Here is a 57,671-nt window from a genome sequence, read left to right on the forward strand (position 1 = left end):
GGTTTTGCCATGGTGTTATTCGGATTGTATGCGTTTGTTGTCGGTTTAAAAATGGGGTTATTCCCCATCGGCAGCAGCATGGCTGAACAGCTGATAAAAAATCAGCATATTGTCTATGTCTATCTGTTTGCTTTTGCGATTGGTTTTGCGACAACCATGGCGGAACCCGCCTTGATTGCTATCGGTCAACAGGCAGAAGAGGCTGCTTCGGGAAGGATAAATGGTAACGTCATCCGGCTGCTGGTGGCAGTGGGTGTGGCAGTAGGCATCACTATCGGTGTACATCGTATTATCTCCGGCGACTCAATTCATCATTACATTATCGGCGGGTATTTAATCGTTATCGTACTCACCTTAATCGCCCCCAAATATATTGTGCCACTGGCATATGACTTAGGTGGCGTGACGACTTCAGAAGTCACTGTGCCCTTGGTGACGGCACTGGGTATTGGCCTTGCAACCCATATTGAAGGCCGCAACATTCTGATGGATGGCTTTGGCTTAATTGCCTTTGCCTCAATCTTTCCAATCATAACGGTCATGCTCTATGCTATTGCGATGCATTTCATGACGACTTTGCAAAAGGTAAACCGATGAAATTTTCTGTTCTTGTTGCCATTGTTCCCGAAGAAAATGAACAGGCTGCGATTGATACCGCCAAAGATCTTGGGGCCGGTGGAATAACCGTCATGTCAGCCCGGGGAATCAGTAATAACGTCAAAAAAACCTTTTTTGGTCTGAGCTACGATGGCAGTCAAAGTGTGTTGCTGATGGTATTGGAAAAAGGCTTGTCATTACAGGTGCTCAAAGCCATTCAAAAAATTCTGATGCCGGATAATCAGGAGTCCAAAGGTCTGGTATTTACCCTGCCACTGGAGCATCTGGCAGGTATCGATATTTCTCAGGTTGAACAATTCCAGCAACATTTACGAGATTCTTTCTAAACCTCTAAGGATACCGCTAATGCGATTAGTTAAAGATGTCATGATTACCGATGTAGTCACCATTTCACCCTTTGCCAAAATGCGCGAAGCATTAAGCCTGATGAAACGCCATAAAATTAAATCGCTGGTCGTGGATAAGCAGAATCAACACGATGCCTTTGGTTTAATTACCTACTCGGATATTCTGAAAACGGTTATTGCTGAGGAAGGCGATATTGATTTGCTTAATGTCTATGACATTTGTGCCAAACCGGTTATTGCCGTTGGGGAAGAATTAGCGATTCAACATGTCGCCAAGTTGATGACAACGCATCGGGTGAAACGGCTTCTGGTGGTTCATAACAATGATTTGGTTGGTATGGTAGCGATGAACGACATCATGGAACAATTGTTAAGCGAAATTGAATAAAGCTTAATCCAATACCTTGATGGCGCTGGGATGCTGCACAAACAGACTGTATTGCTTCCCTCGTTTGGACATCCAGCCATGGACTTCCAGTGATTTATTCAAATACGAATCCAATGGCGGAAACAGATCCTGCTGTTCTTTCGCTATTCTCAAACTGGCTTTGTCATTAACCTTTAATACCCAATAATCCCTGGTCTGTGCGCGTGATTCAGCTGTTAACAGCCATCGTTGCCAGCCACGATAGGCTGTTTCAGTGATAGTAGTGATCTTACGAGGCTGATAATGTTTATTTCCCCAAATACCCTGCTTTTGGTTTATTGCCTGTTGTTGGGCGGCAATCAATTGATCTGCATACTGCAGATTGGGTGGCTTTAGAGTCAGTGCTGCCAATCCCTTCTGTAGTAATTTTTCATTAATAAAGTCACCGTCCGGTGTCCAGGCATACGCTAGCAACCGATCATAACGATCGCGTTTCTCGGTGTCGTACTGTAAATAGACCTGGTTTTCTGATAACTGATTTTTTAACCAATCTCTCGCTTCAATGCCTCCTGGTTCGGCTTCGCGATAATGAGAACTGATTTCCGGGGTATTTATACCGAGTAATCTGACCCGCTGATTATTTTCCAGTATCAATGTATCGCCGTCATAGACCCGTTTAACATTAAATAAATAGCGATTGGAACTGGGGGTTAACTCAATCGTTTCCGCTGCTGGATCAGCAGGTTGATCAGAAAATATCTGTCGGCCACGGTCATCTGTCCACTGATATATTTCTGTGGCACTTACTGTACCAATTAGCCAAAACAGTAAAAAAACAGAAAATAAATACCTTGTCATGTCAGCTCAGGCTGTAATGCAAAACGATACTGATAAAAATAACCGCACCCACCCAATTATTATTCAGAAAAGCTTTTAAACAAGCATGGCGTTCACGATCTTTACTAAGCCATAACTGGTAAACAAATAAAGCTGCAGCGATTGCTAAGCCAATATAAAACAGCATTCCAAACTGCAACTGCCATCCAATGAACAACAGGATCAACAGATACCCGAGTTGTAACAGGCCTTGTATCAATAAATCTTTCTGTCCAAACAGAATGGCAGTGGATTTCACACCAGCTTGCAGATCATCTTCACGATCGGCCATTGCATAGAAAGTGTCATACATTGTTGTCCAGATAATATTTGCCACAAACAACCACCAGACAATAGCCGGTAATGCATTGGTCTGGGCCGCAAACGCCATCGGAATTGCCCAGCCAAATGCCATGCCTAATACCAGCTGTGGCAGATAGGTAAAACGTTTCATAAACGGATAGACCGCGGCCAGTAATACCGCCACCAGCGATAGCGCTATCGTGAAGGGATTAAGCAATAACACCAGCATAAATGCGATTAAAGCTAATAGCACAAACGTCAGCACCGCCTGTTTTGCCGTTAATGCGCCGGTTGCCAATGGACGATTCTCAGTACGCCACACCTGACCATCAATATGCCTGTCGGCAAAATCATTAATTGCACAACCCGCCGCACGCATCAACACAACACCAGCGATAAAAATCAGCAGGATCTTAATATCCGGCAGGCCACCAGCGGCAATCCATAATGCTGTCAAGGTGGGCCAGAGCAACAGTAAAATGCCAATAGGCCGATTCATTCGGGTTAATTGCCAGTAAGGTCGTAGTTGTGTGGCTAAATTTGTCATCAAGACCAGCCCTGATTCGGTAAAAAAATTTCACAGACCAGCAAACTATTGTCAGCAAAATAAAAACATGAGCGTCTTGCCCACATTATTGAACTGTCGTTAAGTTCATTACTGCTGTGTTTTGCCAGTTCAAACAGGCTTTGTCCTGAACGCAGACTGGCTACTTCCAGCGGGCCGCGTTTAATCGCCGGATCGGTAAACAGAATTTCACCCAGAGATCGATTACCCAGATGATGAATATGCAGGTGTGCCTGCAATGCCTGATAACTGGCACGCGGCACAATGGTGCGGGCAAATACGCGAGCCTGATCACCATCGCGTAATATCACCTCACGGCAATAGGCATGTTCATACAACGGCTGTTCAAGCTTCAATGCTTCTTCTGTCAGGGGTTTCTGCCAACCGGTTTGCTGCAGATCCACGTTGAATTGCTGCTGACTGGTCTGCTGCAGGCGCAACGTTAACGATCCTTTGTCCGTTAACCATCCAGTCAGTTCGCCTGGTAGTTTTGCAGTTGACGCGGGATGCCAGTGTGTTTGGCTTTTTAACATTGATTCTGATGACTCATACTTGTCCGAAGTTCAGTTTTGTACCAAACCAGCGTTGAATTAATGGTGTGACGTTTTCCGGATAGTGGTTTATTAATGTCTCAGCCGCTCTGCTGACCGCTGGCAACAAATCCTGATCGGCCAGTAAATCGGCCACCCGAAACTGGGGCAAACCGGTTTGCCGTGTTCCCAACACTTCGCCAGGACCACGAATTTCCAAATCGCGCTGGGCAATAACAAATCCGTCATTGCTTTCGCGTAAACAGGCCAGCCGGGCCAGACCGTTTTCCGACAGCGGAGGATGGTACATCAATACACAATGACTCTGCACCGTGCCACGCCCTACCCGACCACGTAACTGATGTAGCTGGGCCAGTCCCAGTCGCTCGGCATTTTCAATCACCATTAAACTGGCGTTAGGCACATCCACCCCAACTTCAATCACCGTTGTCGCCACCAGCAGATCAATTTCACCCTGTTTGAATGCCTGCATCACCTGTTCTTTCTCAGCTGACTTCATTCGGCCATGCACCAGTGCGATCCTTAAGTCTGGTAACGCCTGTTCCAATTGTTCGGCAGTATCTTCTGCAGCCTGACATTGTAAATGCTCAGACTCCTCAATCAAGGTACATACCCAGTAAACCTGGCGTTTTTGCTGACAGGCCACATGAATGCGTTCAATCACTTCCTGTCGACGGTTATCGGCCACCACCACGGTGGTCACCGGTTGCCTGCCAGGCGGCAGTTCATCAATTATTGATACATTCAAATCAGCATAGGCTGTCATTGCTAATGTTCGAGGAATAGGTGTAGCGGTCATCACCAATTGATGTGGCAGGATGTCCACCGCTTTACCTTTGTCGCGTAACGCCATACGCTGATGCACGCCAAACCTGTGCTGCTCATCAATTATTACCAGACCCAAACGATTAAATGTCACTTCATCCTGAAATAACGCATGGGTGCCTACAGCAACATTGATCTCGCCTGCAGCCAGCGCAGCAATTACCTGTCGACGCTGTGCTGTTGTTTGCTTGCCTGCGCACCAGCCAACCTCGATGCCTAATGGCTCAAGCCAGTTACGAAAGGTCTGATAATGCTGCTCTGCGAGTAATTCGGTGGGTGCCATCATCACTGCCTGATAGCCACTTGAGACTGCCATTAAGGCTGATAAAGCAGCCACCACTGTTTTGCCTGATCCGACATCACCCTGCACCAACCGCTGCATGGGAATATTCTGTTGCAGATCATTACGGATCTCTGTGATAACCCGTTGCTGAGCTCCGGTTAATGGGAATGGTAGTCGTTGTAAAAACGTTTCACTGAACCTATCGGCTTCAAACATTGGCGCTTTATGTTGCTGAGTGCGATAGCGGATTTGACGCATAGTGAGCTGCTGAGCCAGTAATTCTTCAAATGCCAGGCGTTTCTGTGCCGGATGTTCACGAGCGATTAACTGACCGACATCACTATCGGGCGGGGGTAAGTGAACATATTTCAAGGCTTGCGTCAGATCAAAATGAGCCACTCTTGGATCTAGCAATGCTTCTGGTAAATAGGACGGCATCGTTTGCTTTTCCAGCAGTTTGATTGCCTGATTCAACAGTTTCCGCCACGATAATTGATGCAAACCTTCGGTTGTCGGATACACCGGTGTTAAGGCTTCATCCACAGCAAATGGCGCCTCACCCTGAATTATCTGATATTCAGGATGCACCATTTCCAGCGCAGATGGACCACTGCGCACTTCGCCAAAGCAACGAATGCGTTGTCCACGAGCGAGTTGCTGTTGCTGGGTTTTGGAAAAATGAAAGAAGCGTAATACCAGTGCTCCGGTGCCATCACTGACATGACATAGCAATGAACGACGCCGACCAAACTTGACCTGACTGAGCTGAATAACCCCTTCAACCAGTTTTTCCTGTTGTGGTCGCAAACTGCCAATAGGCATTAAACGCGTGCGATCCTGATAACGCAGTGGCAGATGAAACAGGAGATCCTGAATGTAGCGGATCCCCAGTTTTTCCAGCTTTTCAGCAAGTTTTTCGCCGACACCTTTCAGTGAGGTGACCGGATCAGTTATGGCCAGTTCAGTCACCTGTTGCGGCCGCTAAAATAGTTGAGTTATGCGCCCAGATGCAAAATAGCATCCATTTCTACCGCCACATCTTTGGGTAAAGAGGCCACGCCAATCGCTGCACGAGCAGGATAGGGCTGCTCAAAGTAATCGGCCATGATTTCATTGACAGTGCCGAAATGGGCTAAATCAGTGAGATAAATATTCAGTTTTACCACATCCTGCAAACTGCCGCCTGATGCAGTAGCAACCGCTGACAAGTTATCAAATACCCGGCGAACCTGAGTAGCAAAATCGCCTTCAATCACAGTCATGGTTTCCGGGACCAATGGAATTTGGCCAGAAAGATAAACAACATCACCAACTTTTACTGCTTGCGAATAGGTACCAATAGCTTCAGGAGCGTTGCTGGTATGGATAATTTCTCGGGACATAAAAACTCCGGCTAAGTCATCATTGAAGACGACAGATTAAACAAATCAGTTATTAATACGGTTAATGCGTTCAACCATTTCGAGTTGGCGTAAACGACGGATAATGCGAGCCAAGTGCTGACGATTAGTGACTTCAATTGTCAGCCGGAGATTGGTATAGCCACCATCCCGCTCGTCAACAATGACATTATCAATATTCGATTCAGCTTCAGAAATCACCGAAGCAATCGTCGCCAGTGCACCACGTTGATTACGCAGATGCATCATCAAATCTACAGGGAAATCACGATTGATCTCTTTCGCCCAGGCTACATCCAGCCACTTTTCATTTTGCTCGCGTAAATGGGTGGTATTTTTACAGCTGCGCTGATGAATAATGATACCGCGTCCTGCACTGACAAACCCGTGAATTGGATCACCTGGAATCGGATGACAGCAGCGGGCAAAATTAACCACCATGCCTTCAGTGCCCGCAATCAGCAGTGCCTGTGGCTCTTTATTGGGGGTTTCTTCCTGTAACAATTTTTGTGCGACCAGTAAGGCAGATATATTACCCAGTCCCAGATCACTCAATAATTCATCAAAGTTTTCCAGCTCATACTCTTTCAAAAGTGCAGTGATTCGCTTGGTGGGGATGTTTTCCAATGCAGTTGAAAATGCTGTCAGATGTTTGTTCAGCAGTCGCAATCCAAGCTGAATCGCCTCCTCGCCTTGCAGATGCTTGAGGTAGTTACGAATATTGGTCCGCGCTTTTGGCGTCACTACAAAATTGAGCCACGCCGGATTGGGATGCGAGGTCGGCGATGTAATGATCTCGACTGATTGTCCGGTTTCCAGTGGTGAACTCAATGGCACCAGATGGCGGCCAACTCTTGCTGCTACACAACTGTTACCAACATCGGAGTGAACTGCATAGGCAAAATCCACTGCCGAGGAGCCTCTCGGTAAGGTGAGGATCTCGCCTTTCGGTGTTGATACATAAATCTCGTCCGGGAATAAATCGATACGCAGATTTTCCAGAAACTCCATTGAGTCACCGGAGCTTTTCTGCATTTCCAGAATACCATGCAACCATTGTCTGGCTTTACGATGCGCCAGCGTATTGCCAGCAACTTCACCGGTTTTATAGAGCCAATGAGCGGCCACACCCGCTTCAGCCAATTGATCCATATCGCGAGAACGGATCTGGACTTCTATCGGTACGCCGTAAGGGCCAAACAACACGGTATGCAATGATTGATAACCATTCGCTTTAGGGATCGCAATATAGTCTTTGAATTTGCCCTGCACTGGCTTGTAAAGGTTATGTACCACGCCCAGCATTCGATAGCAGGCATCCACATCATCGACAATAATCCGGAAGGCATAAACATCCATGACTTCAGAAAAAGACAGCTGTTTGCTGACCATTTTTTTGTAAATGCTGTAGAGATTTTTCTCGCGGCCCTGAATATCGGCACTGAGGCCTTCCTGTTCCATTCTATTGAGTATGGAAGCAGTGATTTGGCTGACGATTTCCTTGCGATTTCCCCGCGCTTTTCGCACGGCGTCCCCTAATACACGATAACGAATAGGGTATAGAACGTGAAAGCCGAGGTCTTCCAGTTCACAACGCATCAGATTCATTCCCAGACGCTGGGCGATAGGAGCATATATTTCGAGGGTTTCATGGGCAATGCGGCGGCGTTTTTCCGGTCTCAGATGGCCCAGAGTACGCATATTGTGCAGACGGTCAGCAAGCTTGACGATAATAACCCGTATATCACGGGACATTGCCAGCAACATTTTTCGCAGATTTTCAGCCTGGGCGTGTTGTCTGGTTTCAAATGCCGCCTGAGCCAGCTTGGTCACACCTTCTACCAGCTCGGCAACGGGTTCACCAAATTCGGCAATCACGTCACGTTTGGACATTTCCGTGTCTTCGATAACGTCGTGCAGCAAACCGGCCATGATGCATTCATAATCCATATGCATCATCGCCAGTACATGAGCTACCGCTAACGGGTGAGTGATATAGCGCTCACCACTGCGTCGGGTCTGCCCTTCATGGCATTGCTCAGCAAAATGATAAGCTCGCCGAATCGACTCGACCTGATTATTTTCTAAATAATTTGACGTGGCAAAACACAGATCATCTATAGTGAGTTTGGGCTCGGACTCCTGAATGAAGTCTAGTTCAGACGCAACAGATGGTTTTGCACTCACGGTAAATTAGATTTCGCTTTGCAGCTCTTCATCGCTGACGATGCTTTCTTCGGCATGCTGACGAGCTGAGGTTTTGGTCAGAATTGTGCGGTCAACCAGACCTGCGGCAATTTCACGCAGTGCCAGAACAGTTGGCTTATCGTTATCGACCGGCACCATTGCATCATCACCCATGGCAATCTGGCGAGCGCGTTTTGCCGCAACCAGCACTAATTGAAAACGGTTATCTACATTTTCGAGGCAATCTTCAACGGTAGTACGTGCCATGTTAATTTGTCCTGTGGTTAAAACCAGTAATTTTACGAGAGATACGCAGCTTAAGCCAGTAAGTCCGCTAACAAGGTGCTGTAATTTGACTGTTGTACAGCCAGTTTGTGCCGACTGGCGACCACAATCGCAGTCAGGCTGGCGAGCGCATGATCAAAGTCATCATTCACAATCAGATAATCAAATTCAACGTAATGTGACATTTCACTCTCTGCATCACGCATTCTGCGCGAAATCGTTGCTTCATCATCCTGTCCGCGGCCTCTCAATCGCTGCTCAAGCGCCTGTTTTGATGGCGGCAAAATAAAAATACTACTGCTGTCAGGAAAGTTTTTTCTGACCTGCTGAGCACCCTGCCAGTCAATCTCCAGAATCACATCATTTCCGGCATGTAACTGGTGATGCACTGCTGCAGCTGAAGTACCATAACTGTTATCAAACACTGTTGCGGATTCAAGGAAATCTCCTGCTTCACGCATCTTGCTGAAGATATCCTGACTGACAAAAAAGTAATCTTCGCCGTCAGCTTCTCCCGCTCTGGCAGCCCGGGTAGTATGTGATACCGATAATCGAACATGCGGATCCTGTTTGACCAGTGCCCGAACCAGACTGGTTTTCCCTGCACCGGAGGGTGCCGCCACAATAAATAAACTTCCAGACATTTTGATACCTTGCAGATTGCGCAGATTCAGTTTTGAAACTTGTGTTTCTTTTGTGAAAACAATACTGGTTTACGCTTTTTTGTGCCAGTTTTTTGCAAAGCTAAAAGCAGGCTCTGCGCGAGCTAACTACCGTCATATTCGGATTATTCCTGCTAATAATCTATGAAAACTTTAAATCCCCCTATTCCAAACAAAAATAAATCTCATTATCATTGTTAATGTCATCAACCATGGAGTGTTCTATGCGCAAATCAGGTATTTTTCTGAGTGTTTTTTTGGGTTTGAGTATGTTGTTAGTCTCAGGATGTAGCAACGAGTCTGAAAACGAGATAAAAGAAGTCAATCTGTATTCAGCCCGAATTGAGTCGCTGATCAAACCTTTACTGGATGAATTTACTGAAGAAACCGGAATAAAAGTCAATCTGGTCACCGGAAACGCAGATGAACTATTACAACGTCTGCAGAATGAAGGTCGCAATACTCCCGCCGATATGCTGTTAACCACAGACGCGGGACGTTTACACCGCGCTATGGAAGAAGACCTGTTACAACCCGTTGACTCTGAAATTTTGCAGCAACGAATCCCCTCCTCTTACCGTCATCCGGAAGGTTACTGGTTTGGTTTGTCGCTGCGTGCACGCCCGATTATGTATGTCAAAGATCGCGTCGATCCTGCAGAACTTTCAACCTATGAAGCTCTGGTTGAGCCACGCTGGAACAACCGAATCTGTGTTCGTTCATCAAGCAATATCTATAACCAGTCAATGGTTGCATCAATGATTGTGGCCAATGGTGAAGCGGCAACTGAAGAATGGGCAAAAGGACTGGTTGCCAATTTCGCTCGTTCGCCACAAGGTGGCGATCGGGATCAGATTAGTGCCGCTGCAGCAGGTCAGTGCGATATCGTTATTGCCAATACCTATTATCTGGCAGGTATGTTGACCAGCAACGATGCTGATGAAAAAGCAGCAGCAGAAAAGTTAGCGGTTTTCTGGCCAAATCAGGATGACCGTGGTGTGCATATTAATGTATCCGGAGCGGGCATTATCAAAGATGCCAAACATCGCGACAATGCGATTGAGCTGCTGGAGTTTCTAACCAGCGATACTGCTCAGCAATGGTATGCAGAAACCAATGGTGAATATCCAGTTCGAGACGATATTGAAAAAGGCGAAGTGCTTGAACAATGGGGAGACTTCCGTGCCGACTCCCTGGACATGGATAAATTAGGTGAATTTAACGCCGATGCGTTGCGGCTGATGGACCGTGCGGGTTGGCAATAAGCAATTGCATGCGTAAAGTTGGCAGTTTTGCCCAATCAACTGCCAACTTTACAATTTCATGTCCTTCATAATTCAATTTCGCCCCTACCCTGCATTCATTTTTGTACTGGCAGTGGCCCTGTCAATGCCTGTGGCAGTGGTTTTGGCGCATGTTTTTGTTCCCAGTGGGGATATCTGGCAGCATTTAAGCAGTACTGTACTTCCTGACTATATCCGCAATTCCCTGCTGTTAATGTTTGGGGTGGCTATTGGTACTCTGCTTATTGGCGTGACAGCTGCCTGGCTCACCACAATGTGTCAATTTCCCGGTCGCAGTGTTTTCGAGTGGGCTTTGTTGCTGCCGATGGCAATGCCTGCGTATATCATTGCCTATACCTATACCGGCATGCTGGACTTTGCCGGGCCGTTACAAACCAGCTTGCGTGAATGGTTTGGCTGGCAATACGGAGATTACTGGTTCCCACAGATCCGCTCGCTTAATGGCGCGGTTGCCATGCTGACTCTGGTGCTTTATCCCTATGTCTATTTGCTTAGCCGCGCGGCATTTCTCAATCAATCAATCTGCGTGCTTGATGTCAGCCGGACGTTAGGTAATGGGCCATGGAAAACATTCTGGAAGGTAGCGCTTCCGCTGGCTCGTCCTGCAATCATTGCCGGTTTATCATTAGCGTTGATGGAAACCTTAGCCGATTACGGGACCGTTCAATTTTTTGGCGTCAGCACCTTTACCACCGGCATCTTCAGAACCTGGTTTGGTATGGGTAGTGCGGCAGCAGCTGCACAACTCGCCGCTGGACTGATGGTTTTTGTCTTTGCCTTAATTCTTATCGAACGTTATTCCCGTCGTAAAGCCCGCTATCACCACACCAGTCGTCGTCATCAGGATCTGCGTCGATTCCAACTGACCGGTGGCCGGGCATTCCTGGCGTTACTGTTTTGCCTGTTTATTCTTGGACTGGGATTTTTATTACCAGCATTTCAACTGCTTAGCTGGACCATTAATGTGGCAGATACCGTTATTGATGCAGAGTTTCTAAGATTACTGGTCAACAGCCTGTCACTTGCCGCGTTTGCTGCCGTGCTGGCATTGTTACTGGCTCTGGTTATGGCTTATGCCCAACGACTTTATCCAGGCAAACTGGTCAGTGGAGCTGTCCGGGTGGCAGGAATGGGGTATGCCGTGCCTGGCGCTGTAATTGCCGTTGGTGTGATGATCCCTTTTGCCTGGATTGATAACACCATTGATGATCTGGCCCGTAGTCAGTTTAATTATTCCACTGGATTGTTATTGAGTGGCACATTAGTCGCGGTCACCTTTGCCTATCTGACCCGTTTTCTTGCTGTTTCATTACAAACCGTAGACAGTGGCTTAACACGCATTACCCACTCGATGGATGAAGCGGGTCGTTCGTTTGGTTTTCGACCATTACAGATACTGAGACAGATCCATATCCCGATGTTAAGTGCATCATTGATGACGGCATTGTTACTGGTTTTTGTCGATGTTTTAAAAGAGCTTCCTGCAACATTGATATTGCGGCCATTTAACTTTAATACCTTAGCGGTAAAAGCCTATGAACTGGCTTCAGATGAACGTTTGGCAGAAGCCGCTCCGGCCGCATTGGCCATTGTAATTGTCGGCATTATTCCGGTTATTCTGTTAAGTAAAACCATTACCCGATCCCGCAAGTTAAAATTGGCGATTGATGAAAACTGATAGCACTATGCAACTCCCACAATTACTCGTCGACAATATCAGCATTGGTTATGCTGGCAGGCCGGTCGTTGAAGGTATTTCCTTTCACTTAAAAGAGGGTGAAATTGCCTGCTTGCTTGGTCCATCTGGATGCGGGAAAACGTCGGTCCTGCGTGCTATTGCCGGATTTGAACCGCTAATGCAGGGTAGCATCGTGTTGCATGGTAAAAACGTCAGCTCTGCTGAGTTTTCCCTGCCCCCGGAAAAACGCCATATTGGTATGGTGTTTCAGGACTTTGCCTTATTCCCACATCTGACAGTCGCCAAAAATATTGGTTTTGGTTTGCAAAAACTGCCGCGGAAACAGCAGCAGCAACGAGTAGATGAATTACTGGAATTAGTTGAATTAACCGGTGCCCAAAACCAGTATCCTCACCAACTTTCCGGTGGACAACAGCAACGTGTTGCCCTGGCACGGGCGATGGCACCACGTCCCGATATTCTGTTGTTGGACGAGCCCTTTTCCAGTATGGATTCCGACTTACGTGAGCAACTTGCCCGAGAAGTACGTCATTTACTGCGTCGCGATGGGGTAACAGCGATTATGGTGACCCATGATCAACATGAAGCCTTTGCCATGGCCGATCAGATTGGTGTGTTGGGTCAGGGAAAATTGCTGCAATGGGGTAACGGTTATGATCTATATCATCGACCAAGCAGTCGGTTTGTCGCTGATTTCATCGGCCAAGGCGTGCTGATACCCGGGGAAATTATTGCTGACAATAAAATCAGCACTGAACTGGGCATTGTCAGTGGCAAAATGACTTCAGATAAGAGTACTGGCCAGCAGGTAAATTTATTACTGCGACCGGATGATATTATTCATGACGATAATAGCCCGCTAAAAGCCGAAATTGTAGGCAGAGCGTTTCGCGGCGCGGTGTATCTCTACACATTGAAATTACAAAGCGGCCAGCAAATACTGTGTTTAGTGCAGAGTCATCACCAACATGAGGTGGGCGAATACCTCGGAATACGGCTGGAAGCTGACCACCTAGCAGTGTTTTCAGACCAGGTCTAGGGAATTTTTCATACACAAAAGCGGGAATTAGTACCAAGGTACAATAGGAATGTTTTATACAGCCGCCTATATTGAAATCTAAAAAAATAATTCAAAAAATCTCTAGGGGGGCAATTTTATGAATAATTATTTTAAAACGATTTTAGTCGCAGCCCTGACAACTTTTTCATTAATGGTTAATGCGGCCACGTTATCTTTAGTTGGCACAACTTCTTATGATGCTAATGGCTTTAAAGGCGAAATATCTCAGGTTCTTAATATAACTGAATTTGTGCCGGGCGCTTCCGAAGGTTTCCATGTTTCAAAACCAAATCCAACGGCTATGAGTGCTGCTCATGTGCAAACCGCTTTATCAGCAACAGGTTCCAGTTTTGTAGTAACGGATTTTTTCAAAACTGATGATCCTGCTACCAATACGCTGAATACCTCATCTCTGGGTTTGGCATTTTCCGGATTCTTAATGAAGTACGGAACAACCACTTTGATCGGTCTGTTTAATACACCAATATCCAGCCTTGATTTCCTGACACATGATGATAAAGACGTTTCCCACATTGCCTATTTCACTACTTCGGTTTCAGAAGTGCCTTTACCTGCAGCGTTGTGGTTATTTGCTCCAGTATTAATTGGCTTTATGGCTTTTAGACGTCGTTTATCCAGATAAACTTTACTAAAACTGTTTTTTTTAAGCCGTGTAAAACACGGCTTTTTTATGCTGACGCTCTCGAATCCAATTAACGTGAGAGTTTTTTATAAAAAAATATCCGACAAGCTCTAATTAAAAATTCATTTCCTTTACAAGGATTTAACAACTAAAAAAATTTTAAAATACAAACTGCAACTCGTAACTGTTTGACTTTATCTTGTTACATTCATATAGGAATTATGATAAATTCCCAACTGAATTTAACAGCATTATAGATTTGGTAATTATATGAATAAAAAGGAATTTTTTCGGTATGGCAAATAATTAAATATGATGCGATTACATCTACCTGATGCATCTCGCAATCTGTATTTGCTCATGTCCGCATTATGTTTAGTCCTTTTTCTTCTTCCAGTTACCAGTTTTGCCCAACAAGCATTTGTTGGACAGTGGTATGAAGTCCCCCCCAACTGGAGCTTTCCAGATCCGCCTGAAACCACCGTTAACGCTCCCGCTTTAACCGGCGGTCATTATATTTTCCAATCCACATTTGATGTTACTGATGTCGATGAAACCATTGTTATCGACTTTAAAAATGCCAGCGTATTAGGGCATTTTCATCACCATATAACGGATCAAACGGGTAATTTCATTGCCCAAGCCCAGGGTGGCATCGAATCAGAGGTCAAAAACACTTTTTTTATGCGTCATGGACGCGAATTCAGATTGCCTCCTGGACAGTATCAGCTCACCACACAACTGGTTTCGCCCTATTTTATTGCCCAGCCTCAGCCTTATTGGGACACCTTGTCGCATTACCGTGAAGCCATAAAATGGGGCAGTGTTATTACCCTAGTCAGTATGGGCATTCTGATAAGTCTTGGCGTGTATTACGCCATTCTGGCTTTGGTCAGACGGCGTACCACTGAAATCATGTATACCTTTTTTATCATGATGAATGTGATCTACAACGGTACGGCGCTGTTAATCACCCCGGATCTGTTCAATATCCATTGGTTCTACTTTGTCGGTGGGCCCATTCTGCTGAGTAACTTTGCTTACATCCTGTTCGCCAAACATTTATTACAGATTCGACCCGAAACACATCCCAGACTGGATAAGCTGGCAAAACTGTTTTTAACGATGCTGGCGGTATTATTCGTTGTAGCCGTTTTCAATCAAAATCTAGTCATAGAATGTGCCCGTTATGGTGTTGGTCTGATGATGCTTTATGCATTGGTTGCTGCAGTGGTGAGGGCATTTGAAGGCTATAAAATCGCCTATTTTTATCTGGTGGCCATTGCAGCTTTTTTTGTTATTGGCTCAATAGCGATTTCCAGCAAAGATCTGGTAGGTGTTTATACAATCTATGTTGAACATATCGGCTTGCTGGCAGTGACTGTCGAAGTATTACTTATCGGTCTGGTTCTGGGATATCAGTTTGCCGAGGTTTATCGGGAAAAAGAACATAATCTCGTTTTGGTCCAGCAGAGTTTGCAAATTGCCCATCATGATGCATTAACAGGCCTGCCAAATCGTTATGCCCTGGATATTTCCATGGAAAAGTTACCGGCTGACGGCATGTTAACGCTATTGGATATGGATAATCTCAAGCTTTATAACGACACCTACGGACATCAAAAAGGGGATGAAATGCTCCAGATGTTTGCCAGAGTCCTGTCAGCAAAACTGGGAGATCTCGGCGTACTTCACCGGATGGGCGGTGATGAATTTGCCATCACCAGCGACAGTATTACTTATGCAGAAAATATCAGAGAAGTTATTTCGGCAACCATCCAATATATGCGTCAGAACGGATTTGAAAAAGCTGGTGTCAGTCATGGTTCAGCCAATATGGTCGAAACCATCAATATCAATGAATTAAGAATTTTGGCTGACGAACGTATGTATCATCAAAAACGTACAAATGATAACCGCCAATTGGCTTAGGACAATCATAAAAAGTTATCTATAAAAAACCGGTATTTGCATTATTTCCTGCATTTTCCTTTCACGATACCCGATCCTCCAACCCGTTATTTCGTGAGCAATTACCATTGCCGGCTGACCATCATATGCAGCCATACAGCTTCATTACGCAGTTGTGAATCGTTACCAAACGGCAGCTCACTATTGGTGTAATTCACTTTTTTACGGAAATCGTATTCAATGCCTCCGTAAAAAGTCCATTCTGAATTGTACTGATAACTGCCACCAAAAGTGAGGTGATGATCAAAGATCCCCGCCACAACGGGGTTGGTATGCTCTTTTGGTATCGGATTTTTGCCATAGTTATAGCCGCTGTATAACGTCAGTTTGTCGTTATAGCGATAGGCCATGCCCGTGGCAAACACCAATTGATTATTCCAGTTCATGGTCGAGGTACTGTTAATATCCGGTAAACCTGCAACAGAGGGATCGGTCGCTCTTAACTCGGTTTTTTTCATCGCATCAGACCAGTTTAACCAGTTAACTTTTAACGAAACTAACAGTTTTTCATTCATCTGATAGGCGGCGCCCACCCCAATTTCTTCAGGTAAGGCAAGACCTTTTAATGAAACATCATCGTATTTGACTATCCCCAGACCGGCTCCCGTCTGATTGAGTTTAAGTTCACCATCGGTTAACGGCAGCTCTGTTTTACCGGTATAACTGGCTGCCAGCGTAAGTTTGGGCGTTGCCCGATACTGAATACCCAATTTAAAGCTGGTACGTAAACTGGTTGCGTCGTCTATCTCAATTCCCGCAAATGCAGGCGGTGCTGATGTATCGGGGAAGATCTTCTGCTCAGCCTGCGCGTAGACCAGGCCAAAACTGCCACCGACTGACCACTTATCATTGATTTCACAACCTACGCCAGCGGTAAGTTTGCCTACAGCAAACAATCCCGAATATTCATCCTCTGTGGCAAAAGCGGTTTGCATATTTTCAAATACACCACCAGAACCACCTTGTGCAAATAGTCCGCCCGCCACCGTACACGCCATATTTTCCAGTTTTTGTGCATACCCCATACCGCCTAAACCGGTATAGAGGTTACTTGCATGTCTATCATTACCAAACTGATCTTCATGCGACAAATCAGTAATCCGCAGTAATGAACCATACGCATCAAAACGTTTGGTTTTGATTTGAGTAAGTCCGGCCGGATTAGTGTTGAGCGCACTGGTATCGCGTGCCACAGCAATATCGGCCCCAGCCATTAACGTGGATTCGGCGCCAAATCCAATCAGATTGATACCATTCGTAGCGTGGCTGGCTCCAGCAAAAAGACCCAGGAAGCAAATAATTATTTTTTTCATTCGATGCTCATAGAAAAGTGCTCGTTTCATTCATCCCTTTGAGCCCTTTTGCAGGCAAAAACTTATCATGAGCGTTCTGAAGATGCTTCAGTAACGGCTGAAAGCATGGTTTCTTTAGAGGGGAAAAGGTATCAATCAAACAATGACAAAAATCCTGGTGATCAGTTAACCATCAGAACTTTTCGTTCACATTGTTAATCATTCAATATTCTGGATCTGCTCTCGCATCTGTTCGATTAACACTTTCAGATCAACTGAATAACGTGTGGTGTCAGTATCAATGGATTTGGAGCCCAGGGTATTGGCTTCCCGATTAAGCTCCTGCATCAGAAAGTCGAGTCTACGGCCAACAGGTTCATCACGTTGCAGTACACGTTTGACTTCATCTACATGACTTTGTAAGCGATCCAGCTCTTCAGCCACATCACTTTTCTGGGCAATCAATACAATCTCCTGTTCCAGTCGTTCCGGTTCCAGAGTCACTTCCAGTTCAGCAGCTTTTTGTAACAGACGTTGCCGTTGTTGTTCGAGAATCTCAGGTATACGAAGTTTCACCGCTTCAGCAATTTGCAATATTTCTTCACAACGCTGTTGGATCATTTCAGCTAACGCCTGCCCTTCTCTTTCTCTGCCACTGATAAAGTCGGCCAGTGTCGTATCCAGAGCATCCATGGCCTGTTGTTTCAGGGCAGTTAAATCTACTTGTTCACTATCGGCTACACCGGGCCATTGCAACAGCCGCAATGGATCAATCGGTAAAGCTTGTTTGGCCATTTGCGTTAATTGCTCACAGGCATTTATCACTGATTGCGCCAGGTTCTCATCAATATGTAATGCATTTTGCTGTTGAGAAGGATGATATCGCAGGCTAGCTTCGATCTTGCCGCGAGCCATACGCTCGGCAAAAATTTTGCGGATGTCCATTTCCAGAGGTCGAAACGATTCTTCCAGTCGCAAAGCGAGTTCTAAATAACGATGATTAACCGATCGAACTTCCCATATCAGGGTGCCGAGTTCGGTTACTTGCTCATGGCGGGCAAAGGCGGTCATGCTTCGTATCACAGTGTTTTCCCTATAGCTATTAAGTGTCCATAGTAACGAAAACCACAGGTAAAAAGCACGCGGGAATTGAGATGCATCAGTATAATCATCGTATTTTAAGTAAAGGATAGAGCAGATGCGTCCAAGTGGCCGACAACCTGATCAACTTCGTGAGATCACCATCACCCGCAATTACACAAAACATGCGGAAGGCTCCGTACTGGTCGAGTTTGGTGACACCAAAGTGTTATGTACTGCTTCTGTTGAAGAGCGTATTCCACCATTTTTACGGGGTATGGGCGAAGGCTGGATTACGGCCGAATATGGCATGCTGCCACGCTCTACCGGCTCACGTATGCAACGTGAATCCAGCCGTGGCAAACAAGGCGGCCGTACCATGGAAATCCAGCGTTTAATCGGTCGTTCTTTGCGTGCAGCAATTGATTTAAAGGCGTTAGGTGAGCGAACTATTACCATTGATTGTGATGTTATTCAGGCCGATGGCGGTACTCGCACAGCCTCCATCACCGGCGCCTTTGTAGCGCTGCAGGATGCTATCGATTTTCTGATTAAAAAACGTAAAATTAAAAAAAGCCCATTACATGGTCAGGTCGCTTCTGTTTCCGTTGGGATTCACAATGGTACAGCTGTGCTGGATTTGGATTATGCAGAAGATTCAACTGCTGAAACTGATATGAATGTTGTCATGAATGATGCAGGCGCCTATATTGAGTTACAGGGCACTGCCGAAGGTCATGCCTTCAGAGCAGATGAATTACAATCCATGCTGGATTTGGCTGCTATTGGGATTGAACAATTGATGATTAAACAACGCGAGGCATTGGCAGACTGATGTCTAAAATCGTTCTGGCCAGCGGTAATATCGGAAAACTGCGTGAATTATCGCAGATCCTCAGTCCACTTGGTCTGGAGCTTATTGCGCAATCTGATCTGAATGTTGCTGAGGCTGAGGAAACCGGTCTCAGCTTCGTGGAAAATGCCATTATCAAAGCCCGCAATGCCGCTTTATTCACTGGTTTACCAGCAATAGCTGATGATTCCGGGATTGAAGTCGATGCTTTGCATGGTGCACCGGGAATTTATTCTTCACGTTATGCCGGACCGGATGCGTCCGATACTGACAATATTGAGGCCCTGCTGGAAGCAATGAAAGACGTTCCGGAAACAGAACGCACAGCCCGATTTCAATGTGTAGTGGTATTTATGCGTCATGCAGAAGATCCTACCCCACTGATTTGTCAGGGCAGCTGGCAAGGACAAATCCTGCAATCACCGCTCGGAGATGAAGGATTTGGTTATGATCCAGTGTTTTGGGTGTCTGAAACAGACTGTACAGCGGCCGAGCTCTCGCCTGAACAGAAGCATGCAATCAGCCATCGCGGCAAAGCCATGCGTCAATTTATGGAAGAATTTAAATATACCCGCCACCAACCCTGACGGTTGTTGATATTTAACCCCTTCCAAACTGGTACAACCATGTTTAATTTTACTGCTCTGCCACCATTAAGCCTGTATATCCATGTGCCATGGTGCGTACGCAAATGCCCCTATTGTGACTTTAATTCACATCAGGCCGGAGACGAGATTCCTGAGCAAGCCTATATCGATGCGCTTATCCGGGATCTTGAGCAGGATCTGCCGTTGGTCTGGGGACGCACTATCCAGACTATCTTTATTGGTGGTGGCACCCCCAGCCTGTTCAGTGCAGAGGCATATGACCGTTTATTTTCTGCCTTACGTGCGTTATTACCTATCCGGGCCGATGCAGAAATCACCCTGGAAGCCAATCCAGGTACTTTTGAAGCAGCACGTTTTACAGACTACCGTGCGGTTGGCATTAATCGGCTATCGATTGGCATACAAAGCTTTGATGGTGATTCATTAACCGCTTTAGGCCGGATTCATGATGGAAAGCAAGCCATTCGAGCAGCCGAAATTGCCCATCAGGCGGGGTTTGATAATTTCAATCTGGATCTGATGTTTGGTTTGCCCAAACAAACGGCTGAACTCGCCAGAAAAGATGTAGAAACTGCCATCGCCCTGGAACCAACACATATTTCGTATTACCAGCTCACCATTGAACCTAATACGTTGTTTCATCAGTCTCCGCCACGATTACCTGATGACGAACCGATTGATAACTGGCAGATTGCTAATCAACAACGTCTGGCCGAGGCCGGTTACCTGCAGTATGAAGTCTCTGCCTATGCAAAAAAAGGCTGTCAGAGTCGTCACAATCTCAACTACTGGCAGTTTGGTGATTATCTGGGTATTGGGGCCGGAGCCCATGGCAAATTAACCAGTGCCGCAAGTCAGTCGATTGAACGGCTGGTTAAACAAAAACAGCCACAAGCTTACCTGGATAAGGTCAACAGTCCACAACGTGTTATGAAACAGGAACCCGTTGGCATTAATGAAATCGGTTTTGAGTTTATGCTTAACGCACTTCGTCTGACAGAAGGCTTTGCTACACCATTGTTTTTGCAGCATTGTGGTGTGCCATTGGCAACCATTAAAAATCAACTTGCTGAAGCCGAAGAACGTGGACTGATTGATTATTCGGTGGAATGGATTCGTCCTACCGAGTTAGGACAACGTTATTTAAACAGTTTAATTGAACTATTTTTGCCGCAATAATATGCTGGCGCAGGTCGTTAAGGGAGTTACTATCATGTTGAAACGCCATCTTCTGGCTGCTGGATTGACAGTATTTATTGTTATGCCATTACAGGCTGATGTGCTATCTATTGCTGAACCGACCTATAACACTCCGAACTCGGAATCAGGTGTGCTTCGCCCGACTCGGGGTATGACGATGCAGCAGGTTGAGCAGAAATATGGTGCGGCTGAACAGCAATACGCACCAAAAGGCACACCCGCCATTACCCGCTGGCAATATTCGAAATTTGATGTGTACTTTGAGAATAAACTGGTCATTCACTCAGTGGTTCATCGTGAACCGGCACCGCAGTAAATAAGCTTAATACTTGACTTGAAACCGGCGCTTTGCCCACTCGGGTAAGGTGCCCACTCTGGCATGATGGAGTGATTCCATTTCAATCACGATCAAAATCAAGACACTGACCAGGGTCGGTAAAAAGCTTAGCCCCCCCACTAAGGCAAAAGCTGCCTCTTTCATCAGTCCCAAGTACGTGTAGCTTAACCAGCCCAGTACTGCCACCGTCACCACGACGGATAACACGATGGCAAAGAAGAAACTCCAGCGACGGGCAATCTGCCAGTGGATATAAACAAACTCACTGTCTTCACGTTTGATACGACTTGAGCGAAAAAAGGTATACCCGACAAATGAAAATGATAACAACGGCACCAATACGATAAACTCAAAATAACTTTTACCTGTTGCAGCAATCGCGGTAAACAACAGGATATGATTCGCAATCAGATTCGTTAAAAAGATATCATGCGGCATTCTAGCTGCCGCTCTTTCATGATCCTGTGGTGCCGTCATTTCAGTCATATTTATCTGGCCAAGTTGTTGATAATCGCCTCGCGTACTGAGTCCAATGTAGCATTTACAGTAATCACTGGTGAACTACTTTGTTTAATAGCAATATCAGGGTCCTTCAGACCATGACCTGTCAATGTGCAAACAACAGTACTGCCTTCAGGAATCTTGCCAGATTGAATATCACGTAATGCGCCGGCGACTGAAGTTGCGGAAGCGGGTTCGCAGAAAATCCCTTCCTTTTCGGCCAGTAATTTCTGAGCAGCCAATATTTCGTCATCAGAACATTCATCAAACCAACCCTGCGATTCTTCTTTAACTTTCCAGGCCATATCCCAGCTTTGTGGATGACCAATACGAATCGCGGTAGCAACTGTTTCAGGGTCATCTACCATCGCACCACGCATAAATGGCGCACTGCCATTTGCCTGATAACCCACCATTTTCGGTCGGTTGCCAACAATTGCGCCACCAGCATATTTACAATTGCCATGACAGTAAGCGCAGGCTTCAGTGACATGATCCCCACTGGCTGATGAATACTCACAGTAGCCAATCCAATGAGCGGTGATATTACCAGCGTTACCGACAGGCAGGCAGTGATAATCCGGCGCACGACCTAACTCTTCAATGATCTCAAACGCAGCAGTTTTCTGACCTTGCAAACGATAAGGATTAATTGAATTTACAATGGTGACCGGTGCATGTTCAGCAACATCTTTAACCAATTGCATGCCTTCATCAAAGTTACCTTTAATTTGGATAACCACTGCGTTGTGCATCATGGCCTGGGCTAATTTACCCTGGGCAATTTTGCCATCGGGGATAATAACAAAAGCAGTGATACCAGCACGTGCAGCATAAGCAGCCGCTGCTGCTGAGGTGTTACCGGTAGAAGCACAGATTATGGCTTTGCTACCTTCTTCCACAGCTTTGGTCACTGCCATGGTCATACCACGATCTTTGAAAGAACCTGTAGGATTCAATCCCTCATATTTGACGTAGATATCTACATCTTTGCCAATTAATTTGGGGATATTGTTCAATTTCAATAATGGCGTATTACCTTCACCAAGGCTGATCAGTCTGGTGTCATCATTGACCGGCAAACGGTCACGATAGCGGTCAATCAGGCCGGTATAACGTGGACGAAATGGCATAAATAGTTCCTCTTTAATTCTTTAACGGGCGTTTTATCAGCCCAGCGATTCCATGCGGATACGCATGATCGCGTGTTTGACAGTATCCAATGCTTCGATTTGAGCAATCGCTTCATCCATATTTTTTTCAACCACCGGCTGGGTCAGCATAATGATAGGCACTGTGCCCTCTTCTTCTTCTGGTTGTTTTTGCAGGATCGCTTCAATATTGATGTCCTGCTCACTGAAAATACGAGTAATGTCCGCTAACACACCCGGCTTATCTTCTGTGTTAATCCGCAAATAATAAGAGGTGATTACCTCAGACATCGGTAAAATCGGCGTGTCTTTTAACGAGTCAGGCTGGAAGGCCAGATGTGGCACACGATTTTCCGGGTCAGTGGTCAGCGCGCGAACAATATCAACGATATCGGCAACTACCGCAGAAGCAGTCGGTTCAGCCCCGGCACCGGCACCATAATATAATGTCGGCCCAACCGCATCACCTTTCACGACTATGGCATTCATCACCCCATTGACGTTGGCAATCAGACGACGTTTTGGAATTAATGTCGGATGAACGCGTAGTTCAACACCTTGTGCTGTTTTCCGGGCAATCCCCAGATGTTTGATGTGATACCCCAGCTCTTCGGCGTACTGCACATCTTCCTGGGAAATTTTGCTGATACCTTCGGTGTAGGCTTTATAAAACTGTAAGGGAATACCAAACGCAATCGACGCCATGATGGTCAGCTTGTGTGCCGCATCAATACCTTCCACATCAAATGTCGGATCAGCTTCGGCATAACCCAGAGCCTGAGCTTCAGCCAGAACGTCTGCAAAGTTACGGCCTTTATCACGCATTTCAGTCAGGATAAAGTTACCGGTTCCGTTAATGATACCTGCCAGCCACTCAATACGGTTAGCGGCCAGACCTTCACGGATAGCTTTGATAATCGGAATGCCACCAGCAACGGCAGCTTCAAAAGCGATAGTGACGCCTTTTTCCTGCGCCTTGGCAAATAACTCGTTGCCGTGCATCGCGATTAATGCTTTGTTGGCTGTGACAACGTGTTTACCGTTTTCAATTGCCTGCATCACTAAATCACGGGCGATACCGGTACCACCAATTAATTCAACAATGATTTGAATTTCCGGGTCATTCACCACTGAAAACGCATCATCAGTTAAATCAATACCGTTCAAATCACAGGTTTTAGGTGAATCCAGATTTTTATCCGCTGCGCGCAGAATTTCAATTCCACGGCCAGCACGACGGCTTATTTCTTTTGAATTTCGCTTTAAAACACTGACAGTACCACTACCAACAGTGCCTAAGCCAAGAATACCAATTTTGACTGATTGCACTTTTGCCCCCTACCCTTTTTTCATCATGTCACGGATACCACGGATTGCCTGCCGGGTACGGTGCTGATTCTCAATCAGTCCGAAACGTACATAGTCATCGCCATATTCGCCAAAACCAATGCCTGGCGATACAGCTACTTTAGCTTCTTTAAGCAATTTTTTACTGAACTCCAGTGACCCCATTTCACGGAATTGCTCTGGAATTCTGGCCCAGACGAACATGGTCGCTTTGGGCTTTTCCACTGGCCAGCCAATCGCATTCAACCCGTCACACAACACGTCACGACGCTGTTTATAGGTTTCGACAATTTCCGCCACACATTCCTGAGGACCATCCAGAGCAGTAATGGCTGCTACCTGAATTGGCGTAAACATGCCGTAATCCAGATAGGATTTCATACGGGCCAATGCCGCAACTAAGGTCGGATTGCCTGACATAAAGCCTACCCGCCAGCCTGGCATATTGTAGGTTTTGGATAAGGTATAAAACTCAACCGCAACGTCTTTTGCGCCAGGGATTTGCAAAATTGAAGGCGCTTTATAACCATCAAAGGTGATCTCACCATACGCCAAATCATGGATAACCCAAATCTGATGTTCTTTGGCAAAATCAACAACTCGCTGAAAGAAATCCAAATCCACACACTGGGTGGTTGGATTGCCTGGAAAATTCAGTACCAGCATTTTGGGTTTTGGCCAGGAATCTTTAACTGACTTTTCCAGCTCGGCAAAAAAATCAACATCCGGGGTTAGCGGCACATGTCGAATATCCGCGCCGGCAATTACAAAACCGTATGGATGAATTGGATAAGCCGGATTGGGTACCAAAACCGCATCACCCGGGCCGACCGTCGCCAGCGCCAAATGCGCCAGACCTTCTTTTGAACCGATAGTAACAATCGTTTCTGAGTCAGGATCCAATGTCACATCATATTTACGCTGATACCAGTCACAAATCGCTTTTCGCAGACGTGGAATACCTCTGGAAACAGAATATCGGTGAGTATCAGGACGCTGGGCCGCTTCGACGAGTTTTTCAACAATGTGCGCTGGTGCCGGTTTATCCGGATTCCCCATGCCAAAGTCGATAATATCTTCGCCGCGCGCACGCGCTTTTGCCTTCAAATCATTTACAATGTTGAAAACGTATGGCGGAAGACGCTTGATTCTGGGAAATTCGTCGTTCAACTGAGCACCTGCTAATAGCTAAAACGGTTGGCAAACCAAGCAAAATAACTGAAAATCATTCACACTTCAAATTGATTTAATACAGTGGATTAATATGAGTCAACAAGACCAATTGTACACGACGATCATTAATGATCTCCAAAAAGGAAAACTGGTACTGCCCACACTGCCTGAGGTTGCCCTCAAGGTTCGTGAAGTTGCCAACAATCCGGATGTCTCTGCAGCGCAGCTTGCTGAGGTCATAACGACCGATGCAGCCTTATCAACCCGTTTGATAAAAGTTGCCAACAGTCCTTTATATAGAGGGAGGGTTGAGGTCGAATCTGTGCAGACGGCGGTCTCTCGACTGGGTATTCCGATGGTTCGCAACCTGGTGACCAGTCTGGTAATGGAGCAGATGTTTCGTCCGACCAATAAAAAGCTGGAAAAGCGTATGCGAGACCTCTGGCAGCACAGTATCGAGGTTGCTGCCGCAAGTCAGGTCATTGCTTCCAAGCAGCCTCATATTGCGAACGATGAAGCAATGCTGGCAGGGTTGATACATGAAATAGGTGCGCTGCCTATTCTGATGAAAGCCGCCGACACTCCGGAGTTGTTGGAAGATACTCGTCGTCTGGACACTCTGATTGACAACCTGTATCCAAAAATCGGCGAAGCTATTTTGCGCAGTTGGGATTTTCCGGAAAATCTTATAACCGTCGCCGCGGAACATGCCAACCTTAATCGTAATAGCCAAAATGGCCCCGATCTGACTGACGTAGTTCAGGTAGCCAATTTACAAAGCTACTTTAATACCAGCAAAGCTTTGGATCCCAATACGCGCGACAAGGTTCTCGCTTTCCATAAACTGGGTATTGATACGGGTATCAGTGTGGTTGAACTGGATGAAAACAGTGAAGAATATGCCGCTGCTCTGGCACTTTTCCAGAATATGTAAAAACTGAAATCTGCAGCAGATTATTTAACAAGGCTATCCCCGGGTAGCCTTTTTAATAGTCTTGTTCAGGCAAAAAATCCGGATTCCATACAATTTCCCATAAGTGGCCATCCGGATCCTGAAAATAACCGGCATAACCGCCCCAGAATGTTTTTTGTGGTGGCTTTACAATCGTGGCTCCAGCAACAGCAGCCTGCTGCATGATGGCATCAACATCAGTTTCAGTGAGGACATTATGAGCAAGACTCATCGCGGTCGTTGAAGCAGATAACGGTAATCCGGCATCTGCCGCCAGACTCTGCCGCGGCCATAAAGCAAGCTTCAAACCCTGTTGCAAATCAAAAAAAGCCACCGTTCCCTGAGCAAACTCCTCACCCATAATGCCTTCGGTATGCAGACCCAAACCTTCCTGATAAAACCTCACAGATCGATGTAAATCCGTCACACCCAGCGTAATCATTGAAATATAGGGCTTCATCTATTTGCTCCTTTAACGCTTAATTATCTCCAGCCATATATGGACAATCTGATTCGTTTTCCCTGAAATTGAACACCTTCCTGTTGCAGTAAAGATTTCTGCTTCTGATACGTTTCGCTGTCAGGCGGAAAAGAAATTTCCCCTTGCGCATTGATTACCCGGTGCCAGGGTAAAGAGGAATCCTCCGGTAATTTTTTTAAGCTGCTGCCCACATAGCGCGCATAACCAGGATAACCGCATTGTTTCGCTATTTGTCCATAGGTCATCACTTTGCCGATGGGAATAGCAGCAACCACTTGCCAGATTATTTCATCCAGTTCAGACATGTACTTTCTACATAGCCATCTTCACAACCATCGGCTTTTCAAGCCGATGAATGTGAAAATGTCATTAACGCCATAGTAATAGATGTTAAGGGTTACGCTTGAGGAGGTTATCAACACTCCATGCACCGCCACCCGCAACAAACAGATATAAAAAGATAAAGCTGAACAAAGCGGCTAATTCACCATTATTTAATAAAGGCCAGAATGCCTGCGGGGCATGAGCGATAAAGTAGGCGACTGCCATCTGGCCTGACAAAATAAAGGCTACCGGTCTGGTCAACAAACCGATAAGGATTAAAAAACCACCGACAAGTTCCAGCACGCCGGCTACACCAGACAGCGTAAATAAATCAAATTCATTACGCTGTGGGGCTGGGTAACCAAACAACTTTTGACCACCATGTTGCATAAACATAAAGGCTGTGACGATGCGTAGAATACTCAACACACGTGGCTGCGAAGCTATAAAAAAGTTTTCCATTTCTCTCTCTCCTTAAGACTGAATTTATAGTTAAATTATTGATTATAGGTGTAAAACGTTTAATAGTTCTTCGACAGAACTCAGACGATGTTAGCAGTAATTCTGACAAATTACACAGCAAGCCGAAGTCTATAAACGGCCTTGTAATCAAATGACTTAGCGGTTTAAATGTTTATTTAATCAACACAGTCAATAGCTTCATCGTGGCTTTTTCATCGAGGCTGAGATATTTACCACGATGGCGTTTGAACTGACGGCGAAAATAATCCAGCGTACGACCACTCTCATATTGCAAAATCACTTGCGGATGGATGTAGTTACTGCGACATACGGCGGGCGTGTTGCCAAGCCTGTCAGCAACGTTTTTCACTGCTTCGACAATATTACTTTTGCTGAGCTTTTCATTTTCAGCTGGACCCAATTTATCCAGAGCTACCGCCATCAGCACTGTACCCGCCCAGGTACGAAAATCCTTGGCACTGAAATCCTCTCCCATTACCTCCGAAATATAATGATTCAAATCCTGAGCCGTTATTTTTTTACGGCTTTTATCGGGCAGGGTAATATCAAATAATTCATAACCGGACATATTCTCCAGAGCGATCAGCACCTCACGTACCTGTTCATCGGTTACGGTACGAAACTGTTGCTGATGGCTTTTACCTTCATATTCGAACTCAACACGATCATCCTTAATGCTCATGTGCTTTGCCCGTAACGTCGTCAAACCATACGTCAGATTTTGTCGGGTATAGCTGGCGCTGCCAGGACGGAAAAAAGCGTCATCCAACATGCGTGTCATGCAGGCCAAAACCGTAATTTGATCAATCGGTCTTCGCTGAATATGTTGGCCGGTTACCCGCCGCATGGTCTCCAGCTGTTCGGCAAAACGTAAAATTCGTTTGAATTTTTGCTCGCTGGCTGTTTCAACCCAGTCAGGGTTATAGATATATTGCTTACGATCTTCTTTGTCACGACCGGTCACCAGTACCTTGGCATCACGATCCTGTTGAATTTCCACCTCCCGCCATGCCGGCGGAATAGCCAGACTTTTTATCCAGCGTTTTAAAGCAGCATTTTTGACCGTTTTGCCATTGGCATAACGATAATTGAACGTTTTGCCGTGGGGTTTTCTATAAATGACCGGATTGTTCATAATAACTCCACATCCGTAAGACGAAATTCGGCGCTATCATGGCATGAGATGATGACTTCTGACTTTAATGCAGATTATGTCTGCCGAAGAAGCCAGGCTGGACTATTCTGATACCAGCACTTCAGATTTATAAAAGGCCGTGGCATCAACCGCCAGCACGTTAACCAGTTTGGGCAGCAATTGGTTCATGGTCTCGATTAATTGCCAGGGGGGATTAATCACCATCATGCCGGAAGAAGTCATACCACGTTCATCCGAATCAGCTGTAATTGCAAGTTCAAAGCGTTGAATATTTTTAATGCCACTGTTATTAAACTGTTTTTCCAGCCGCGTGATTCTGCTGCGCTCTACTACCGGATACCAGATTGCATAAGTGCCAGTGGGGAATTTTGCATAAGCTTTTTCGACGGTCTGAAATACTAAATCGTAATCTGATTTGATTTCATATGAGGGATCAATTAACACAAGGCCACGTCTTGATACTGGCGGTAATAACGACAAAAGGCCTTTCAAGCCATCCTCACGCATAACCCGAGCCCGCTTAACCTTCTGGGTGTTTTGCAATAACAAACCCGCATCATCCGGATGTAACTCATATAACCAGGCTCGATCCTGACGCCGCATAGAGTGCAAGGCAATAAATGGGGAACCAGGATAATATTCCAGCGGTTTTCCGGTATTCACCGCATCAATTACAGCAAAATATGCGGCCAGTTCGGGCCAGTCAGAGCGAGTTAATTTAGCAATACCATTTTGATATTCCTGCAGTTTTTCCGCATGAGCTGAAGCCAGATGGTAAAGCCCCGCACCAGCATGAGTGTCTATGTAATCAAAGGCTTTATCTTTTTTCCCGAGGTGCTGCAAAATTTCAATCAGCACGATATGTTTAAGCACATCGGCAAAATTGCCAGCATGAAATGAGTGGCGGTAGCTTAGCAAGATAAATCCTGATTACATTTGGAGAGATTGATAAATAAGTAGCAGCAAATTACGCCTACTTAGCTGATTTGGCAAAACAAACTTTTAGCGACCTGTAGAGCCGTCGTTAACTCAAATTACAGAACGGGATTGGTTTACACTGAAGCGGCTCGATCCGATGGATGATTAATACCATCATTCACTCTTACGTCACCCAAATCAAAAGGATTCACACCATCCAGACAGGCCAGATTAAAGCCATAAAGTTCAGGATTCGCTCTGGTTTGATGATGCGTATAAATCCCACAAATTGAACAAAAATAATGTTTCGCCGTCATGGTATTGAACTGATAAAGCGTAAGCTTATCGGCTCCTTTGGTGATTTGCAGGCTAGAAAGCGGAACATAAGCCGCAATGGCGCCCTTTCTTCGGCACATGGAACAATCACAGCGACGAGGATCTTTTATACCGTTTGGCAAATGCACGACAAATTCAACCTCACCACAATGGCAACTGCCTTTATGGTGGGGCTGAATTTTAATGTTTCCTATTTTAGTGATCATTGCATTATTGGCTTTTGTTTAATGCTTAACTATCGGGAGCATGATAACGCGATAACCAATGTGCATAAGGTGCAGGTAACACCCAGGCAGGATCAGCAATTTTTAAGGTTTTAGCTGCATGGTACGGCCAATGCGGATTGGCTAAATGAGCACGTCCCACCATAACTAAATCCATTTGTTGATCCGTAATAACCTGGTTCACCGTGTTAGGTTCATCAATACCCCAGGCAGAAGCGACCGGGATTTCAGCTTCACGCCGCACCCGTTCAGCAATGGGGGCTAACAAAGCGGGTCCCCACGGAATATCCGCATCTGGTGTTGAAAAGCCCATACTGACGCTGAGTAAATCCAGACCTGATTGTTTGAATTGCCGGGTCAAATGAATCGACTCACTTAGTGTTTCTTCATCTCGACCATCATAATCAATAACGCCAAAGCGAGCGGTTAATGGCAGATTTTCCGGCCAGACTTCGCGCACGGCTTGTAAAGTTTCCAGTAAGAATCGGCTACGACCGGCTAAATCACCGCCATATTGATCGTCGCGATGATTTGAGTGGACTGAAAAAAAGCTTTGCGCCAGATAGCCATGGGCAAAATGCAGTTCCAGCCATTCAAATCCAGCCGCTTTGGCGCGTTTGGCAGCAGACACAAAGTCAGCCTTGACCCGTTCAATATCTTCCAGCGTCATCGCCTTTGGTACTTTTGGCAAATTAGCACCAAATGCCACAGCTGAAGGCGCTATGGTTTGCCAACTTTGTGGATCACTGTCAGCAAGGTGATCATCGCCTTCCCATGGACGATTAGCGCTGGCTTTACGTCCAGCATGGGCAATCTGAATACCGGCTCGGGCACCCGCTTTTTTAATGGCTGAAGCAATTTTTGCCATGCCTTCAGCCTGGGCGTCATTCCAGATTCCAGTGCATCCAGGGGTAATTCTTCCTTCAGGGCTGACTGCCGTCGCTTCCACAATTACCAGACCCGCACCTCCGCGTGCTAATTGCGTGTAATGCGCCAGATGCCAGTCATTGGTATGACCATGATCTGCGCTGTATTGGCACATTGGTGGAACCGCAATACGATTGCGTAACGTCACATCTTTCAGTGAAAACTCAGTAAACAATGCTGTCATAAAAATCTCTTGTTAAAGAATAAAATTCTGGAACTACAAATCGGATAGATGCTTAAAAAGCGCTTTTAATCACGCCACCATCCACACGAACAGCTGCCCCCGTGGTGGCTGATGCCAGTGGGCTCGACAGATAACAGACCATTGAGGCCACTTCTTCAGTGGTCGCAAAACGCTTGATCAAAGAAGTCGGTCTGACATTCTCAAAAAAGTCTTTTTCAAATGCTTCGATGCTTTGGCCTTCTTTGGCAGCCAGCTCGTTGACAAAGGTTTCGACCCCTCGTGAACTGGTCGGCCCCGGCAATACAGAATTAACAGTGATATTAGTGCCGGCAACCTGTTCTGCCAATCCGCGTGCAATCGCGATCTGGGCTGCTTTGGTCATGCCGTAATGAATCATTTCTGCCGGAATCTGCACCCCGCTTTCACTGGAGATGAAAATCACCCGACCCCAGTTTTGTTGTTTCATAGCGGGCAGATAAGCTCTCGTTAACCGCACACCACTGAGCACATTTACATCAAAAAAGCGTTGCCAGTCTTCATCCGCTATCTCTTCAAACGGCACTGGCTCGAAGATACCCAGATTATTAATCAGGATATCGACTTCGGGGAACTGCTTTGTCAGTTTCTCGGCTTCAGCCGCTATCGAAAGATCCCCTGCAAATCCATCTACGTTGCCTTTAGCTGTAGATTTCAGGGATTTAATAGCCTGTTTAACTGAAGCTTCAGAACGCCCATTGACGATAACATTCGCCCCTTCATCGGCCAGTGCTTTGGCAATGGAAAAGCCTATGCCCGCCGTACTGCCACTTATAAAAGCGGTTTTATTGTTCAGTTGCAGATCCATAAAATTTCCTTTAAATCGTCAGTTAACAGATTCATCATGACTAAATGATTACTGTGAGAGGCGTTCTAATGTAGCGCTTAACGATGCCGCGGATACTTCTCCCATATGGCTGTCAACCAGAGTGCCCTGCAGATCAAAATACAGTGTCACCGGCAAGCCATAGGCATCAAATGTATCGGCGACTTTGCCGGTTTTATCAAGCAACACGTGTTCAAATGTCAGCTTATTATCAGCCAGAAAGTCATTAACTTTTTCAGCGGACTCTTGTTGATTAAGCATCAAAAAGCGGATATCCGGATACTGTTGTGATGCCTTTTCAAAAGCAGGCATTTCACGCTGGCAAGGGGGACACCAACTAGCCCATAAATTCACCACGGTAATGTTATTTTCAGCCACTTGAACCAGTGAAATCTGCTCGCCGTCCAATTGTTCCAAAGCAATGTCGGGTATTGAAAGCTGTTCACGTCCGACATTCATTAATAAGGTAGTTACCGAGAAAAACAGCAACATCGATAAAGCGCCACCGAACAAGGCAACACGTTGCTGTGGCAGGCGTTTGATCTGCCATAAAAGAAATAGTGCCATTGCGATCATGCCGGACACCCAGTCCACTCCACGATCGCGAAAATCGATCATCTGCCAGAGTGAGTCATATTGATCGGCAAATTTAATGACAAACACGATTCGTCCGATGACCAGACCGAATAACAGCATCATTAATAATGGATCGGTGACTGAGCCAGCTTTTTTTCTGGCCAGAACAGATGCTACCAAGATCCCCAGAAGAGCACAGCCAAACAACAATAACGGCTCGAGAGGTAAAGCAAAGGGTCCGAGATTAATCGACATAACTATTCAAACAGCTTGTTGATATCATCACGCAGCGGCATGCCTTCAATGAGCCGCACATGACCTTTTTCGTCCTTATAAATGCTGGTCGGTGTTGCCATAAACCCCAGCTGTTCCATCAGCTGATTATTTTTCTCTACCAGCAACGCCCCGTTGGTTAGTGCCGCTTCATTCAAATCGCCTGATGTGTTATCAACCTGGTGAATATGCTGTTGCAAAGCCTCTTCCGGTGAATCAGCACCTAAAATAGCAGCCGCTTTTTTGATACTGTCCTCCTGCAGAATTCCCACCATAATGTGGCGCAACTGCACCTCACCCTCAGCAATATAAGGCTCCGCGATTTCACGTAAACGCTGACAATAAGGGCAATAGGGATCAGTAAAGGTATAAATGACTTTCTGGGCAGTCTCCTGTCCATCCTGAATCCAATTTGCCTGTTCCAGTTTCTGCCAGACTTTTTCATTCTGTGGCGCACTGATCAGCTCATACAGGGCTTGCTCGCCCAGATCTTCACCCTCGGCATTAATCAGGTTTCCAATGACCGCATATTTTTTATCTTCTGTCAGATAAATACTCAGCGGCTGCCCTTCTACACTGGCGGCATAACCAGTCAATCCCGCAGGGGTATCAAAGCTGTCAATGATGCTCACGCCCTGCTGTTTAATGTAGCTGATGACCTCAGGTTCCTGTTGTTCTGCTAGTGCAAAATAACTGCCAAATCCGATAACCAATAACACTACAGGGACGATAATTTTCTTCATTCATAACTCCGGAAGGGATATGCGTTGACTGTAACTCAGATGGATTAAGTGGGGATTAATAGAACAGATGACAATCTTTCCATTAAAAATGCTCTGTAATTATTTATACATCGATAATTGGAATTATCACGACAACACACCCAATAAAGACTTATGGTAAAAGGTAGAGCGTTAAAATACTTCAGGTAATATTCTGGTTATGATCACAAATCGATTTTCACTCTCTCCTCGACATCAGGTCATTCTGGCTGGGATATGTGCTTTAATTTTAACCGTCGGTATTGCCCGTTTTGCCTACACGCCATTTTTGCCCATCATGTTAAATGAAACCTCACTGGATACATTAAGTGGAGGTTGGCTGGCCACGTTTAATTACATTGGTTACCTGTCAGGCGTAGTGTTGATTTCATTTTTAACCAGCCTCAAAACCAAGTTTCTGTTCTACCGAATCAACCTGATTTTGGCGGTGTTAAGCACCGTATTAATGGCTGTTACCACTGATATTATTTTATGGAGCATTCTGCGGTTCATAGGTGGGCTGAGCAGTACGGCCGGAATAATTCTGGCAGCAGGATTTGTGATGGGCTGGCTGAAACAAAATGGTTACAAATCAGCATTAGGTATCCATTTTTCCGGTTTAGGATTTGGTATTGCGATACCTGGACTCGTCATTGTTTTGATTACGCCCTATTTCAATTGGGCTGAGCAATGGCTGATTATGGGGATTTTCGGTATTTTGTTTTTCCTGCCCGCCTGGTATCTGATGCCAGCACCTGCAACGCAACAGGCTCCCACTGCGGATTTTGCAGCGCCAAATAATAAATGGATGCGGTTAATGATTGCTGCTTACGCCTGTGCAGGGGTCGGTTATGTGATTAGCGCGACGTTTATCGTAGCGATTCTTGAAGGAATGCCCAGCTTGACGGGACACGGCAATCTTATCTGGGTGATGCTGGGTGTTGCGGCCATTCCATCCTGCATTATCTGGGACAAAGTGGCTGAGCGCATCGGTGAGACATGGGCCATCATCGCCGCTTATTCAATTATATTGCTTTCCATCCTGATTCCATTATTCAGTGAATCGTTGTTGTTTAATGTAATTGGCGCGTTGTTATTTGGTGCCACCTTTGCAGGAATTGTCAGCCTGATGCTGGTGTATGTCGGCCATAAATTTCCTCATAACCCTGCCAAAGCCATGGCCAAACTGACGATAAGTTATGGCATTGCTCAACTTATAGCCCCCGCTTTGGCGGGTTATTTATCCACGCTGACCGGGAATTATCTATCAGCATTGTGGATGGCAGCAGCGGTTATGGTCACCGGCATTTTCTTCGTCTGGCAGATCCAGCGATTTGAAGAAAAAAACCAGCTCCCATCAGCAAACCTGTGATTTGAATAGCTGCTTCCATGCTGTCCTCCATGGAACCTATTCTTCTTTGAGGATCGGTGAGGTTGACATCACCCGAAGTCACTACCTCATCGCTATCGACCTTATACGTAAAACTGTATGAGCCGGACAGAACATAAACTTGCTGTGGCCGGTGGCTGGCATGTGAGTTTGGAATTTTTACAGGCACAGCTTGAGAATCATACTTCCCTTCCGTTTTGGGCGACGCATACAAAAGAAACCGGAATACGCACGACCTCTTAAAATAGCTGAAGATTGATTTTAGGGCCTGTTTATCGTCTACAAGTTAAGCTCTTCATTAAATAGAATTTTATTGCAAAAGGGATCTATCACTTCAAAAATTCTGTTACCCCAGGGTGCTGTAGAAATTTCGGGACGGTTATATTTGTAGGGTCGGGAAGTGATCTCATTATAAAGCGGAGTAAACTGATCTGTTTTCACAAAAACCTTTAATCCCGGCGTGCAATCGCCTGAATGCTCGCTGAGATGTAAAACAAGATTATCTCTGGAAACCTGCATATAAACCGGAAACCGCGCACCATAACGATGCTCCCAATCCAAAGTCATGCCTAAAAAATCCAGATAAAATTCTTTCGCTTTGGTTTCATCAAAAATTCTTATGATCGGAATGGTTTGAAATCGCATGCTAAGTCCTTTTTACATAGCGTTAATCAGATTCATTTCCCCAGGCCCGCGCCATAATAAGATAGCTGAAAGAAGCTGACCAGGTAATCATCATAAATCCCACTAAGGCTTCTGTACCGGCGAGAAATCGAATATGACCGGTAGCTGCCAAATCGCCCCAACCAACCGTGGTATAGGTGGCGGCAGAGAAGTACACGCTATCTAACAGGCTAATATGATCATAGCCACTGATTGCCCCATACCCTGTTTGACTCAATAAAGCCCAAAAGGCCACGCCAAATAACCAGATTTCAATGATGTGTGCAAACAATAAAGCAAACATCGTGGCCAAAATTATCGGCCGGTGACGATGCTTTGCAACCCTGGAAGGATGGGTCGGGCACCAACGATTCAATTGCTGAATGACTTCATAATGAAAGACCACAACCAGTCCAACCACCAGTGCGGTCACTAACACGGTAATAACCTGAGCATCTGTCAGTAATTCCAGCAATGGGGATCTCCTGCAATTGAATTAGTATGATAGTGACAAACGATTTCAATCGCTGTTGAAAATAACTTTTATTGATAGAACGTTAACGTTTTTTAAATAGAGCCTCAAACTTCTGACAATATTTATTCAGGCATACAGTCCAGCGGCATGGCCCGAAGCCCAGGCCCATTGGAAATTGTGCCCGCCCAAATGACCGGTAACATCGACCACCTCTCCAATAAAATACAATCCCGGATGATTCTTGCACTCCATCGTTTTGGAAGATAATGCATCAGTATCAATACCACCCAAAGTTACTTCGGCCGTTCGATAACCTTCCGTGCCGGATGGCTTAAATGTCCAGGGCTGGCACTGTGACACAACATGTTCGATATCTGCATCGGAAAGCTGACCGACCGGTTTGTCTTCAACCCACTGATCACACCAAAGCTGTGCTACCCGACGGGTCAGTTTTTCGGCAAGAATGGTTTTCAGAGCTGTTTTGGATTTTTCAACACGCATTTCAGCTAAATATCCAGCCAACTCAATTCCAGGAAACAGATCGATTTTCAGCGGCTCGCCAGGTTGCCAATAGCTTGATGCCTGTAATATCGCAGGGCCGCTCAAACCACGGTGAGTAAACAGAATATTCTCGTGAAATGAAGTTTGGTTAGCTTCCGTGATGGTATCCAATGAAATACCACTAAGATCGGCAAGCGGTTTGAGTTTATGATCATCCAACACCACAGGTACTAACCCTGCCCGTGTTGGCAACACCGGTATATCAAGCTTTCTGGCTAATTCAAAACCAAAGCCGGTTGCTCCCATTTTGGGAATTGACAATCCTCCGGTTGCGATCACAAGCGATTCACACTGTAATTTACCCTGAGGGGTTTCCAGCAATTTTTGACCTCCGGTTTCAACCACCTGAACCGGCGTATCTGTGATAATTTTCACCCCAGCTGATGCACATTCCGCCAGTAACATCTGTAGGATTTCTTTTGATGACTCATCACAAAATAACTGACCCAGTTTTTTCTCGTGATATGCAATCTGATGCTTCTCAACCAATTCAATAAAGTGCCAGGGTGTATAACGGCTCAATGCCGATTTGACGAAATGAGGATTGCTGCAAATAAAGTTTTCCGGGGCGGAGTACATATTGGTAAAGTTACAACGTCCGCCACCTGACATCAGGATCTTCTTACCTACTTTATTAGCATGATCAATTACCAGCACACTTCGGCCGCGCTGACCAGCAGAAATAGCGCACATCAATCCAGCCGCACCGGCACCGATGATGATTACATCATATTCGTTGGAAGCTTTATTTAGAGTCGTCATGTGCGGCATTTTACGCAAAAATGCCCTGTCTGACCGATAAGTTGGTTAGGGCTAAAAATCAGGTGGAAATAAATTTACCAATAATACGTTCTAACCAATTCAGTTCGCGCAAAGGCAGATCGGCAGAATGACGATAGCCTTTGATAAGCGCTTCGATCAAGTCGCCATGATTTTCCCAATCTCGTGGATAGCGAAAGAAATGCCGCCAGTTTCGCCGTCTCGCCCAGCGACTTAAAGACCACCAATGGATACGCATATCAAGAATATCGATAAGGCCAAAATCCATCCCGTTTACAATAATATTTCCCGGATGAATTGAACGAAAATATACCCCCTGCCGCTGCACCCTCGCCAAAAACACTCCCAGGCGATACATCAAATTTGCATCAGCTTCATTGGAGTTAACAATGTCTCTTAAGGTACGGCCGGGTAAGGGAGAGTAAATAGCTACAGTGTGTGCTTCACCGTTAATGCGATGCAAAGCCTTCACTTGCAGTGTAGGAATGTCGAGTTGGGTCAGATGATAAGCATTGCGGGCAAACTTAACTGCCGCTGGTGCAAGTAGCTCTCTATTTAGAAAGCGCTTGCGGTAAAAAAATTTTAAGTATTGCCCATCAGGCAAAACTGCCACTTTAATACCTTTTTTGTCCGTTTCAATTACAGTCGCATTTTCCATCAGGGAAGCTAAATGCTCCCGAGATAGCGGACGAATATTAAGCATTAATGTTTTCCATAACAGTTTTTAAATTCATTCTTTTCTATAGCCATCCTGGCTGAAGAAAATATTATTCCAATTTTAGTGTTTAAAAGGGAGCCGTGGCCAGATATCCCCCGTTTGCAACATATATTCAAGATAATGATGCCCATATTTCTCAAGCCCATCTTCTTCTTGACGTGGCACTCTTAAGCAATAAACCAAAGCGAATGTGATTAAACCGGCCACACCGGCCAACCAGTTCTGTGTTAACAGAAGCTGGGCAAGAACCAAGGCTAAAAGCGCAGAATAAAACGGATAGCGTATAAATCGATAAATTCCTTTAGCCACAATTTTTTTCTGCGGTTCGCCTATAGCACTGTAATCACGAACAGCTCTATGCAATAGCCATAATCCTAAAATGCCCTTTATAAGGCCTAGCCATGCTACTTCATTATAATAATGCAGATCCGCAAAATCCAGCCAGGGCAACGTGGCATCAATTAGTGGAAAACTAACCATACTGATCAGCGTAATAATTGTCAGTGCAACAATTTCACCATTCCAATGATTATCTTTTAAAAAAGATCGCTTATTCATGTTGGAAAATAAGGCAAGAGCTGCTCCAGCTATGATGATTACCAGCGTTAATTCAGCAAATTTATCCGTCATTCAATTACCTTCAAGCCACTTATATATAAACAGATTTGTCTGTGCAACAGATAGAGTGTTGGTAGTTAAAACCTACTGAAAGTTCATGGCAAAAGTATGACAGTGCTAAAATTTCTGCCTAAACATAGTCAAATTTGTCTTGTGAAGCTGACACAGCTGCCAGCTATTTTGAGAAATTCAGATGATGCTGAAAGAGAATTAATCATATTTTCAACAGAAATCCCCTTTTTTTCAGTTAATCTGCCAAAAATCATGAAAATATCCTGTAAATAGAGAACTATATGGTTTTTAATCTGTTTGAATAGTTAAGAATTTGAAGCCATAAAGTTAATGACCAAAATACATTACAAATTTTTTATAACCTCACATTGGCGATTTTGCATAGCATTTTTGCCAATGTTGGCCATGCTTTCCGGTTGTGGAACGGCTCCCAAACTTTCGAGCAAATCACCAGAGAGCGCGCACATTTCTCAACCTGCAACTGATACTCATTATTATGATGAAATCCAGGCTATGTTGCTGCTTTATCAACAGCATAACGAATGGCACGGCACACCTTATCGTATGGGAGGCATAAGTCGCTCAGGGATCGATTGTTCTGCCTTTGTACAAGTCACTTTTCGTGATTTGTTTGGTATTGATTTACCCAGAAGTACCGACCAGCAATTTCGTAACGGGCGAAAGATACCCAGGGCTGAATTACGTTCCGGTGATCTGGTATTTTTTCGTAATGGACGTCATGTCGGTATTTATCTGGAAGACCATAAATTTTTACATGCATCGACCACCCGGGGTGTAATGATTTCCAGCCTTAAAAATACCTACTGGTCAAGACATTACTGGCAAGCAGTGAGCTTGAGACATTAGTCCTTGTTTATCATTCAGGTCCACCACTGCTGGAGGCTATGAAAGATAAATTAGTCCTAAAGTCATTACCTGGTATTTTCATTTTGCTGCCAAGGCCACTTACTAGTCAGCTCAACCTCCAGTGCAATGCTTAAAAAGGTACGTATCAGAACGATGATCGCTAACACTCCAACAGTTTGGAAGGTTAACTCAACTGCAACGGTATGAATGATATCTGCCGCCACCAGAAACTCCAGCCCAAGTAAAATACCCTGACCGAGACGTTGCCGCACCTCACGATATATCGTTTCAGTAGGGCTTTTTCTCATCATCAAATGAACTACCGCGGAGATGAGCGCATAAACAGTCAGTAGCAGAATAATAAACACCCCCAACATTTCAATAATGGCTGCTATCCATTCTGCTGCTGGCGTGACGAATTCAATCATATTCCCTCCTTTGAATGTTCTTAGAACATGACATTCCTTACTGGAAGCCGCAGAGGTTTATTCTCTCTGGCATAGAAACGTGTGGACTTGATCGTTAAAAACACAGCGTTTACTAAATTGTCCTTCTGCTGGTCATTAGTAATGAAGCAGTTAATTCTGCTTTACAACCCGAAAGGATAAGTATCCGGCATCCCTTGCATGGCCTCAAAGTTCAGTGGCGTGATGGCCTTAGTGTGATCAAACCAGATATATTCATCAAACTGTTGACCGAGTCGGGCTTGAAAATAATGGCTGGCTAACTCGCTTTGAGGACGGTAAACCACGCCAATTGCACGTTCAGAATGCTCTTCTTCTAAACGTTGGCGTAATATTTTGGAGCCGGGTTGGCGCATGCCGAGCATAAAGGCAGGAATCTTAGTGTCATGACAAACACGTTCCCAACTACCTTCCATTGAAGGACGAATGAGTTTAACCTGCATTGGTTCACCCCAGTTATCAGCAGCAGCCACAGTACCAGCGTGAGTACCAAAACCGATCAGGTAAGCTTCATCGCCAAATTTACTGCGGCATAACTGCCCTACATTATGCTCACCTCGTGCAGACATTGAGGTAGCGCGTGCATCTCCAATATGGGAGTTGTGTTCCCAAACTACTATTTTTGCCGGTTGATCGGTATTTTGAGACTTAAAATCCAATAGTGAGCAAAGAGTGTCAAACATATGGCTGTCGCGCATATTCCACGAAGTGATATAGCCTTTATACATACTACGATAGTAGGCTTCAGCATTGGCAACCAGCCGTGCATTCTGCATTGCATCAAGATAACTCTCTCCATCGTTTGCTACATACTCTGCCTGTTTTTCCATCAGATCCATCAGCATATCCACAACCGAATCTTCACATCTTTCATATTCTCCCGAAGTTGCTGCACGACCATACGTTGCCGGATCAGATTGCCATGGCGTTAAACAGCCATAGCGTTCACGTGCTATCTCTGCAGCCTCTGGGTCAACGTCTTTTAGATAGTTAATCACCTCATCAATTGATGAAAACATGCTGTAGAGATCGAGCCCGTAGAACCCCAATTTTAAGTTGGGTCTGGCCTGCATGCCATTATGTCGACGCAACCATTCGACAAACTCCTGCATCTCCTTATTACGCCACATCCATGTCGGAAAACGGGTAAAAGCACGCCATTCAGAAGGTGCCGTAGTCAGTTCTCGAACATATTGATCAATGCGTGCGGCATCTGGCCAGTCAGCTTCAACCGCAACCATGTTAAAACCTTTATTTTCAATCAACTCCCGTGTGAGTCTGGCTCGAAAACGGTAAAATTCAGAAGTGCCATGGGTTGCCTCACCTAACAGAACGACACGTGCATCACCAATTCGGTCAAGTAACGGGGTGAGGTCAACCGTTTCAATTGAACCAATTGGCTGTGCTGCTTCGGCTATCAAAGTTGCGGTGTCTGCCGATTTATTCTGCTCCGCAGATTGCTGTGATTTACTGGATGAGAAGGAGTTTTCTATTGAAATGCTGTGGCTATCTGATTGTTCATGCCAGCCCTCCTCGCCCAACAAGGGCACAAAGTGCACTCGGGTGATGATCTCCTCATCAAACTGGTCTTCATCTATCCGGGTTACCTGAAGTAACCGTTGATAATGACGATTGCCGATCGGAATCACCAGACGACCACCAATTTTTAGCTGTTGTTTTAAGGTAGAAGGAATTTCAGGTCCGCCTGCCGATACCAGAATGGCATCATAAGGCGCTTGCTGGGCATAGCCGAGTGTGCCATCCCCACTCATAATTTCAATATTATGATAGCCCAGATTATCCAGAACCATTTTAGAACGCTCGGCGAGTGCCGTGATTCGCTCAATACCATATACCTGATCAGCTATTTGGGCGATAATTGCCGCTGCATAACCGCTCCCGGCACCTATTTCCAGTACCTTTTCTCCACCTTTCAGATTGAGTGCTTCGACCATTAGACCGACAATATACGGTTGGGATATAGTCTGACCTTCAATCAGTGGTAAGGCAGAATCCTCGTAAGCAAATTCCCACATATTCTCTGAAAGAAATTTCTCTCGTGGAACAGTTCTCATCGCTTCAAGCACTGTGTCTGATTTCAGATTTCTGTTCATTAACTGGTTGCGAACCATTTGATGTCGTGAATGCTGATAATCGGATAAATGATCTATAGAAGCCATAATGCTTACCTCCTTTCCAAAAGTGGTATGAGATAAAAGCCTGGGCGAGTAACACGGGGGATAAGCTGCCGAATAAGTTTGTTTTTGCAGGTTCCTGTTTGATTAAATTAATCAAACTGAATGAACGGATTAATACCATAACATTCATCGGAAAAGTGTTGGAGAGTAGTGCGGCAGAAAATTATCCGCGTATCTCGGGATAACTACACAGTGTTAATCACCAGATTGATGCACTTAAATTAACTGTAACAGCTATGAGGTTATGATCCAAACATAAATATCGGTCGTAAAATTACCGCGGCTATTGCGCTATAACTTGGTCACAGGCAAGATTCATTTATGTGGCACCATAAGAGGATCATGGTCAAGCATGTAACTAACAAGGGAGCCAGACTTTGAAAAATTCTATTTTTCTTTACAGTATCTTCGCCAGTTTAACGTTTCTCTCAGCACCGCTTTTTGCAGAGACCCCGAATTTGCAGCCGGGTCTGTGGAGCTATACCAGCACCACTAACATTGAGGGGCCAATGAATATGCCAGCCCAAACTATCAACAATCAGGAATGTCTGACACAGGCGAAACTGGATGAAGGCATGGGGGCGATGAACCTTCACGAAAGTTGCAACGTGACAAAGGCAGATATCAAAACTGACCGGGTAGATTATGCAGCATCCTGCAGTATTGAAGGCATGACAACACTGTTTGAAGGCTATGCCACCTTTCATGGAAATCGTCTGGAGGGCAAAATGAGCAGCGATATGAACACGCCACTTGGACCGATGAAAATGAATACCGAATATCAGGGCGAACGAGTGGGCGATTGTTAAAACGTCGGTATAGCAACCAGAGCAAATAAAATTAACACCAAATTACGAGGCAAAGAATGACTATGGGAATTATTTATTATCTGACTTTTCTCGGCTTATTTATCATTTTGCTCACGTTACTGATTCAATGGTTTGTTGCCAGTAAAACCAAAGCTTCCCAAGCTGGTGCTATTCCAGGCAAAATTCCGGAAAACCTCAGCCATGAATCCTTTGTGTTCCGAGCACATCGTACCTTTATGAACTCACTGGAAAATCTGCCATTGATGCTCGGTACGATCTTCATGGCGGTTCTTATTGGAGCCAATAGCTTTTGGACGGGTATTTTCGTCTGGGTATTTGCCATCGCCCGTATTCTTCACATGGTCCTTTATTACGCAATTTCTACAAAACAAAACCCCAGTCCCAGAACCTGGTTTTTCATGATTGGGCTGTTGGCTAATGTCGCGTTACTGGCGTTATGCGGTATAACGCTGCTGAGTTAGTCTAATGGTTATCAAAGCGTTTCGAGGCAACAGTCCCAAACTTGGTCAACGGGTATGGATTGATGATACGGCTTCTCTGATTGGCGATATTGAAATTGGCGATGACAGCTCCGTCTGGCCGTTGGTGTCAATTCGTGGTGATATGCATCGTATCAGGATAGGTGCCCGTAGTAGCATTCAGGATAATTCCTGTCTGCATATTACCCATGCCAGTGAGTTTAATCCCAATGGTAATCCACTTATTATCGGCAACGATGTCACCATAGGCCATATGGTGATGCTGCATGGCTGCACAATTGGTAATCAGGTATTGGTGGGTATGTCGTCGACCCTGTTAGATGGTGTTGTGGTGGAAGATAATGTAGTCATCGGTGCCGGATCTTTAGTGCCACCGGGAAAAAAACTGGTATCCGGTTATCTATATCTGGGTTCGCCGGTTAAACAAGTTCGACCGCTAACCGAGGACGAACTAAATTATTTTCACTATGCTTGCCAGAATTATGTGAAGTTAAAAAACGACTATCTGAAACACGACGATAACTAAGCCATCAGTTGTGTGAGTCGTTCGCTGATCTGTTCCTTCTTAGTTAATAGTTTCTGGATATCTGCTGATTCAAATTCAACAATAGCGATGGCTGCCTCAGGAAAATCATCTGCCAACTCGTCATTCAGCATCGCATTAGCAGCATACCTGGCCATGTTGACCACTGCCGCTAATTGACCTGCTTCTCTATCAGCCGATGGTGTTTCAAGATGCTGAATTGTTTCAATAACCAGTACCGGCATACACCAGCGAATAACGATCATCTGCGAAACAGCCAGCCAGTATTTATCTTCCAGCTGATGAACAATTTCATCATTCAAGGGCAAAGTTTGTTGCTCGGCGATATCAATCAGAGTTTGAAGTACGGCTGGGCGACCAATTGAATGAATCAATCCTGCCAAAAAAGCCACTTCAACATTCACGTTACAGTGGCTGGCAACCTCCTTAGCCCAGAGTGATGTCGCCAGCGACTGCTGCCAAATGGCGTCTGCATAGTCCTCATAGCCCGGGGTATTAAATAATTTTGCATTGAGTACAGCGCTGATAGCAATTTCACTGACAGTCACCATACCCAACCTGGCAATCGCCTGTTGCAGCGAAGTCAGATTGGCCATCGGCGTATAAGCTGCCGAATTGGCAATACGCATCACGTGACCTGCCAGTGATGGATCACTTTGAATCAACTGGGCCAGTTGACTAGCATCTGATTCTTTATCATTGGCCAGCATAAAAGCTTTATTTGCGATTTCCGGCAGGATAGGAACTTCTACAAATCCTTCCAAGATCGACTGGTTTAAGAGATTGTCCAGTTCCGTTTGTATGTGCTGATTATCTTCTTGCATCTCTCTATCCATTTGTAATTGATATATATTGTTATTTTTTGTCATTACATAATTTTTGTATTAATAGAACTTTGCATGATTCAGACTGTTTATCAATAAATATCTGCTTGAGTCTTGGTCAAATAGATAAAACTGCCCAATATTGACCGCACCAAAAGTAGCACCATCATTTCTCTGCGTATATTCTAACTTTGTATACTGCTTATTTCAGTCTACAACGACAACATCTTAAATATTCAATTCACAATGCGCTGGAAAAAATTCTGAGTGACGCCACTAATATCACTGATTGGTGTCCGTGTCACAGGATACCGAATAATGTCGCCAAGGATTTTCCTGAAATTACAGCTAAAACCACAAATTTTGTGCTGAAACACATTTTTTTCACATACAAGCTATATACAATGTGCCCAAAAATGAACACAAAATAAGGTATTAAATTTTGACTCAACGCATAGCCTCAACTGAGCTCCGACTGGGCATGTATATACATAAGCTGGGTGGTTCATGGTTAAAGCATCCGTTTTTACGCAGCAGTTTTTTATTAACTGATCCCGAAGATATTAAAAGCATTCTTCAAGCAGGCATTAAAGATGTCTGGATCGACGAGGAAAAAGGCGAATCTTTTCAAAAATCAGACTATTTAACACCATCCTCACAACATACAACTGAAGAATCCTCAGACACGCTCGAGGTTACTCAGAAAACCACTGAAAAACCATCCGTCGTTGAAACTTCAATGGAAGAAGATATCAGTCGCGCACGTAGACTCTTTAATGATGCGAAGCCACAGGTTTTAGCTATGTATAAAGATGCGCGGCTCGGCAAAGCAATTGATCCGCAAACAACTTTACCGCTAGTGAATGAAATTGATTTGATGGTACAGCAAAACTCAGCGGCCATACTCAGTGTGGCTCGACTGAAAACTCACGATGACTATACATACATGCATTCATTGGCTGTTTGTGCATTGATGATATCGTTGGCTCGCCAACTTAACATGGATGAAGAGCAGGTTAAGTTAGCTGGTGTAGGTGGATTAATGCACGACCTTGGTAAATCCCTTATGCCCTTGGAAGTACTAAACAAACCTGGAAAGCTTTCTGACTCAGAATACAACATCATGAAAAAGCATCCAGCTGCCGGTGCCAAGCTATTGGAAAACTCAGGTGCAGCGCCAGAGGTCGTCGATATCGCTTTACATCATCACGAAAAAATAAACGGTTTGGGCTACCCGAACCGTTTACAAGGTGATGAAATATCGCTTTTATCGCGAATGGCTGCCATTTGTGATGTCTATGATGCCGTTACCTCTGAACGCGCTTATAAACAAGCTTGGGATCCTGCTGGAACCATTCGCGAAATGGCTCAATGGGAAGGCCACTTTGATAAGCAACTGTTCAATGCCTTTGTAAAAATGGTTGGTATCTATCCGGTTGGCTCATTAGTTCGTTTGACCTCGCAGCGGTTGGCCGTAGTGATTGAGCCCGGTGTGACATCTCTGGTAAAACCCAAAGTAAAAGTATTTTTTTCATTACGTTCAAAAGCGCCAATTCAAATACAGGTCATCGATCTCGCTCTGCCCAGTTGCAAGGAAACCATAGAGGGCCCTGAAGATCCCTCAAAATGGCATTTCAAACATCTGGAACAATTATGGCAGTAGGTAAAGTCTCTTTAAGCTAATTCACATGGCTGGCATGAAATGGATTTAAACCATCTATCAGACTTTCACCTTGTAGCCGGTTTTAAATATCCACCAGATAAATAGCATAAACATAATCAGAAAAGTGGAAATCATCACCAGGCTCAACGTCATGCTTACATCTGCCGTGCCATAAAAACTCCAGCGAAAACCGCTGACCAGATAGACCACAGGATTGAACAAAGTCACTTTCTGCCAGAATTCAGGCAACATGCTGATTGAATAAAATGTACCTCCCAGAAAGGCCAGCGGGGTGACCACCATCAATGGGATAACCTGTAATTTTTCAAAACCATCAGCCACAACGCCCAGGATAAAGCCCAACATACTGAAGGTAACGCAGGTCAATACCAGAAATAGCATCATCCACAGCGGATGCAGAATTGAGTAATCCACAAATAATTTGGCAGTGAGCAAAATCAACATTGCCAGAATAATCGATTTGGTGGCTGCCGCCCCGACATACCCCACTACAATCTCAAAAGCTGAAACCGGTGCGGATAAGACTTCATATATAGCGCCGGACCACTTGGGCATATAAATGCCAAATGAAGCGTTAGACGTAGATTCGGTTAACACCATCAACATGATTAACCCCGGAATAATAAAGGCACCATAACTGACGCCACCAATTTCAGTCATCGCCGAACCAATCGCAGAACCAAATACAATAAAATAAAGCGAGGTAGACAAAACCGGTGAGGCAATACTTTGCAACGGGGTACGCCAGCTGCGATGAAGTTCGGATAAATAAATGGCTTTAATGGCATACCAGTTCATCGTGCATCCTCCACCAGACTGACAAAAATCTGTTCCAGTGTACTTTGTTTGGTCTGTACATCACTTAGCTCAATCCCTGAACGATGAATAGCCGCCAGTACCTCAGTCACATGATTGGTCGGTTGATTATCAACATAGTCATAAGTGAGTGTTTTTCCATTCTCACCGAGCTGCAGAACGAAGCCGTTGAGCTCATCCGGCAGCTGTGTAATCGGGTGCTGTAATTGCAGGATAAGTTGCTTGCGTCCGAGTTTTTTCATTAAATCCTGCTTGTTTTCCACCAGCAGAATTTCACCATGATTAATGATGCCAATGCGATCGGCAATTTCTTCAGCTTCTTCAATATAATGCGTAGTGAGGATAATAGTGGTGCCTCTCTGGCGTAACTTTTCCACCAGACGCCACATATCACGGCGTAACTCCACATCGACACCAGCGGTGGGCTCATCCAGAAACAATACTTCCGGCTCATGTGCCAGGGCTTTGGCAATCAACACTCGACGTTTCATGCCGCCGGAAAGAAATTGAATTTTGGCATGGCGTTTATCCCATAAAGACAATGCCTTGAGAATTTCTTCCAGATACGCATCATCACGCGGTTTACCAAACACGCCACGGCTGAACACCATGGTATTCCAGACAAAGGCAAACACATCAATTGCCAGTTCCTGCGGTACCAAGCCAATTTGTTTACGTGCCTGTCGGTATTGTTTGACCACATCATAACCGCCAACCACTACCTGCCCTTCGTCCACATTGACCAGGCCACAAATAATGCTGATAAGAGTGGTTTTACCTGCGCCATTTGGGCCTAACAGGGCAAATATCTCACCACGTTTTATTTGCAGATTAACCTGCTTTAAAGCATGAAATCCGGAAGGATATTTTTTACTCAGATTGCGCACATCAATGATGTGATTTTCCATCACTTGCGTTTCCTTCACTACGTTTTGTAAAGACATAGTCGTTATAGAGTGTAATTTTTCGACAAGGTTTGAAACCGACTGCATTTAAACATAAAACAGCACCTAAATAACTCAATTACGCCAATGCGACAAAATCGTTGCATTTTGGCATCGCCATATTAAAACAGTGTTAACAGCCGGAAGATTAAGGGTTACGGTTGCTCAGCAGGCAATGCGGTGGCAGGGGCAGGTTGCATTGCCGCCTCATCAAGTTTTTCACCAATGTTGAAAGTAATCGTGCTGATTTTATCCAACGCATTCCCAGCCGGAACCTGCTGCAGAACAAGCGATCTGAATAAGACATAGTGATGCGTATCTAATACCGACTTGATACCATCTGAATGCGGCTCAAAACCCCATTCGACACCTCCAGTCCATGTGCATACTACCGCCTCTTCATAATCAGCAATGTTGGATTCAACACATGGCTGATCAGCGACTTCTCTCAGCAGACCGGTCGACATTTTGTCTTGTCGCGCTGGAGAGCGTAATAACAAACTGGCATCCATGTTGGTTAGTGGTGCAATATCATAAGGCTGATTATCATTCAGATTGATCCCTGTCAGTCCCTCCGCATCTATCATGACATGACGACCACTACTGATCAGCTGAAAGTGGCAATGCGGTTGCTGTTGTGGTTCTTCCAACTGAAAATCCCAAGATTCCAGCCGGTAGGCCGTTCTGTTTTCATCAATCCAGCGTTGCAGTCGAATGGTGCCAAGTTGTGACATTTCAGTTTCGGACAGAGCCTGGATCGAAACGCCCTCTTCCTGGCAAATAGTCAGCAAATCGGCATACAACTCCCTGCGGTTTTCAGCGGTAGCAGGTGTAATAATCTGATCGATATAAATATTCGGCATCGGTGTCGGCTGCTCAATCACCTCTGATGTAGTTTTATCTTCAACAGATGGCTCCAAATCTGAATAAGGCGCCTCTTCAAACTTTGTCAGCAAGCCGACTCCCACCACAAAAAGAATGAGTAACAATAAAAGATAAAATGTAAGTGAATTTCGATTTGGCATCGATTAACTTTTTAGTTGCTGACCAAAACAATCAATTCCATGCTACTCATTTAAATCGTTATACGCTTTCGCCATTCACCCGACAAAGCCTGATAAATAATGCCCGGTTGGCCTTATTTATCCTCACAATCAACGAATTCATAGCCAGTGGCAGCGTCGAGATCTACCAGTTCAGATACTTCCTGGAAGCCAATATTTCTCGCCGTAACCAGATCTGCCTCAGCTATCTGATGAATCAGGATAGTACCTGTCCCCATCCCACAAGCTGCTGGATAGGCGACACCGGTTCTTCGACCACAATGTGTTTCAGTCACCTCAATATTTTCTGCTGCTAATTTCGCTGCGCTGTCGGCAGGTGTGATTCCAGTGGTTTCACATTGCTGTGCATTGCGGCTCTCATAAACCATTATCGGCTCACCAGCGTTACAACCACTGAGTAAAATCAATGCAGTGAAAAATGATAAATATATTTTCATGGTCAGACCTTACGTTATTCACCCAGAAACAAGATAAATCATCTTTGAAATGATCGTGTGAATAAAACTGAATACTACAACGATTTTGATAACAGTGAGAATTCATCTAAAAAGGCCGAGCCGATAAACTCAACGTTTTAAAGTAACTGAAACCTGCCCGGCTTTCCTGAATGCTGTGTTGCTAATTAGTGCATAAAAAAACGAGATGGGATATAAATCAGTTATGACTACAGACCGTTAAACGGTTGTAAAAGCCATAATGAAAACTGACTCAAAGGCTGTGTCAGAATAAGAAAGGGTAAGCAAAAGCTTACCCTTTGTTTTGCAGTTGTTCAGAGGCCTGAACGTAATTGTTGAAATTCTGAATATAGTCATCCATATTTAATTCCAACATCCGCCGGTATTCATTAACAAAAAAATCGACGGTTTCATCTCGTGCATCTGCCATATCCATGGCAGTTCTCCAACCAGAGGCACTAAACCAAGCACTATATCTGGCCAATCCATACATAAATGATGCACTAACTTCACCGGCCTCTATGCTTTTCTCCATTTGCTCATTAGCCAGTTTGATAAATGCATCCGCTCTATCAAAAAAGGCCTTATCTCTCTCACTCATAAAGGTTTCGCTTTTTTATTTTCAAGTTGGGCAATTAGCCAGTAAAGAACCTGCAGAATAAACCTCCGTCACTACCTATGAATACGGAACAAAACATAATAGATCACAGGAAAATATCATTTATTGATTTTTAGCCATTTGGCTAAGCGGTTTTACTCATGATAGGTTCTTGAACATCCATAAACGCATTGATGACATCTGCCTATCAAACGCAGACTCAAATCATTCCTTGTTGGAAGACGATTAGATGAACAAAATCACTGATGCAGAATTAAAGCGATCCGTACCTGCCCCGCTTCTGGCTTTATATGGTCTGGGAACCATCCTGGGCGCTGGAATTTATGTATTGATAGGCGAGATTGCCGGTGAAGCCGGAATCTATGCCCCGCTCACTTTTTTACTTGCATCCATAGTGGCGGCGTTTACTGCCTTTTCCTTTGCTGAACTGGCTGTTCGGCTACCCAGAAGTGGTGGTCCGGTTGCCTATGTTAGCGAGGCTTTCGGCTGCAGATGGCTTTCAATAATTACAGGCTGGATGATAGCCGCCACTGGGATTGTGTCAGCAGCCACTATCACTACAGGTTTTGCGGGATATTTTCAGATTTTTCTCTCCTGGCCGGCTCTTCCACTGATGATTGGCCTGGTTCTGTTGCTGGGCAGTATTGCGGCTGTTGGCATGAAAGGAACGGCATGGTTTATGGGCATCACCACTGTTGCAGGTGTGTCGGGGTTAATCATCATACTGATGGTAACGGCTGGTAATTTTTCAGAATTGCCCGGTCGACTTTCTGAAGCACGACCTTTATCCAGCAGCTCTGCTTTGAGTGGCATTGTTCTGGGGGCTTTTCTCGCTTTTTATGCCTATATAGGTTTTGAAGACATTGTTCACGTCTCGGAAGAAGCCAAAAATGTCAGTAAAGCTATGCCTTTGGCCATTTTGTTTGCCTTGATTGTCTCTTTATTCTTTTATATTACCGTCTCGATGGGCGCAGTACTGACCTTATCTGCTGAAGCACTTGCTGATTCTAAAGCACCCTTGGTTGATGTCATGAAAGCTGAAGGTTACTCAGGAAATATTTTGGGCGCACTTTCATTGTTTATTATTGTTAATGGTGCCCTGGCTCAGATCGTCATGGCTTCAAGAGTCCTTCATGATATGGGCAGGCATCTTAATGGGGTTCCCAAGTGGCTGTCACGAATAAACCGGCGTACTCATACACCATTAACAGCCACGTTACTTATTGTTTTTATAATTATTTTATTGGTAACGCTTTTGCCAACCGAAAAATTAGCACAAGCCACATCCTTCATTATCCTGATAGTATTTGCTTTATCTAATTTCGCACTTATTCGTCTTAAAAGAAACACGACAACTCCTGTTGGTTTCAGCGTTCCTTTAATTGTGCCCTATGCTGGCGCCATTCTCTGCATTCTAATGATAGCCGGTCAGTTTTTTGTTTCTGCTACATCGCATTAGATAAGGGCGTTTATTGTGCATGAGATCTTCGTAAATAACGGCTATTGCTGCAGGATGAATGTGCGAAATCACTGACGGATATGGTACCTTTCAGCCATAAATAATGAGTACCAGACATGTCACGAAAAAAAGCTGCCCGCCATAAGTCAATTATTGATGAACTGACAATTCATCCATCAATGCGCGTTAGTGAATTAGCCTCGACATTAAACGTGACGACAGAAACCATTCGGCGTGATCTCGAAGAACTGGCAGAACAAAACCTGATCAGCCGTACATACGGTGGTGCGTTATTGCGTCAGGCGGTTGAACCGGTACTCAATGAACGGCATAAAGCCAATCTGGCTGAACGGGCTGCCATTGGAAAAAAAGCGGCTCCACTGCTGAAAGATGCCAAGGTTTTAATGATAGGTTCAGGAGTAACCACGGTTGAAGTTGCCAAACGTATTGCTTATGAGATGAGTAATATTACGGTTATTACCCATTCTTTTGGGGTGGCTACGGTGCTGTCATTTAATCCAACAATTAAGGTGATCATGGCGCCAGGTGTTTATCATGCCGAAGAAGGTGCTACCCACGGTTCGGTTACTTGTCAGTTTCTGGCAAATTACACTGCCGACTGGGCGATTTTGGGGGCCAGTGGTCTGGCACCTACCGGACCAACAGATGCGTTAGTTGATGCAGCAGATGTCTATCAACAGATGATTCGGCAAAGCAGTCACAACATGATTGTGGCTGATCACAGCAAATTCGATCGCATGGCAACAGCACGCTATGCAAAGTGGAATGAAATTGACCATTTAATCACTGATCAAAAACCCAGTGGGCCACTTAAAAAAGCTTTATCCAGTGAACAGGTGCAGATTACTGAAGCGCCGCTCCAATAATTGCTGTTACTTACGTATATTGAACCTGCTGGGAAAACGTCTCCAAAAAGAAATCGGCTTCGGATTGCGTCAGTGTTAATAACGGCCGTAATTTCAACGTGCTACCAAATCGTCCTGCAGCTCCAATCAAAACACCAGCCGCTTTTAAATCATTAATCACCTGTTTGGTTTTAATAGGATCGGGAAGGTGTTTCTTATCTCGTTGGCCAATATCGATTCCCAGAAACAGTCCCTGCCCTCTCACCTCGGCAACGAAAGCGGATTGTTTAGCAATTGAGTTCAACTGAGTTTTTAAATATAGCCCCATTTTCCGGGCATTTTCCTGCAGGTTCTCTTGTTTGATAGCATCTAGAACAGCCTGTCCCGCAGCAGCGGCAACGGGATTACCACCAAAGGTATTGAAATAACCGACATCAGCACAAAACCTGTCCAGATAATCTGATTTTGTTGCGACTGCCGCCATTGGAAATCCATTACCCATCGGCTTTCCCATTGTCACAATATCTGGTGTTATCCCGTGGAAATCAAAGCCCCAGAATGCCTCACCTAATCGGGCAAACCCAGGCTGCACTTCATCTGCGATAAATACGCCACCAGCGTTACGCACTACATCCACGGCTTTTTTTAGAAAACCTCTGGGCTCGGTATAGATACCGTCTGATGAAAAAATGGTATCGACTAATAAAGCCGCGACGCTAAATCCTCGTTCCTCTAAAAGCTCAATGGCCTCAGCGACTTTTGCAGCAAACCCGGCTTCAATATCGTCACCATAGACCTCAACAGATGGGGCCGGTATTGCCACAACATGATCTGGCAACTTGCCCTGTTTGATAATTGATGGTGACACATCGGTGACCAAACTGGTATTCCCGTGATAGGCATCTTCAGTGACAATAAAACCCTCGCCACCGGAAGCCTGTTTTGCCAGACGCATCGCCAGATCATTGGCCTCACTGCCCGAACAGGTCATTACAATATTGGTAATAGAATCAGGCAACGTGGCCTTTAACGATTCAAGATAATCATCGACCACCGAGACCAGATAGCGGGTATGCACATTTAATGTGGCGATTTGCTTTGTCACCGCCTCAACCACATTGGGATGGCAATGTCCCAGACAAGGTACATTATTGTAAAAATCGAGATAGCGTTTACCATCTGCTGCCTGCATCCAGGCACCTTGTGCCGAGACCATTTCAATAGGCTCCTGATAAAACAATACCGAGGCAGCCCCCAGGTTATTTAATCGTCGTGTCACGTTTTGCTGATGTTCGCCCTGATTGGCTTCAAAGGCATTCATATCCAGAATACGTTTTTCAGTTAAACCATTACTTTCTTCAGCCTGTTGCTGCAGATATTTTTTTGCCAGTTCAATAGTGCCTAAGGTGAATTGTTCAAAACCGGCTTCAGCAGCGGTTTCTGTTTCAGGGTGACTTGCAACCCAGGCGGTCAGCAACAATCTCCGAAACATTACAAACGTTGAAATCATCGCTTCATCTTCAGCAGATAACGGCGCTATCGATTTATAACCACGCACCCATGCACGTTCCAACTCTGGCAATAAAGGAGAGGTTTCCAAAAAGGACACGGCAGAGGCAAAATCATAGATAAACCAGCTAAATCCGCAGTCATCAAAATCAATCACACTTAACTGTTTATCATCGACCAGCAAATTCGCTAATCGCAGATCAGCGTGCACCAAACCAAAGCGATCAGGGCTTTCACCATAGTGATTTAATTTTGCTTCCAATACTTCACATAACTGCTCTAATATTGCCTGGCCTGCTGGATCCAGCCCCGGTGCATCACGCCAGTCTCCCCATAAAGGATTTGCTCCAAAAGCGCTGTCAAAATTCCATTTTTTACGGGTAAAACCTTCCGGTAATGACCATTGTCTTGCCTGTTGATGCAATCTCGCCGAGGTTGCACCCAATATCTCAAAACCCTCTATCAGTGATTCATCCTCATTCGGTTGTTTACCCGGCATAAACTCGAAAGCCACCACGTAACGTTCCACGCCATCATCACTGAAGGAAGCCACCATTGAACCATCATGGCGGGTTAACGGTTCCGGTGTGTTAAGCAGCGCTTGCTCACGAAGCGATTGAATCCAGCGTAATTCGGAAAGGATTTCATTTTTGGAATGATATTCAGGGCGATGTACACGAATAATGAAGCGTTGATTATTTTCTTCATCGGTCACCATAAAGGTGGCATTTTCAGAAACCGTTAGCAGTGAGATAGTGGCGGTTTCATTGATATTCCAATGCCCCAGTAATTTTTCGACCTCACCAGTCAATTGCTGCAGATAATCGTCGTTATATAAACCGGTCATAACTTAAACCTAGATAAACAGTGGTGAAATAATTTATAACGCCAAAATGTCCGACTTGCAATATTTTAGTTGCAAAGAAAAAGATTTATGCTAAAAATACGGTTAACTAATGAACTCAACTTCTGGAGGTATTTCATGCTCACATCCATTCAAGGTAAGACGGTTATTGTTACAGGTGGCTCGAAAGGGATTGGTAAAGGTATTGCGAGTGTATTTGCTAAGCAGGGAGCCAAAGTGATGATTGCCGCCCGGGGCGAAAGTTCAGCAAAAGAGGCTATCGAAGAAATTAAAACCGCTGGAGGCACCGCTGAATATTATTTATGTGATGTCTCAAACTGGGAGCAGGTTCAGGCACTGGTTGACCATACCGAAAACACATTTGGACCCGTTGATATTCTGTGCGCTAATGCGGGCACTTTCCCGCAAAAGAAAATTGTCGATCTCTCCCCCGAAGCGTGGGATGACATCATGTCGACTAATTTGAAAAGCACCTTTCTGTGTGTCAAAGCCTGTATTCCACAATTTGAAAAGCTTGGTAAAGGTCGTGTCGTGGTCACGTCATCCATTACAGGTCCCATTACCGGCTACCCCGGATGGGCCCATTATGGGGCGACCAAAGCGGGACAACTTGGTTTTATGAAAACCGCTGCGATGGAACTGGCACGTTATAACACCACCATTAATGCCGTAATGCCGGGCAATATTGTCACGGAAGGTCTGGCCAGTCTGGGTGAAGATTATCTCAACAGCATGGCTGCTGCGATTCCATTAAAACGACTTGGTGCTGTAGAAGATATCGCCAATGCGGCATTGTTTTTTGCTTCAGATGAAGCAGCCTATATCACCGGCCAGCAAATGGTTATTGATGGTGGTCAGACCTTACCAGAATGCGTCGAAGCCGTAGACGAAATCTAGCATGATTAAACCAAGATGTGATGTCAGCGGAAAAGCTGTTTGAGCATTTTACCGACGTCAGAACAAATGATTGTCTTATAAAAGCCGAGGATTATTGCTTCGTCAGTTGCCACCGAACTGAGCAATAATCTCTGCTTCGGTGAGATTTCTGGTTTTTTCGGCAAACGAGTAATAACCGGGTTTGTTATCGATAAAGACCTGTTCGGCCAATTGCCATTGCTGTTTTTCGTCAAACAATCCTACTGGAATGGCATAAAAACCACCCTGCTTGAAGCGGTAAAACAGATGGGTTCCACATTGCTGACAGAAGCCCCGCTCAGCCCAGTCGGATGAACTGTAAACGCCGATATTCTCATTACCTTCAAAACGCACATCGTCTTCACATTCAGCCACTAACAGTGGACCACCGCCCCATTTCCGGCACATATCACAATGACAGGCTCCCACATGATTACTTTTAGGTTTTGCACTGAGTTTTACAGAACCACAAAGGCAACTGCCTTTTTGCTTTGTTATTGGATCCATTTTTTTCTCCTTAATCAGATGAAAGAACCTGATCTTGTTGTGTTTTTGATATAGCTTTATCAATGGATAATGTTTTTATACATGTTCAATATTTTGAAATAAAATGCTTCGGAAAATTCAAAACCAACGTTTGAACAACCAATGGGAAGGCAGATAAACGACTGTCACAAACGCAACAAACAACAAGGCCAGATATACTAACGGCGGTAACCAGGTTTGCGGCTGAGCAGGACCATATACCCAGTTGATATTATCCGATGGCCCGGATACCAGATAGGTCACGGGTAACACCACCATCGCCAACAGAATCTGTAAAGGTAGCGCCCTTTGATCGTAGCCCAGACGCATCAACGTCAAAATGAGCACGGGCGGAAGTGCCAGATGAAAGGCAGCCGAGAGAATTTGTATATGCCATTGCGATTCCTCAGCAAACATATACCCGGCAATATTTATGAAATGTCCACCACTGACAAAATCCAGCACCCACATCAGCTCCAGAAAAAGAACGCTGACAGCCATCATGCTTGATAATAAACGGTTTTCCAGCCAAAGGGCCGGCACCATAACAATCAGTGCAATGTCGGAAAACCATAAAAAATT

62 protein-coding genes (1 of these 62 running past the window's edge) are annotated in these 57,671 nt (G+C 45.1%); 22 read left to right on the forward strand and 40 right to left on the reverse strand.

The genetic code is table 11. The features are described from left to right. The 3 genes from B3M51_RS02680 to B3M51_RS02690 all read left to right on the forward strand — a co-directional run. Positions 1–597 (forward strand): DUF1538 domain-containing protein (locus B3M51_RS02680; RefSeq protein ID WP_292756637.1); only part of this gene is annotated, 597 nt, incomplete at its 5' end. After that, on the forward strand, positions 594–944 hold the full coding sequence (locus tag B3M51_RS02685; protein ID WP_292756639.1) for a P-II family nitrogen regulator: 351 nt from the start codon (positions 594–596) through the stop codon (positions 942–944). The genes B3M51_RS02680 and B3M51_RS02685, both read left to right, overlap by 4 nt. 19 nt (positions 945–963) lie before the next feature. Continuing rightward, entirely contained in the window at positions 964–1,353 is a 390-nt protein-coding gene (locus tag B3M51_RS02690) for a CBS domain-containing protein (protein WP_292480078.1), read from the forward strand. A 3-nt stretch (positions 1,354–1,356) separates the two neighbouring features. Here B3M51_RS02690 and B3M51_RS02695 read toward each other — a convergent pair whose 3' ends face one another. From B3M51_RS02695 to gmk, 8 genes are read right to left on the reverse strand one after another with little or no spacing between them, the layout of a single operon-like run. Then, positions 1,357–2,190, reverse strand: a complete 834-nt coding sequence (locus tag B3M51_RS02695) for a thermonuclease family protein (RefSeq protein WP_292756641.1) — start codon at positions 2,188–2,190, stop codon at positions 1,357–1,359. 1 nt (position 2,191) lies between these two features. After that, a complete protein-coding gene (gene ubiA, locus B3M51_RS02700; RefSeq protein WP_292756643.1) occupies positions 2,192–3,058 on the reverse strand; it encodes a 4-hydroxybenzoate octaprenyltransferase in 867 nt (288 codons plus the stop codon). Further along, on the reverse strand, positions 3,058–3,609 hold the full coding sequence (locus B3M51_RS02705; RefSeq protein ID WP_292756645.1) for a chorismate--pyruvate lyase family protein: 552 nt from the start codon (positions 3,607–3,609) through the stop codon (positions 3,058–3,060). The genes ubiA and B3M51_RS02705 overlap by 1 nt, the downstream gene beginning before the upstream one ends. Positions 3,610–3,622: 13 nt before the next feature. Further along, positions 3,623–5,704 (reverse strand): ATP-dependent DNA helicase RecG, encoded by a 2,082-nt coding sequence (recG, locus tag B3M51_RS02710; protein WP_292756647.1) that lies wholly within the window; start codon positions 5,702–5,704, stop codon positions 3,623–3,625. Positions 5,705–5,730: 26 nt separating this feature from the next. Then, entirely contained in the window at positions 5,731–6,117 is a 387-nt protein-coding gene (locus B3M51_RS02715; RefSeq protein ID WP_292756649.1) for a RidA family protein, read from the reverse strand. A 45-nt stretch (positions 6,118–6,162) separates the two neighbouring features. Further along, a complete protein-coding gene (locus tag B3M51_RS02720; RefSeq protein ID WP_341232181.1) occupies positions 6,163–8,283 on the reverse strand; it encodes a RelA/SpoT family protein in 2,121 nt (706 codons plus the stop codon). A gap of 45 nt (positions 8,284–8,328) precedes the next feature. After that, a complete protein-coding gene (gene rpoZ / locus B3M51_RS02725) occupies positions 8,329–8,589 on the reverse strand; it encodes a DNA-directed RNA polymerase subunit omega (RefSeq protein ID WP_292362229.1) in 261 nt (86 codons plus the stop codon). Positions 8,590–8,639: 50 nt separating this feature from the next. Continuing rightward, complete coding sequence (gmk, locus tag B3M51_RS02730; protein WP_292756652.1) at positions 8,640–9,251, reverse strand: guanylate kinase; 612 nt, start codon at positions 9,249–9,251, stop codon at positions 8,640–8,642. A gap of 242 nt (positions 9,252–9,493) precedes the next feature. Here gmk and B3M51_RS02735 point away from each other — a divergent pair, with 242 nt between their 5' ends. The 5 genes from B3M51_RS02735 (at position 9,494) to B3M51_RS02755 (ending at position 15,907) form a co-directional block, all read left to right on the forward strand. After that, complete coding sequence (locus tag B3M51_RS02735; RefSeq protein ID WP_292480095.1) at positions 9,494–10,534, forward strand: Fe(3+) ABC transporter substrate-binding protein; 1,041 nt, start codon at positions 9,494–9,496, stop codon at positions 10,532–10,534. A gap of 58 nt (positions 10,535–10,592) precedes the next feature. Continuing rightward, positions 10,593–12,251 carry an ABC transporter permease gene (locus tag B3M51_RS02740; protein ID WP_414673422.1) on the forward strand — a complete coding sequence of 553 codons (1,659 nt, stop codon included), beginning with the start codon at positions 10,593–10,595 and terminating at the stop codon, positions 12,249–12,251. Continuing rightward, a complete protein-coding gene (locus B3M51_RS02745; protein ID WP_292756654.1) occupies positions 12,241–13,311 on the forward strand; it encodes an ABC transporter ATP-binding protein in 1,071 nt (356 codons plus the stop codon). The genes B3M51_RS02740 and B3M51_RS02745 overlap by 11 nt, the downstream gene beginning before the upstream one ends. A gap of 118 nt (positions 13,312–13,429) precedes the next feature. Beyond that, positions 13,430–13,975 carry a VPLPA-CTERM sorting domain-containing protein gene (locus tag B3M51_RS02750; protein ID WP_292756656.1) on the forward strand — a complete coding sequence of 182 codons (546 nt, stop codon included), beginning with the start codon at positions 13,430–13,432 and terminating at the stop codon, positions 13,973–13,975. A gap of 312 nt (positions 13,976–14,287) precedes the next feature. Further along, positions 14,288–15,907, forward strand: coding sequence for a GGDEF domain-containing protein (locus B3M51_RS02755; RefSeq protein ID WP_292756658.1), 1,620 nt, complete (start codon positions 14,288–14,290; stop codon positions 15,905–15,907). Positions 15,908–16,008: 101 nt separating this feature from the next. On the opposite strand, the gene B3M51_RS02760 is transcribed toward B3M51_RS02755, so the two are convergent. Both B3M51_RS02760 and B3M51_RS02765 read right to left on the reverse strand, forming a co-directional pair. Beyond that, a complete protein-coding gene (locus tag B3M51_RS02760) occupies positions 16,009–17,259 on the reverse strand; it encodes an OmpP1/FadL family transporter (RefSeq protein ID WP_292756660.1) in 1,251 nt (416 codons plus the stop codon). Positions 17,260–17,457: 198 nt separating this feature from the next. After that, entirely contained in the window at positions 17,458–18,321 is an 864-nt protein-coding gene (locus B3M51_RS02765; protein WP_349676683.1) for a YicC/YloC family endoribonuclease, read from the reverse strand. A 115-nt stretch (positions 18,322–18,436) separates the two neighbouring features. On the opposite strand from B3M51_RS02765, the gene rph reads away from it, so the two are divergent. From rph to B3M51_RS02785, 4 genes are read left to right on the forward strand one after another with little or no spacing between them, the layout of a single operon-like run. After that, positions 18,437–19,153, forward strand: coding sequence for a ribonuclease PH (gene rph / locus B3M51_RS02770; RefSeq protein ID WP_292756662.1), 717 nt, complete (start codon positions 18,437–18,439; stop codon positions 19,151–19,153). Then, positions 19,153–19,758 carry an RdgB/HAM1 family non-canonical purine NTP pyrophosphatase gene (rdgB, locus tag B3M51_RS02775; protein ID WP_292400249.1) on the forward strand — a complete coding sequence of 202 codons (606 nt, stop codon included), beginning with the start codon at positions 19,153–19,155 and terminating at the stop codon, positions 19,756–19,758. The genes rph and rdgB overlap by 1 nt, the downstream gene beginning before the upstream one ends. Positions 19,759–19,797: 39 nt before the next feature. Beyond that, complete coding sequence (gene hemW / locus B3M51_RS02780; RefSeq protein WP_292756664.1) at positions 19,798–20,958, forward strand: radical SAM family heme chaperone HemW; 1,161 nt, start codon at positions 19,798–19,800, stop codon at positions 20,956–20,958. Positions 20,959–20,992: 34 nt separating this feature from the next. Next, the gene (locus B3M51_RS02785; protein ID WP_292480112.1) at positions 20,993–21,295 is read left to right on the forward strand and encodes a hypothetical protein; all 303 of its coding nucleotides are present in this window, start codon (positions 20,993–20,995) and stop codon (positions 21,293–21,295) included. A gap of 6 nt (positions 21,296–21,301) precedes the next feature. Here B3M51_RS02785 and B3M51_RS02790 read toward each other — a convergent pair whose 3' ends face one another. Genes B3M51_RS02790 through alaC form a run of 4 tightly spaced genes read right to left on the reverse strand, consistent with a single transcriptional unit; the run spans position 21,302 to position 25,485 of the window. After that, positions 21,302–21,802 (reverse strand): hypothetical protein, encoded by a 501-nt coding sequence (locus tag B3M51_RS02790; protein ID WP_292756666.1) that lies wholly within the window; start codon positions 21,800–21,802, stop codon positions 21,302–21,304. Positions 21,803–21,804: 2 nt separating this feature from the next. Further along, entirely contained in the window at positions 21,805–22,950 is a 1,146-nt protein-coding gene (gene thrC / locus B3M51_RS02795; protein ID WP_292353563.1) for a threonine synthase, read from the reverse strand. 36 nt (positions 22,951–22,986) lie between these two features. After that, positions 22,987–24,297, reverse strand: a complete 1,311-nt coding sequence (locus B3M51_RS02800) for a homoserine dehydrogenase (protein WP_292480116.1) — start codon at positions 24,295–24,297, stop codon at positions 22,987–22,989. A gap of 9 nt (positions 24,298–24,306) precedes the next feature. Beyond that, positions 24,307–25,485: an alanine transaminase gene (gene alaC, locus B3M51_RS02805; RefSeq protein ID WP_292353561.1), complete on the reverse strand. Its 1,179-nt coding sequence runs from the start codon at positions 25,483–25,485 to the stop codon at positions 24,307–24,309. A gap of 94 nt (positions 25,486–25,579) precedes the next feature. On the opposite strand from alaC, the gene B3M51_RS02810 reads away from it, so the two are divergent. Further along, the gene (locus B3M51_RS02810; RefSeq protein WP_292756668.1) at positions 25,580–26,422 is read left to right on the forward strand and encodes an HDOD domain-containing protein; all 843 of its coding nucleotides are present in this window, start codon (positions 25,580–25,582) and stop codon (positions 26,420–26,422) included. 52 nt (positions 26,423–26,474) lie between these two features. Here B3M51_RS02810 and B3M51_RS02815 read toward each other — a convergent pair whose 3' ends face one another. The 10 genes from B3M51_RS02815 to dsbG all read right to left on the reverse strand — a co-directional run bounded on the left by B3M51_RS02815 (position 26,475) and on the right by dsbG (position 33,927). Then, positions 26,475–26,900, reverse strand: a complete 426-nt coding sequence (locus tag B3M51_RS02815; protein ID WP_292756670.1) for a VOC family protein — start codon at positions 26,898–26,900, stop codon at positions 26,475–26,477. 23 nt (positions 26,901–26,923) lie between these two features. Continuing rightward, positions 26,924–27,226, reverse strand: a complete 303-nt coding sequence (locus B3M51_RS02820; protein ID WP_292756672.1) for an MGMT family protein — start codon at positions 27,224–27,226, stop codon at positions 26,924–26,926. A gap of 85 nt (positions 27,227–27,311) precedes the next feature. Then, positions 27,312–27,707 carry a DoxX family protein gene (locus tag B3M51_RS02825; protein ID WP_292756674.1) on the reverse strand — a complete coding sequence of 132 codons (396 nt, stop codon included), beginning with the start codon at positions 27,705–27,707 and terminating at the stop codon, positions 27,312–27,314. 172 nt (positions 27,708–27,879) lie between these two features. Continuing rightward, the gene (locus B3M51_RS02830; RefSeq protein ID WP_292756676.1) at positions 27,880–28,863 is read right to left on the reverse strand and encodes a DNA topoisomerase IB; all 984 of its coding nucleotides are present in this window, start codon (positions 28,861–28,863) and stop codon (positions 27,880–27,882) included. Between the two features lie 102 nt (positions 28,864–28,965). Next, positions 28,966–29,802: a 23S rRNA (adenine(2030)-N(6))-methyltransferase RlmJ gene (locus B3M51_RS02835; RefSeq protein ID WP_292756678.1), complete on the reverse strand. Its 837-nt coding sequence runs from the start codon at positions 29,800–29,802 to the stop codon at positions 28,966–28,968. A gap of 134 nt (positions 29,803–29,936) precedes the next feature. Further along, positions 29,937–30,344, reverse strand: a complete 408-nt coding sequence (locus B3M51_RS02840) for a GFA family protein (protein WP_292756680.1) — start codon at positions 30,342–30,344, stop codon at positions 29,937–29,939. Between the two features lie 25 nt (positions 30,345–30,369). Beyond that, positions 30,370–31,473 carry an NADH:flavin oxidoreductase/NADH oxidase gene (locus B3M51_RS02845; RefSeq protein WP_292756682.1) on the reverse strand — a complete coding sequence of 368 codons (1,104 nt, stop codon included), beginning with the start codon at positions 31,471–31,473 and terminating at the stop codon, positions 30,370–30,372. Between the two features lie 52 nt (positions 31,474–31,525). After that, on the reverse strand, positions 31,526–32,317 hold the full coding sequence (locus tag B3M51_RS02850) for an SDR family NAD(P)-dependent oxidoreductase (RefSeq protein ID WP_292756684.1): 792 nt from the start codon (positions 32,315–32,317) through the stop codon (positions 31,526–31,528). Positions 32,318–32,365: 48 nt separating this feature from the next. Beyond that, the gene (locus tag B3M51_RS02855; RefSeq protein ID WP_292756686.1) at positions 32,366–33,166 is read right to left on the reverse strand and encodes a TlpA family protein disulfide reductase; all 801 of its coding nucleotides are present in this window, start codon (positions 33,164–33,166) and stop codon (positions 32,366–32,368) included. A gap of 2 nt (positions 33,167–33,168) precedes the next feature. Further along, positions 33,169–33,927, reverse strand: a complete 759-nt coding sequence (dsbG, locus tag B3M51_RS02860) for a thiol:disulfide interchange protein DsbG (protein WP_292756688.1) — start codon at positions 33,925–33,927, stop codon at positions 33,169–33,171. Between the two features lie 199 nt (positions 33,928–34,126). Between dsbG and B3M51_RS02865 the strand changes: the two genes are divergently transcribed. Beyond that, entirely contained in the window at positions 34,127–35,317 is a 1,191-nt protein-coding gene (locus B3M51_RS02865; protein WP_292756689.1) for a YbfB/YjiJ family MFS transporter, read from the forward strand. Between the two features lie 297 nt (positions 35,318–35,614). Here B3M51_RS02865 and B3M51_RS02870 read toward each other — a convergent pair whose 3' ends face one another. The 5 genes from B3M51_RS02870 to B3M51_RS02890 form a co-directional block, all read right to left on the reverse strand. Next, positions 35,615–35,980, reverse strand: a complete 366-nt coding sequence (locus tag B3M51_RS02870) for a glyoxalase superfamily protein (RefSeq protein WP_292756691.1) — start codon at positions 35,978–35,980, stop codon at positions 35,615–35,617. Between the two features lie 22 nt (positions 35,981–36,002). After that, positions 36,003–36,473 carry an ion channel gene (locus tag B3M51_RS02875; RefSeq protein ID WP_292756693.1) on the reverse strand — a complete coding sequence of 157 codons (471 nt, stop codon included), beginning with the start codon at positions 36,471–36,473 and terminating at the stop codon, positions 36,003–36,005. A gap of 126 nt (positions 36,474–36,599) precedes the next feature. Next, complete coding sequence (locus tag B3M51_RS02880) at positions 36,600–37,796, reverse strand: NAD(P)/FAD-dependent oxidoreductase (RefSeq protein WP_292756695.1); 1,197 nt, start codon at positions 37,794–37,796, stop codon at positions 36,600–36,602. Positions 37,797–37,854: 58 nt separating this feature from the next. Beyond that, a complete protein-coding gene (locus tag B3M51_RS02885; protein ID WP_292480143.1) occupies positions 37,855–38,517 on the reverse strand; it encodes a toluene tolerance protein in 663 nt (220 codons plus the stop codon). Between the two features lie 75 nt (positions 38,518–38,592). Continuing rightward, positions 38,593–39,162, reverse strand: coding sequence for an isoprenylcysteine carboxylmethyltransferase family protein (locus B3M51_RS02890; RefSeq protein WP_292756697.1), 570 nt, complete (start codon positions 39,160–39,162; stop codon positions 38,593–38,595). Between the two features lie 396 nt (positions 39,163–39,558). Between B3M51_RS02890 and B3M51_RS02895 the strand changes: the two genes are divergently transcribed. Continuing rightward, entirely contained in the window at positions 39,559–40,029 is a 471-nt protein-coding gene (locus B3M51_RS02895) for an NlpC/P60 family protein (protein ID WP_292756699.1), read from the forward strand. 65 nt (positions 40,030–40,094) lie between these two features. Here the strand turns inward: B3M51_RS02895 and B3M51_RS02900 are convergent, their stop codons facing one another. Together B3M51_RS02900 and B3M51_RS02905 are read right to left on the reverse strand one after the other, a co-directional pair. After that, on the reverse strand, positions 40,095–40,457 hold the full coding sequence (locus B3M51_RS02900; protein WP_292480148.1) for a DUF1622 domain-containing protein: 363 nt from the start codon (positions 40,455–40,457) through the stop codon (positions 40,095–40,097). Positions 40,458–40,618: 161 nt separating this feature from the next. Next, complete coding sequence (locus tag B3M51_RS02905; RefSeq protein WP_292756701.1) at positions 40,619–42,673, reverse strand: protein-L-isoaspartate(D-aspartate) O-methyltransferase; 2,055 nt, start codon at positions 42,671–42,673, stop codon at positions 40,619–40,621. A 395-nt stretch (positions 42,674–43,068) separates the two neighbouring features. On the opposite strand from B3M51_RS02905, the gene B3M51_RS02910 reads away from it, so the two are divergent. The 3 genes from B3M51_RS02910 to B3M51_RS02920 all read left to right on the forward strand — a co-directional run bounded on the left by B3M51_RS02910 (position 43,069) and on the right by B3M51_RS02920 (position 44,526). Further along, a complete protein-coding gene (locus tag B3M51_RS02910; RefSeq protein WP_292756703.1) occupies positions 43,069–43,500 on the forward strand; it encodes a DUF3617 domain-containing protein in 432 nt (143 codons plus the stop codon). A gap of 62 nt (positions 43,501–43,562) precedes the next feature. Next, complete coding sequence (locus B3M51_RS02915; protein WP_292756705.1) at positions 43,563–43,982, forward strand: MAPEG family protein; 420 nt, start codon at positions 43,563–43,565, stop codon at positions 43,980–43,982. A 4-nt stretch (positions 43,983–43,986) separates the two neighbouring features. After that, positions 43,987–44,526 carry a gamma carbonic anhydrase family protein gene (locus tag B3M51_RS02920; RefSeq protein ID WP_292480156.1) on the forward strand — a complete coding sequence of 180 codons (540 nt, stop codon included), beginning with the start codon at positions 43,987–43,989 and terminating at the stop codon, positions 44,524–44,526. Here B3M51_RS02920 and B3M51_RS02925 read toward each other — a convergent pair. Next, positions 44,523–45,368 carry an HDOD domain-containing protein gene (locus B3M51_RS02925; RefSeq protein ID WP_292480158.1) on the reverse strand — a complete coding sequence of 282 codons (846 nt, stop codon included), beginning with the start codon at positions 45,366–45,368 and terminating at the stop codon, positions 44,523–44,525. The two genes, B3M51_RS02920 and B3M51_RS02925, sit on opposite strands and share 4 nt — an antisense overlap. Positions 45,369–45,810: 442 nt before the next feature. Here B3M51_RS02925 and B3M51_RS02930 point away from each other — a divergent pair, with 442 nt between their 5' ends. Beyond that, the gene (locus tag B3M51_RS02930; protein ID WP_292756707.1) at positions 45,811–47,031 is read left to right on the forward strand and encodes an HD-GYP domain-containing protein; all 1,221 of its coding nucleotides are present in this window, start codon (positions 45,811–45,813) and stop codon (positions 47,029–47,031) included. 57 nt (positions 47,032–47,088) lie between these two features. Here B3M51_RS02930 and B3M51_RS02935 read toward each other — a convergent pair whose 3' ends face one another. From B3M51_RS02935 to B3M51_RS02955, 5 genes are all read right to left on the reverse strand, one after another. Beyond that, the gene (locus B3M51_RS02935; RefSeq protein ID WP_292480163.1) at positions 47,089–47,850 is read right to left on the reverse strand and encodes an ABC transporter permease; all 762 of its coding nucleotides are present in this window, start codon (positions 47,848–47,850) and stop codon (positions 47,089–47,091) included. Then, positions 47,847–48,776 carry an ABC transporter ATP-binding protein gene (locus B3M51_RS02940; RefSeq protein WP_292480165.1) on the reverse strand — a complete coding sequence of 310 codons (930 nt, stop codon included), beginning with the start codon at positions 48,774–48,776 and terminating at the stop codon, positions 47,847–47,849. The genes B3M51_RS02935 and B3M51_RS02940 overlap by 4 nt, the downstream gene beginning before the upstream one ends. Positions 48,777–48,967: 191 nt before the next feature. Further along, positions 48,968–49,768 carry a hypothetical protein gene (locus tag B3M51_RS02945; protein ID WP_292756710.1) on the reverse strand — a complete coding sequence of 267 codons (801 nt, stop codon included), beginning with the start codon at positions 49,766–49,768 and terminating at the stop codon, positions 48,968–48,970. A 182-nt stretch (positions 49,769–49,950) separates the two neighbouring features. Beyond that, complete coding sequence (locus B3M51_RS02950; RefSeq protein ID WP_292480168.1) at positions 49,951–50,313, reverse strand: hypothetical protein; 363 nt, start codon at positions 50,311–50,313, stop codon at positions 49,951–49,953. 310 nt (positions 50,314–50,623) lie between these two features. After that, entirely contained in the window at positions 50,624–50,932 is a 309-nt protein-coding gene (locus tag B3M51_RS02955) for a DUF3144 domain-containing protein (RefSeq protein ID WP_292756712.1), read from the reverse strand. Positions 50,933–51,179: 247 nt separating this feature from the next. Here B3M51_RS02955 and B3M51_RS02960 point away from each other — a divergent pair, with 247 nt between their 5' ends. Both B3M51_RS02960 and B3M51_RS02965 read left to right on the forward strand, forming a co-directional pair. Beyond that, positions 51,180–52,409, forward strand: a complete 1,230-nt coding sequence (locus B3M51_RS02960; RefSeq protein ID WP_292756714.1) for an APC family permease — start codon at positions 51,180–51,182, stop codon at positions 52,407–52,409. 116 nt (positions 52,410–52,525) lie between these two features. Then, complete coding sequence (locus tag B3M51_RS02965; protein WP_292756716.1) at positions 52,526–53,296, forward strand: DeoR/GlpR family DNA-binding transcription regulator; 771 nt, start codon at positions 52,526–52,528, stop codon at positions 53,294–53,296. Positions 53,297–53,306: 10 nt separating this feature from the next. On the opposite strand, the gene B3M51_RS02970 is transcribed toward B3M51_RS02965, so the two are convergent. Then, positions 53,307–55,631: an aminotransferase class III-fold pyridoxal phosphate-dependent enzyme gene (locus B3M51_RS02970; RefSeq protein ID WP_292756718.1), complete on the reverse strand. Its 2,325-nt coding sequence runs from the start codon at positions 55,629–55,631 to the stop codon at positions 53,307–53,309. A gap of 135 nt (positions 55,632–55,766) precedes the next feature. On the opposite strand from B3M51_RS02970, the gene fabG reads away from it, so the two are divergent. After that, positions 55,767–56,546, forward strand: a complete 780-nt coding sequence (fabG, locus tag B3M51_RS02975; protein WP_292756720.1) for a 3-oxoacyl-ACP reductase FabG — start codon at positions 55,767–55,769, stop codon at positions 56,544–56,546. 102 nt (positions 56,547–56,648) lie between these two features. Here the strand turns inward: fabG and B3M51_RS02980 are convergent, their stop codons facing one another. Together B3M51_RS02980 and B3M51_RS02985 are read right to left on the reverse strand one after the other, a co-directional pair. Continuing rightward, positions 56,649–57,071 carry a GFA family protein gene (locus tag B3M51_RS02980; protein ID WP_292756722.1) on the reverse strand — a complete coding sequence of 141 codons (423 nt, stop codon included), beginning with the start codon at positions 57,069–57,071 and terminating at the stop codon, positions 56,649–56,651. Positions 57,072–57,188: 117 nt separating this feature from the next. Continuing rightward, positions 57,189–57,671, reverse strand: the 3' portion of a protein-coding gene (locus B3M51_RS02985; RefSeq protein WP_292480182.1) for a hypothetical protein. It continues 96 nt past the right edge of the window; the window shows 483 of its 579 coding nt (coding positions 97–579); its start codon lies off the right edge, out of view — the gene reads right to left on this strand; its stop codon occupies positions 57,189–57,191.

The sequence above is a fragment of the Methylophaga sp. UBA2689 genome (assembly GCA_002354555.1).
Lineage (GTDB): Bacteria > Pseudomonadota > Gammaproteobacteria > Nitrosococcales > Methylophagaceae > Methylophaga.

Excerpts from the sequence above, each read along its gene's own strand:
- B3M51_RS02685 (WP_292756639.1), top strand. The coding sequence starts at position 594 with ATGAAATTTTCTGTTCTTGTTGCCATTGTTCCCGAAGAAAATGAACAG.
- B3M51_RS02690 (WP_292480078.1), top strand. The coding sequence starts at position 964 with ATGCGATTAGTTAAAGATGTCATGATTACCGATGTAGTCACCATTTCA.
- B3M51_RS02695 (WP_292756641.1), bottom strand. The coding sequence starts at position 2,190 with ATGACAAGGTATTTATTTTCTGTTTTTTTACTGTTTTGGCTAATTGGT.
- ubiA (WP_292756643.1), bottom strand. The coding sequence starts at position 3,058 with ATGACAAATTTAGCCACACAACTACGACCTTACTGGCAATTAACCCGA.
- B3M51_RS02705 (WP_292756645.1), bottom strand. The coding sequence starts at position 3,609 with ATGTTAAAAAGCCAAACACACTGGCATCCCGCGTCAACTGCAAAACTA.
- B3M51_RS02715 (WP_292756649.1), bottom strand. The coding sequence starts at position 6,117 with ATGTCCCGAGAAATTATCCATACCAGCAACGCTCCTGAAGCTATTGGT.
- rpoZ (WP_292362229.1), bottom strand. The coding sequence starts at position 8,589 with ATGGCACGTACTACCGTTGAAGATTGCCTCGAAAATGTAGATAACCGT.
- gmk (WP_292756652.1), bottom strand. The coding sequence starts at position 9,251 with ATGTCTGGAAGTTTATTTATTGTGGCGGCACCCTCCGGTGCAGGGAAA.
- B3M51_RS02735 (WP_292480095.1), top strand. The coding sequence starts at position 9,494 with ATGCGCAAATCAGGTATTTTTCTGAGTGTTTTTTTGGGTTTGAGTATG.
- B3M51_RS02740 (WP_414673422.1), top strand. The coding sequence starts at position 10,593 with ATGTCCTTCATAATTCAATTTCGCCCCTACCCTGCATTCATTTTTGTA.
- B3M51_RS02745 (WP_292756654.1), top strand. The coding sequence starts at position 12,241 with ATGAAAACTGATAGCACTATGCAACTCCCACAATTACTCGTCGACAAT.
- B3M51_RS02750 (WP_292756656.1), top strand. The coding sequence starts at position 13,430 with ATGAATAATTATTTTAAAACGATTTTAGTCGCAGCCCTGACAACTTTT.
- B3M51_RS02755 (WP_292756658.1), top strand. The coding sequence starts at position 14,288 with ATGATGCGATTACATCTACCTGATGCATCTCGCAATCTGTATTTGCTC.
- B3M51_RS02760 (WP_292756660.1), bottom strand. The coding sequence starts at position 17,259 with ATGAAAAAAATAATTATTTGCTTCCTGGGTCTTTTTGCTGGAGCCAGC.
- rph (WP_292756662.1), top strand. The coding sequence starts at position 18,437 with ATGCGTCCAAGTGGCCGACAACCTGATCAACTTCGTGAGATCACCATC.
- rdgB (WP_292400249.1), top strand. The coding sequence starts at position 19,153 with ATGTCTAAAATCGTTCTGGCCAGCGGTAATATCGGAAAACTGCGTGAA.
- hemW (WP_292756664.1), top strand. The coding sequence starts at position 19,798 with ATGTTTAATTTTACTGCTCTGCCACCATTAAGCCTGTATATCCATGTG.
- B3M51_RS02785 (WP_292480112.1), top strand. The coding sequence starts at position 20,993 with ATGTTGAAACGCCATCTTCTGGCTGCTGGATTGACAGTATTTATTGTT.
- B3M51_RS02790 (WP_292756666.1), bottom strand. The coding sequence starts at position 21,802 with ATGACTGAAATGACGGCACCACAGGATCATGAAAGAGCGGCAGCTAGA.
- thrC (WP_292353563.1), bottom strand. The coding sequence starts at position 22,950 with ATGCCATTTCGTCCACGTTATACCGGCCTGATTGACCGCTATCGTGAC.
- B3M51_RS02810 (WP_292756668.1), top strand. The coding sequence starts at position 25,580 with ATGAGTCAACAAGACCAATTGTACACGACGATCATTAATGATCTCCAA.
- B3M51_RS02815 (WP_292756670.1), bottom strand. The coding sequence starts at position 26,900 with ATGAAGCCCTATATTTCAATGATTACGCTGGGTGTGACGGATTTACAT.
- B3M51_RS02820 (WP_292756672.1), bottom strand. The coding sequence starts at position 27,226 with ATGTCTGAACTGGATGAAATAATCTGGCAAGTGGTTGCTGCTATTCCC.
- B3M51_RS02825 (WP_292756674.1), bottom strand. The coding sequence starts at position 27,707 with ATGGAAAACTTTTTTATAGCTTCGCAGCCACGTGTGTTGAGTATTCTA.
- B3M51_RS02830 (WP_292756676.1), bottom strand. The coding sequence starts at position 28,863 with ATGAACAATCCGGTCATTTATAGAAAACCCCACGGCAAAACGTTCAAT.
- B3M51_RS02840 (WP_292756680.1), bottom strand. The coding sequence starts at position 30,344 with ATGATCACTAAAATAGGAAACATTAAAATTCAGCCCCACCATAAAGGC.
- B3M51_RS02845 (WP_292756682.1), bottom strand. The coding sequence starts at position 31,473 with ATGACAGCATTGTTTACTGAGTTTTCACTGAAAGATGTGACGTTACGC.
- B3M51_RS02850 (WP_292756684.1), bottom strand. The coding sequence starts at position 32,317 with ATGGATCTGCAACTGAACAATAAAACCGCTTTTATAAGTGGCAGTACG.
- B3M51_RS02855 (WP_292756686.1), bottom strand. The coding sequence starts at position 33,166 with ATGTCGATTAATCTCGGACCCTTTGCTTTACCTCTCGAGCCGTTATTG.
- dsbG (WP_292756688.1), bottom strand. The coding sequence starts at position 33,927 with ATGAAGAAAATTATCGTCCCTGTAGTGTTATTGGTTATCGGATTTGGC.
- B3M51_RS02865 (WP_292756689.1), top strand. The coding sequence starts at position 34,127 with ATGATCACAAATCGATTTTCACTCTCTCCTCGACATCAGGTCATTCTG.
- B3M51_RS02870 (WP_292756691.1), bottom strand. The coding sequence starts at position 35,980 with ATGCGATTTCAAACCATTCCGATCATAAGAATTTTTGATGAAACCAAA.
- B3M51_RS02880 (WP_292756695.1), bottom strand. The coding sequence starts at position 37,796 with ATGACGACTCTAAATAAAGCTTCCAACGAATATGATGTAATCATCATC.
- B3M51_RS02885 (WP_292480143.1), bottom strand. The coding sequence starts at position 38,517 with ATGCTTAATATTCGTCCGCTATCTCGGGAGCATTTAGCTTCCCTGATG.
- B3M51_RS02890 (WP_292756697.1), bottom strand. The coding sequence starts at position 39,162 with ATGACGGATAAATTTGCTGAATTAACGCTGGTAATCATCATAGCTGGA.
- B3M51_RS02895 (WP_292756699.1), top strand. The coding sequence starts at position 39,559 with ATGTTGGCCATGCTTTCCGGTTGTGGAACGGCTCCCAAACTTTCGAGC.
- B3M51_RS02900 (WP_292480148.1), bottom strand. The coding sequence starts at position 40,457 with ATGATTGAATTCGTCACGCCAGCAGCAGAATGGATAGCAGCCATTATT.
- B3M51_RS02905 (WP_292756701.1), bottom strand. The coding sequence starts at position 42,673 with ATGGCTTCTATAGATCATTTATCCGATTATCAGCATTCACGACATCAA.
- B3M51_RS02915 (WP_292756705.1), top strand. The coding sequence starts at position 43,563 with ATGGGAATTATTTATTATCTGACTTTTCTCGGCTTATTTATCATTTTG.
- B3M51_RS02920 (WP_292480156.1), top strand. The coding sequence starts at position 43,987 with ATGGTTATCAAAGCGTTTCGAGGCAACAGTCCCAAACTTGGTCAACGG.
- B3M51_RS02925 (WP_292480158.1), bottom strand. The coding sequence starts at position 45,368 with ATGCAAGAAGATAATCAGCACATACAAACGGAACTGGACAATCTCTTA.
- B3M51_RS02935 (WP_292480163.1), bottom strand. The coding sequence starts at position 47,850 with ATGAACTGGTATGCCATTAAAGCCATTTATTTATCCGAACTTCATCGC.
- B3M51_RS02940 (WP_292480165.1), bottom strand. The coding sequence starts at position 48,776 with ATGGAAAATCACATCATTGATGTGCGCAATCTGAGTAAAAAATATCCT.
- B3M51_RS02950 (WP_292480168.1), bottom strand. The coding sequence starts at position 50,313 with ATGAAAATATATTTATCATTTTTCACTGCATTGATTTTACTCAGTGGT.
- B3M51_RS02955 (WP_292756712.1), bottom strand. The coding sequence starts at position 50,932 with ATGAGTGAGAGAGATAAGGCCTTTTTTGATAGAGCGGATGCATTTATC.
- B3M51_RS02960 (WP_292756714.1), top strand. The coding sequence starts at position 51,180 with ATGAACAAAATCACTGATGCAGAATTAAAGCGATCCGTACCTGCCCCG.
- B3M51_RS02965 (WP_292756716.1), top strand. The coding sequence starts at position 52,526 with ATGTCACGAAAAAAAGCTGCCCGCCATAAGTCAATTATTGATGAACTG.
- B3M51_RS02970 (WP_292756718.1), bottom strand. The coding sequence starts at position 55,631 with ATGACCGGTTTATATAACGACGATTATCTGCAGCAATTGACTGGTGAG.
- fabG (WP_292756720.1), top strand. The coding sequence starts at position 55,767 with ATGCTCACATCCATTCAAGGTAAGACGGTTATTGTTACAGGTGGCTCG.
- B3M51_RS02980 (WP_292756722.1), bottom strand. The coding sequence starts at position 57,071 with ATGGATCCAATAACAAAGCAAAAAGGCAGTTGCCTTTGTGGTTCTGTA.